Annotated in this window: 48 protein-coding genes and 1 tRNA gene (1 of these 49 cut by a window edge); 12 read left to right on the top strand and 37 right to left on the bottom strand. The window is 66.5% G+C overall.

Going from position 1 to position 57,671, the window contains the following annotated elements:
• Positions 1–68: 68 nt before the first annotated feature.
• From ASD05_RS11870 to urtA, 8 genes are all read right to left on the bottom strand, one after another.
• Positions 69–419: a hypothetical protein gene (locus ASD05_RS11870; protein WP_056592174.1), complete on the bottom strand. Its 351-nt coding sequence runs from the start codon at positions 417–419 to the stop codon at positions 69–71.
• Positions 420–548: 129 nt separating this feature from the next.
• The gene (locus tag ASD05_RS11865) at positions 549–890 is read right to left on the bottom strand and encodes a zinc ribbon domain-containing protein (protein WP_056592171.1); all 342 of its coding nucleotides are present in this window, start codon (positions 888–890) and stop codon (positions 549–551) included.
• 8 nt (positions 891–898) lie between these two features.
• A complete protein-coding gene (fmdA, locus tag ASD05_RS11860; protein WP_056592169.1) occupies positions 899–2,131 on the bottom strand; it encodes a formamidase in 1,233 nt (410 codons plus the stop codon).
• 35 nt (positions 2,132–2,166) lie between these two features.
• On the bottom strand, positions 2,167–2,856 hold the full coding sequence (gene urtE, locus ASD05_RS11855; RefSeq protein ID WP_056594302.1) for an urea ABC transporter ATP-binding subunit UrtE: 690 nt from the start codon (positions 2,854–2,856) through the stop codon (positions 2,167–2,169).
• 329 nt (positions 2,857–3,185) lie between these two features.
• On the bottom strand, positions 3,186–3,929 hold the full coding sequence (urtD, locus tag ASD05_RS11850; RefSeq protein ID WP_056592166.1) for an urea ABC transporter ATP-binding protein UrtD: 744 nt from the start codon (positions 3,927–3,929) through the stop codon (positions 3,186–3,188).
• Between the two features lie 18 nt (positions 3,930–3,947).
• Positions 3,948–5,138, bottom strand: coding sequence for an urea ABC transporter permease subunit UrtC (gene urtC / locus ASD05_RS11845; protein ID WP_056592163.1), 1,191 nt, complete (start codon positions 5,136–5,138; stop codon positions 3,948–3,950).
• A 29-nt stretch (positions 5,139–5,167) separates the two neighbouring features.
• The gene (urtB, locus tag ASD05_RS11840) at positions 5,168–6,082 is read right to left on the bottom strand and encodes an urea ABC transporter permease subunit UrtB (RefSeq protein WP_056592160.1); all 915 of its coding nucleotides are present in this window, start codon (positions 6,080–6,082) and stop codon (positions 5,168–5,170) included.
• Positions 6,083–6,242: 160 nt separating this feature from the next.
• Positions 6,243–7,508 (bottom strand): urea ABC transporter substrate-binding protein, encoded by a 1,266-nt coding sequence (gene urtA / locus ASD05_RS11835; RefSeq protein WP_056592157.1) that lies wholly within the window; start codon positions 7,506–7,508, stop codon positions 6,243–6,245.
• Positions 7,509–7,752: 244 nt separating this feature from the next.
• Between urtA and ASD05_RS11830 the strand changes: the two genes are divergently transcribed.
• The 7 genes from ASD05_RS11830 (at position 7,753) to ASD05_RS11800 (ending at position 15,875) form a co-directional block, all read left to right on the top strand.
• A complete protein-coding gene (locus ASD05_RS11830; RefSeq protein ID WP_235507946.1) occupies positions 7,753–11,151 on the top strand; it encodes an ATP-binding protein in 3,399 nt (1,132 codons plus the stop codon).
• Positions 11,129–12,022 carry a response regulator transcription factor gene (locus tag ASD05_RS11825; RefSeq protein WP_056594299.1) on the top strand — a complete coding sequence of 298 codons (894 nt, stop codon included), beginning with the start codon at positions 11,129–11,131 and terminating at the stop codon, positions 12,020–12,022. Before ASD05_RS11830 ends, ASD05_RS11825 begins: the two co-directional genes overlap by 23 nt.
• A gap of 90 nt (positions 12,023–12,112) precedes the next feature.
• Positions 12,113–12,883, top strand: a complete 771-nt coding sequence (locus ASD05_RS11820) for a TIGR04325 family methyltransferase (protein WP_056592151.1) — start codon at positions 12,113–12,115, stop codon at positions 12,881–12,883.
• A 151-nt stretch (positions 12,884–13,034) separates the two neighbouring features.
• The gene (locus ASD05_RS11815; protein ID WP_056592148.1) at positions 13,035–13,931 is read left to right on the top strand and encodes an SPFH domain-containing protein; all 897 of its coding nucleotides are present in this window, start codon (positions 13,035–13,037) and stop codon (positions 13,929–13,931) included.
• Positions 13,932–13,952: 21 nt separating this feature from the next.
• Complete coding sequence (locus ASD05_RS11810) at positions 13,953–14,150, top strand: hypothetical protein (RefSeq protein ID WP_056592145.1); 198 nt, start codon at positions 13,953–13,955, stop codon at positions 14,148–14,150.
• A gap of 103 nt (positions 14,151–14,253) precedes the next feature.
• The gene (locus tag ASD05_RS11805; protein ID WP_056592142.1) at positions 14,254–15,081 is read left to right on the top strand and encodes a substrate-binding domain-containing protein; all 828 of its coding nucleotides are present in this window, start codon (positions 14,254–14,256) and stop codon (positions 15,079–15,081) included.
• A gap of 59 nt (positions 15,082–15,140) precedes the next feature.
• On the top strand, positions 15,141–15,875 hold the full coding sequence (locus tag ASD05_RS11800) for a transporter substrate-binding domain-containing protein (RefSeq protein WP_056592139.1): 735 nt from the start codon (positions 15,141–15,143) through the stop codon (positions 15,873–15,875).
• Between the two features lie 269 nt (positions 15,876–16,144).
• Here the strand turns inward: ASD05_RS11800 and ASD05_RS11795 are convergent, their stop codons facing one another.
• From ASD05_RS11795 to alaS, 22 genes are all read right to left on the bottom strand, one after another.
• Complete coding sequence (locus ASD05_RS11795) at positions 16,145–16,555, bottom strand: hypothetical protein (protein ID WP_056592136.1); 411 nt, start codon at positions 16,553–16,555, stop codon at positions 16,145–16,147.
• Between the two features lie 76 nt (positions 16,556–16,631).
• Positions 16,632–18,854 carry a M1 family metallopeptidase gene (locus tag ASD05_RS11790; RefSeq protein ID WP_056592133.1) on the bottom strand — a complete coding sequence of 741 codons (2,223 nt, stop codon included), beginning with the start codon at positions 18,852–18,854 and terminating at the stop codon, positions 16,632–16,634.
• Positions 18,855–19,493: 639 nt separating this feature from the next.
• Positions 19,494–20,810: an MFS transporter gene (locus ASD05_RS11785; protein ID WP_056592129.1), complete on the bottom strand. Its 1,317-nt coding sequence runs from the start codon at positions 20,808–20,810 to the stop codon at positions 19,494–19,496.
• Between the two features lie 42 nt (positions 20,811–20,852).
• Entirely contained in the window at positions 20,853–21,959 is a 1,107-nt protein-coding gene (locus ASD05_RS11780; RefSeq protein WP_056592126.1) for a porin, read from the bottom strand.
• A gap of 49 nt (positions 21,960–22,008) precedes the next feature.
• Positions 22,009–22,977 (bottom strand): PDR/VanB family oxidoreductase, encoded by a 969-nt coding sequence (locus tag ASD05_RS11775; RefSeq protein ID WP_056521924.1) that lies wholly within the window; start codon positions 22,975–22,977, stop codon positions 22,009–22,011.
• A 19-nt stretch (positions 22,978–22,996) separates the two neighbouring features.
• Positions 22,997–24,040: an aromatic ring-hydroxylating oxygenase subunit alpha gene (locus tag ASD05_RS11770; RefSeq protein ID WP_056592123.1), complete on the bottom strand. Its 1,044-nt coding sequence runs from the start codon at positions 24,038–24,040 to the stop codon at positions 22,997–22,999.
• 26 nt (positions 24,041–24,066) lie between these two features.
• Complete coding sequence (locus ASD05_RS11765) at positions 24,067–24,288, bottom strand: recombinase-like helix-turn-helix domain-containing protein (protein WP_007834985.1); 222 nt, start codon at positions 24,286–24,288, stop codon at positions 24,067–24,069.
• A 31-nt stretch (positions 24,289–24,319) separates the two neighbouring features.
• Positions 24,320–25,483, bottom strand: a complete 1,164-nt coding sequence (locus ASD05_RS11760; protein ID WP_056592119.1) for an FAD-dependent monooxygenase — start codon at positions 25,481–25,483, stop codon at positions 24,320–24,322.
• 31 nt (positions 25,484–25,514) lie between these two features.
• Positions 25,515–26,507 carry a Bug family tripartite tricarboxylate transporter substrate binding protein gene (locus ASD05_RS11755; RefSeq protein WP_056594297.1) on the bottom strand — a complete coding sequence of 331 codons (993 nt, stop codon included), beginning with the start codon at positions 26,505–26,507 and terminating at the stop codon, positions 25,515–25,517.
• Between the two features lie 14 nt (positions 26,508–26,521).
• Positions 26,522–27,493 (bottom strand): VOC family protein, encoded by a 972-nt coding sequence (locus tag ASD05_RS11750; RefSeq protein ID WP_056592116.1) that lies wholly within the window; start codon positions 27,491–27,493, stop codon positions 26,522–26,524.
• Positions 27,490–28,968: an aldehyde dehydrogenase gene (locus ASD05_RS11745; protein ID WP_056592114.1), complete on the bottom strand. Its 1,479-nt coding sequence runs from the start codon at positions 28,966–28,968 to the stop codon at positions 27,490–27,492. The genes ASD05_RS11750 and ASD05_RS11745 overlap by 4 nt, the downstream gene beginning before the upstream one ends.
• A gap of 8 nt (positions 28,969–28,976) precedes the next feature.
• Entirely contained in the window at positions 28,977–29,774 is a 798-nt protein-coding gene (locus ASD05_RS11740) for an aspartate dehydrogenase (protein ID WP_056592111.1), read from the bottom strand.
• A 14-nt stretch (positions 29,775–29,788) separates the two neighbouring features.
• Positions 29,789–31,486, bottom strand: a complete 1,698-nt coding sequence (locus ASD05_RS11735) for a thiamine pyrophosphate-binding protein (protein ID WP_056592108.1) — start codon at positions 31,484–31,486, stop codon at positions 29,789–29,791.
• A complete protein-coding gene (locus ASD05_RS11730; RefSeq protein ID WP_056594295.1) occupies positions 31,479–32,315 on the bottom strand; it encodes an SDR family oxidoreductase in 837 nt (278 codons plus the stop codon). The genes ASD05_RS11735 and ASD05_RS11730 overlap by 8 nt, the downstream gene beginning before the upstream one ends.
• Before the next feature lie 5 nt (positions 32,316–32,320).
• Positions 32,321–33,157 (bottom strand): IclR family transcriptional regulator, encoded by an 837-nt coding sequence (locus ASD05_RS11725; protein WP_056592105.1) that lies wholly within the window; start codon positions 33,155–33,157, stop codon positions 32,321–32,323.
• Positions 33,158–33,198: 41 nt separating this feature from the next.
• On the bottom strand, positions 33,199–34,059 hold the full coding sequence (locus ASD05_RS11720) for an alpha/beta fold hydrolase (RefSeq protein ID WP_056592102.1): 861 nt from the start codon (positions 34,057–34,059) through the stop codon (positions 33,199–33,201).
• An 11-nt stretch (positions 34,060–34,070) separates the two neighbouring features.
• Entirely contained in the window at positions 34,071–34,616 is a 546-nt protein-coding gene (locus ASD05_RS11715; RefSeq protein ID WP_056592099.1) for a cupin domain-containing protein, read from the bottom strand.
• Between the two features lie 30 nt (positions 34,617–34,646).
• Positions 34,647–35,462 carry an SDR family oxidoreductase gene (locus tag ASD05_RS11710; RefSeq protein WP_056592096.1) on the bottom strand — a complete coding sequence of 272 codons (816 nt, stop codon included), beginning with the start codon at positions 35,460–35,462 and terminating at the stop codon, positions 34,647–34,649.
• 12 nt (positions 35,463–35,474) lie between these two features.
• Positions 35,475–36,458 carry a Bug family tripartite tricarboxylate transporter substrate binding protein gene (locus ASD05_RS11705; protein ID WP_056592094.1) on the bottom strand — a complete coding sequence of 328 codons (984 nt, stop codon included), beginning with the start codon at positions 36,456–36,458 and terminating at the stop codon, positions 35,475–35,477.
• Positions 36,459–36,639: 181 nt separating this feature from the next.
• Complete coding sequence (locus ASD05_RS11700) at positions 36,640–37,899, bottom strand: D-amino acid dehydrogenase (RefSeq protein ID WP_056592091.1); 1,260 nt, start codon at positions 37,897–37,899, stop codon at positions 36,640–36,642.
• Positions 37,900–37,952: 53 nt separating this feature from the next.
• On the bottom strand, positions 37,953–38,969 hold the full coding sequence (locus ASD05_RS11695; protein ID WP_056592089.1) for a 2-dehydropantoate 2-reductase: 1,017 nt from the start codon (positions 38,967–38,969) through the stop codon (positions 37,953–37,955).
• 33 nt (positions 38,970–39,002) lie between these two features.
• Positions 39,003–41,627 carry an alanine--tRNA ligase gene (gene alaS, locus ASD05_RS11690; RefSeq protein WP_056592086.1) on the bottom strand — a complete coding sequence of 875 codons (2,625 nt, stop codon included), beginning with the start codon at positions 41,625–41,627 and terminating at the stop codon, positions 39,003–39,005.
• A 248-nt stretch (positions 41,628–41,875) separates the two neighbouring features.
• Between alaS and ASD05_RS11685 the strand changes: the two genes are divergently transcribed.
• Positions 41,876–42,700, top strand: coding sequence for a ferritin-like domain-containing protein (locus ASD05_RS11685; RefSeq protein ID WP_056592083.1), 825 nt, complete (start codon positions 41,876–41,878; stop codon positions 42,698–42,700).
• Positions 42,701–42,943: 243 nt separating this feature from the next.
• Here the strand turns inward: ASD05_RS11685 and ASD05_RS11680 are convergent, their stop codons facing one another.
• The 5 genes from ASD05_RS11680 to ASD05_RS11660 form a co-directional block, all read right to left on the bottom strand.
• Positions 42,944–43,234, bottom strand: coding sequence for a hypothetical protein (locus ASD05_RS11680; protein ID WP_056592080.1), 291 nt, complete (start codon positions 43,232–43,234; stop codon positions 42,944–42,946).
• Between the two features lie 168 nt (positions 43,235–43,402).
• Positions 43,403–43,840 (bottom strand): hypothetical protein, encoded by a 438-nt coding sequence (locus ASD05_RS11675; RefSeq protein WP_056592076.1) that lies wholly within the window; start codon positions 43,838–43,840, stop codon positions 43,403–43,405.
• A 97-nt stretch (positions 43,841–43,937) separates the two neighbouring features.
• A complete protein-coding gene (locus ASD05_RS11670) occupies positions 43,938–44,921 on the bottom strand; it encodes a JmjC domain-containing protein (protein ID WP_056592074.1) in 984 nt (327 codons plus the stop codon).
• Positions 44,922–45,186: 265 nt separating this feature from the next.
• Positions 45,187–45,260, bottom strand: a tRNA-Gly gene (locus ASD05_RS11665).
• A 250-nt stretch (positions 45,261–45,510) separates the two neighbouring features.
• On the bottom strand, positions 45,511–46,881 hold the full coding sequence (locus ASD05_RS11660; RefSeq protein ID WP_157610084.1) for a hypothetical protein: 1,371 nt from the start codon (positions 46,879–46,881) through the stop codon (positions 45,511–45,513).
• A gap of 489 nt (positions 46,882–47,370) precedes the next feature.
• Between ASD05_RS11660 and ASD05_RS30925 the strand changes: the two genes are divergently transcribed.
• From ASD05_RS30925 to ASD05_RS11645, 3 genes are all read left to right on the top strand, one after another.
• Positions 47,371–51,375, top strand: coding sequence for an autotransporter outer membrane beta-barrel domain-containing protein (locus ASD05_RS30925; protein ID WP_082572042.1), 4,005 nt, complete (start codon positions 47,371–47,373; stop codon positions 51,373–51,375).
• A gap of 305 nt (positions 51,376–51,680) precedes the next feature.
• The gene (locus tag ASD05_RS11650; protein ID WP_056592067.1) at positions 51,681–53,444 is read left to right on the top strand and encodes a tannase/feruloyl esterase family alpha/beta hydrolase; all 1,764 of its coding nucleotides are present in this window, start codon (positions 51,681–51,683) and stop codon (positions 53,442–53,444) included.
• 86 nt (positions 53,445–53,530) lie between these two features.
• Entirely contained in the window at positions 53,531–54,025 is a 495-nt protein-coding gene (locus tag ASD05_RS11645) for a MarR family winged helix-turn-helix transcriptional regulator (RefSeq protein WP_235507945.1), read from the top strand.
• A 30-nt stretch (positions 54,026–54,055) separates the two neighbouring features.
• Here the strand turns inward: ASD05_RS11645 and ASD05_RS11640 are convergent, their stop codons facing one another.
• Positions 54,056–55,519, bottom strand: a complete 1,464-nt coding sequence (locus tag ASD05_RS11640; protein WP_056592060.1) for a PLP-dependent aminotransferase family protein — start codon at positions 55,517–55,519, stop codon at positions 54,056–54,058.
• A 103-nt stretch (positions 55,520–55,622) separates the two neighbouring features.
• Between ASD05_RS11640 and ASD05_RS11635 the strand changes: the two genes are divergently transcribed.
• Positions 55,623–56,747, top strand: coding sequence for a pyridoxal phosphate-dependent aminotransferase (locus tag ASD05_RS11635; RefSeq protein WP_056592057.1), 1,125 nt, complete (start codon positions 55,623–55,625; stop codon positions 56,745–56,747).
• Between the two features lie 437 nt (positions 56,748–57,184).
• On the opposite strand, the gene ASD05_RS11630 is transcribed toward ASD05_RS11635, so the two are convergent.
• Positions 57,185–57,671: the 3' portion of an autotransporter outer membrane beta-barrel domain-containing protein gene (locus ASD05_RS11630; protein WP_056592054.1), read on the bottom strand. It continues 2,957 nt past the right edge of the window; only the last 487 of its 3,444 coding nucleotides appear in the window; the start codon falls outside the window, past its right edge; its stop codon occupies positions 57,185–57,187.

Here is a 57,671-nt window from a genome sequence, read left to right as displayed (position 1 = left end):
TGACGCGGACACGAAGCGAACACGAAGAAAAGGCCCGAAGGCCTGTTCTTCATGCCTGCCGGTTCGGCTTACAGGCCGGCCTGGCGCGTGAACGACACGCTGGGCTTCTTGTAGGCTTGCGGCACTTCGTCGCGGTAGAACGCGCGGCGATCGAGGCTGGCCAGCGGGTCGTGAGCCTTGGCAACGGCTTCGGCTTGCACGGTCGCGCGGTTGGCGGTCGACGTGAAGGTCTGTGCGCCAGCGCTAGAGGCATCGGCGTACTCGTTGCCAGCGCGTGCGGCGGCAGCGGCTTGCGGTGCGACTTCGGCGCGGCTGACAGAAGAGTTCACGACGTGCACGCCGTCGTAGGTTTCTGCATGGGCTCCGGCAGCGGCCAGGAGCGAGAGAGCAGCAGCAGCGAGGATCTTCGAGGCATTCATTTCAATCTCCTTCAGGTGGTTGGTTGGTGAGGAGAAGTTTGATCCTGAAAAGCCTCGGAAAACGCCGGCAAAAGGAACCACGGCGTTCACGGGATTGAAACAATCGAGCCCTTGAAAAACAGCCGGTCTTCAGTGGCTGATCATCCACGGTCGCCGTGACGGCGCGGACTTGGCCCCGCTCGGCGCCGTCACCGTCGCGCCTCGTTTGCCCGAGCCGCAGCAGCCGCACCCCGCCGGATGCTTGAAGCGCGCATAGTCGCGCGAGCTGCCCGGCTCGTGCCGCGCGCGCTCGTTGGTTTCCATGGCGCGGCGCGTGCCCGAGGCCATCAGCGCGAGCCGCGGCGCGGCCGACAGCACGCGCGGCGAAGCGCATCTGCAATCGGGGCACGCAGCCGGCTCGTCGCGCAGGCCTGAGGGCCGCAACGCCTCGAAGCCGCCGCACTGCCCGCAGGCATAGTCGTAGGTCGGCATGGCTGGCTTCAGCGCAGGTCGTGCGACAGCGGCATGTCGATGCTGCCGTCAATGAACTTCGCCGGGCCCGATACGTTCGGGTTGATGTCGAAGTCGAAGATGCCCGTGGGCAGCCACAGCGTGGCGCACGAGTTGGGCACATCGACCACCCCGCTGATGTGGCCCTGTACCGGCGCCGTGCCCAGAATCGAATAGGCCTGCGCGCCCGAGTAGCCGAACTTCTTCAGGTACTCGATGGCGTTCAGGCAGGCCTGGCGGTAGGCCACGTTGACGTCGAGGTAGTGCTGCTTGCCGCTCTCGTCGACCGAGATGCCTTCGAAGATCAGGTAGTCGTTGTACTGCGGCGTGATTGGGCTGGGCTTGAAGATCGGGTTCTTGATGCCGTACTTGGCCATGCCGCCCTTGATGAGCGTGACCTTCATGTGCACCCAGCCGGCCATCTCGATGGCACCGCAGAAGGTGATCTCGCCGTCGCCCTGGCTGAAGTGCAGGTCGCCCACGCTCAGGCCCGCGCCGTCGACGTACACGGGGAAGAACACCTTCGAACCGCGCGACAAATCCTTGATGTCGCAGTTGCCGCCGTGCTCGCGTGGCGGCACGGTGCGCGCGCCTTCGGCGGCGGCCTTGGCGCGGGCTTCACCGGTCATCTTGCCCATGTGGGCAGTGCCTGCAAACGGCGGGTTCGCGAGGCCGGGCACGCGCTCCGGATCGGTGGCGATGAGGGCCTTCTCGCGCTCGTTCCACATGTCGAGCATGGGCTTGTCGGGCAGGCAGCCGATCAGGCCGGGGTGGATCAGCCCCGCGAAGTTCACGCCCGGAACGTGGCGCGAACTGGTGAACATGCCCTTGAAGTCCCAGATCGATTTCTGCGCTTCGGGAAAGTGGTCGGTCAGGAAACCGCCGCCGTTCTTCTTCGAGAAGAAACCGTTGAAGCCCCAGAGGCTGTCCTGCTTGGCGCCGATGTCGAGCAGATCGACCACCAGCAGGTCGCCGGGCTCCGCGCCCTTCACGCCCACGGGGCCCGAGAGGTAGTGCACGGTGCTCAGGTCGATGTCGCGCACATCGTCGGCGCTGTCGTTGTTCTTGATGAAGCCGCCGGTCCAGTCGAAAGTCTCGAGGATGAAGTCGTCGCCCGGGTTGACCCAGCAGGCCATCGGAATGTCCGGATGCCAGCGGTTGTGGATGTTCTCGTTCTCGACGGGCGACTTGGTCAGGTCGACCTTGATCAGCGTGTCAGTCATGTGCAGTGGCTCCTGGTTGGGTTGGTGTGGTCAGGTCAAACGGAGAGATAGGCCTTGATGTGGTCGACATCGGTCTTGTCGCGCGCGGTCTCGTGCACTAGCCGGCCGCCTTCGATGACGAAGAGCCTGTCGGCCACATCCATCGCGAAACTGAGCACCTGCTCGGACACGACGATGGTGATGCCGCGCAGCTTGCGGATCTCGTTGAGCGCCTTGGCGATGTCCTTGATGATCGAAGGCTGGATACCTTCCGTGGGCTCGTCGAGCAGCAGCACCTTGGGGTCGGTGACGAGGGCGCGCGCAATCGCCAGCTGCTGCTGCTGGCCGCCGGAGAGGTTGCCGCCTTTGCGGCTCTTCATGTCCCACAGCACGGGGAACAGCGCGTAGATTTCCTCGGGGATGCGGCGGGTCTTCGAGTTCTCCAGGCCGGTCTGGATGTTCTCCTCCACCGTGAGCGTCGGAAAGATCATCCGGCCCTGCGGTACGTAGGCGATGCCCTTGGCGACGCGGCGAAAGCTCTCGTCGCGCGACACGTCCTTGCCTGCTACCTCGATGCGCCCGCTCTTCAAGGGCAAGATTCCCATCAGGCCCTTGAACAGAGTGGTCTTGCCCATGCCGTTGCGGCCCATGATGGCGATGGTTTCGTTGGCATGGCCCTCGAACGAGATGCCGTGCAGGGCCTCGCTCTGGCCATAGGCTACGTGCAGGTCTTCGACCTTCAGCATGATGTTGCTCATGTTTTTTATTTCCGGGTTTTGACGTTCTTGGCGAGTGCGCAGGCCACCGGGTACTCCCCTCCGCGAATGTCCCCCGGCCTTCGGCCTCCTCCTTTATTTCGCTGCGGGGAGCACCCGGCGCCCTGCGCACGATGGACGCAGCGCTTGTGCTGGCCGATCAACGAGTGCTCTGAACGATCACGTCGATGGTGGGCTTCTTTTCTCGAAATAAAGGAGGAGGCCGAAGGCCGGGGGACATTCGAGAAAAGAAGCACGCCGTCGGCGTGATCGCGCCCTGAACAGCGCCCACCGAAAAGACTCGAAAAGCAAACAGCCATCTAGTGCCCCAGATAAACGTCGATGACCTTCGGATCGGCCTGCACCTTCTCCATCGGCCCTTCGGCAAGGATTTTTCCCTGGTGCATCACCGTGACCTTGTGCGCGATCTGCTTCACGAAGGCCATGTCGTGCTCGATGACGATCACCGCGCGGTTCTGGCAGATGCGCTTGAGGAGGTCGGCCGTGAGTTCGCGTTCGCGCGCGCTCATGCCGGCGATGGGCTCGTCGAGCATCAACAGCTCGGGCTCCTGCATCAGCAGCATGCCGATCTCGAGCCACTGCTTCTGGCCGTGGCTCAGCAGGCCGGCCTCGGTGTCGAGCTTGTCGGCAAGGCCGATGTCTTCGGCAATGGCCTGCACCTTGTTCTTGACCTCGTCGTCGCACCTGAAGGCCAGCGCGCCGAACACCGAGCGGCCCTTCGGGAATGAGACCTCCAGGTTCTGGAACACCGAGAGGTTCTCGTAGATCGACGGCGTCTGGAACTTGCGCCCGATACCCAGCCGCACACGCTTGTGTTCGGCCATCTTCGTGAGCTCGGTGTTGTTGAACTTGATGCTGCCGGCGCTTGCACGCGTCTTGCCGCAGATCAGGTCGAGCAGCGTGGTCTTGCCGGCTCCGTTGGGGCCGATGATCACGCGCAGCTCGTTGCGGTCGATGTACAGCGTGAGGTCGTCGATGGCCTTGAAGCCATCGAAGGACACGGTGAGGTCTTCCACGGCGAGCGCGAAGTCGGTGTTGCTCATGAGGGTGTGGCTCCGGGTTCAGGCGCGCTGGCTGCCGACGCCATCGGGCAGCGTGGGCTCGGATGGTGTTGCTGCGGGCACCACGGGTGCGGCGGCCGCCGGTCGCTTGACTGCCGCATCGCGCAGGGCTTGGCGGCGCGATTTCCACCACGGCCGGATCTTTTCTTCCCACAACCCCGCGAGCCCCATCGGGAACGCCATGGTCACGCCGATGAAGAGGCCCGCCATCAGAAACAGCCACAGGTCCGGAAAGCTCTCCGAGAACAGCGTCTTGCCCGCATTCACCAGCAGCGCGCCATACACCGCGCCCACCAGGCTCATGCGCCCGCCCACCGCACAGAAGATCACCATCTCGATCGAAGGCACGATGCCCACGAAACTCGGCGACATGAAACCCACCTGCAGCGCGAACATCGCACCACCGATGCCCGAAAGCCCGGCTGCCAGGCAGAAGATGAAGACCTTGAAGTTCGACACGTCGTAGCCCGAGAAGCGCACACGGTCTTCCTTGTCGCGCATGGCGAGCAGCAGCGTGCCGAGCTTGCTGGTCTGTATCCAGCGACACAGCACGATGCTCGCCACCAGCAGGCCGACGCAGACGTAATACAGCACGTACTTGGCGCCGTCGGTGCGCGTGTCCCAGCCCAGCATCGTCTTCAGGTCGGTCATGCCGTTCACGCCGCCCGTGTAGCCCTGCTGGCCGATGATGAGCACGGTGCAGATCAGTGCCACCGCCTGCGTGATGATCGCGAAGTACACGCCGCCCACGCGCCGCTTGAACATCGCGAAGCTCACGAGCCAGGCCAGCGCCATCGGTGCCAGCACCACCAGCGCCAGGCTCAGCGGCAGGCTCTTGAAGGGCAGCCACAGCGTGGGCAGTTCGGTGATCTGGTTCCAGTCCATGAAGTCCGGAATGCCGGGCGTGGTCTGGATCTTGGTGGAGACGGGGTCGGAGGCTTCGAGCTTGAGGAACATCGCCATCGCGTAGCCGCCGATGCCGAAGAACACGCCCTGCCCCAGGCTCAGCACGCCGCCGTAGCCCCACACCATCACGAGGCCCACGGCCACGAAAGCGTAGGTGAGGTATTTGCCCACGAGGTTGAGGCGGAAGATGTCGAGCGACAGCGGCAGCACCACCGCCAGCAGCAGCACCAGCAGCAACAGGCTGCCGAGCTGGTAGCGCTGGATCGAGGCCTTGATGAAATTCATCGGAACGTTCTCCAAAACAGGAATCGGGTTCAGCGGCGGACCTTGACTGCGAAGAGGCCCTGCGGCCGCATCATCAAAATCAGCACGATCAGCGACAGCGTCAGCACCTTGGCCATCGAGCCGGTCATGAAGAACTCGGAAATCGACTGCGTCTGCGCAATGCCGAAGGCCGAGACCACCGTGCCCAGCAGGCTGGCCGCACCGCCGAAGGTGACGACCAGGAAGGCGTCGACGATGTAGAGCGAGCCCGAGGTCGGACCGGTGGAGCCGATGGTGGTGAAGGCCGCGCCGGCCATGCCCGCGATGCCGCAGCCGATGGCGAAGGTGAGCCGGTCTGTCTTCTTCGTGTCGATGCCGGTGGCGTTGGCCATGGTGCGGTTGGCGACGGTGGCGCGCACCCTGAGGCCCCAGCGGCTCTTGTGCAGCGCGATCAGCACGCCGCCAGTGACCAGTGCGGTGAGCGCCAGCACGAACAGGCCGTTGATGGGAATGTCGAGGCCTTCATGCGGCGTCCACGAGCCCATGAGCCATTCGGGCAGCGTCGGGCTCACTTCCTTCGGGCCAATGAAGGTGCGGAAAATCTGTTGCAGGCCCAGGCTCACGCCCCAGGTGGCGAGCAGCGTGTCGAGCGGTCGCTTGTAGAGGTGGCGGATGAGCACCCACTCCACGAGCCAGCCGACGATGAAGGCGAAGCCGAAAGCGAGCCCGATGGCGATCGGGAAGTAGTACGGCATGAACTCGGGCGCCAGGCTCTCAGTGACGCGCGCGGCCAGGTAGATCGAGTAGGCGCCGATGGTCATGAACTCGCCATGCGCCATGTTGATCACGCCCATCTGGCCGAAGATGATCGCCAGGCCCAGCCCCATCAGCAGCAGCACCGCGAAGAGGCTCAGCCCCGCGAAGCCCTGCATGAGGCCGATGTTCATCATGTCCGACAGAGTCATGGCGCGGATTCCGGATTTGGATGTTGGTATTGGCTCCTTCCCCCTCTGGGGGAAGGTTGGGATGGGGGCAGGCGGCGCTTGCGAGCGCAAGGCTTCATCCAAGGCCGCGTGCCCCCACCCCTGCCCTCCCCCAGAGGGGGAGGGAGAAAGGCATCAGGGTTTACTGATAACCCTTGGGAAACGGATCCGGCTTGATCAACTCCGCCGACTCCGCCACCACCTTGAACGTCCCATCCAGCTGCCCCTGCCCGATGCGCGCCTTGCTCCACAGGTGGTGGTTCGCATCCAGCTTCACGTAGCCTTCCGGCGCCGTCTTCAGCTCGATGCCCGGCGAGCCGGCCACGACCTTGTCCACATCGAAGCTGCCCGCCTTCTCCACCGCCGCCTTCCACAGCCACGGCCCCAGATACCCCGCCTGCGTCACGTCGCCGATCACCGCGTCCTTGCCGTACTTCGCCTTGAAGGCTTCCACGAACTTCTTGTTGTTCGCGTTGTCCAGCGACTGGAAGTACTTCATCGACGAGTAGAAGCCCGCGAAGTTCTCGCCGCCCACGCCAGTCATTTCGTCTTCGGTCACGGCCAGCGTCAGCAGGAACTGCTTGTCGCCCGTGATGCCCGCGGCCTTCAACTGCTTGTAGAAAGCCACGTTCGAGCCGCCCACCACGGCCGCGAAGATGCAGTCGGGCTTGGCCACCTTGATCTTGTTGATCAGCGAGTTGAAGTTGGTGTGGCCCAGCGGGTAGTACTCCTCGCCCTTGACCGAGCCCTTCTGGAAATTCTCGATGTGCTTGCGCGCGATCTTCATCGAGGTGCGCGGCCAGATGTAGTCGGAGCCCACCAGGAAGAAGGTCTTGGCCTTCTTCTCCTTCGCGCCCCAGTCCAGGCCCCAGATGATCTGCTGCGTGGCTTCCTGGCCGGTGTAGATCACGTTCTTGCTCTGCTCCAGGCCTTCGTAGAAGGTCGGGTAGTACAGCAGGCCGTTCTCTTTCTCGAACACCGGCAGCACGGCCTTGCGCGAGGCGCTGGTCCAGCAGCCGAACACGGCGGCGCAGTGGTCGTTGACGAGCAGCTTCTTCGACTTCTCTGCAAAGGTCGGCCAGTCGGAGGCGCCGTCTTCCTTGATGACCTTGATCTTGCGGCCGAGGATGCCGCCCATCGCGTTGATCTGGTCGATGGCGAGCTGCTCGGCCTGGATGGAGCCGGTCTCCGAAATGGCCATGGTGCCGGAGGACGAGTGCAGCTGGCCCACCGTCACCTCGGTGTCGGTCACGGCGAGCTTGGTGGTGTTCACCTTGGCCGTGGGGAACTGTCCCTGGCCGAAGCTCAGGCCGCTCAGGCCCAACACGGGCAGCGCTGCGGCGCCCTGCAGCAAACGGCGGCGGCGCAATGCCAGGGCATCGAGAGAAAGATCGGAATCACGCGACATCAGGAAACTCCAGGCAGGTTGTTGGAAAGTAGGGCCGCGCACCATCGCAGTGCATCGGACGGTGCCCCGAGCACCATGGCTGGTACTTTAGAAATCACCTGCGTACTCGCGAATACGTCATTCAACGTAGCGGTGCGCAGGCGCCCTGCCTGCAGACTCGAAGGCACGACATTGGCGGCAATGCAACCAGGGAGCGCTTCTTGCTGTGTCCGCCCTCATGCCACCGCCGCCGCGACAACCCGCCATGCAATCCGTCTCCGGACAGAAGATCTTCCGCATCCGCCGCGACTACAACGCCTGGGTCGCGAACGAGACGCTGGAGGACTACGCGCTACGCTACACGCCGCGCAGCTTCCGCAAGTGGTCGGAGTTCCGCGTGGCGAACGCGGCCTTCGGTGCCACCTCGTTCCTGGCGCTGGAGGCCATTGGCGGCGCGATCGCCCTGAGCTACGGCTTCTCGAACGCGCTGTGGGCCATCCTGGTCGTCGGGCTCATCACCTTCCTCACGGGGCTGCCGATCTCGTACTACGCGGCGCGCCACGGCGTGGACATGGACCTGCTCACGCGCGGCGCGGGCTTCGGCTACCTGGGCTCCACGCTCACCTCGCTGATCTACGCGAGCTTCACCTTCATCTTCTTCGCGCTGGAGGCGGCCATCCTCGCGCTGGCGCTGCAGATGTATCTGGACTGGCCGCTGTGGCTGCTGTACATGGTGTCGTCGATCGTCATCATTCCGCTGGTGGCGCGCGGCATCACGCTCATATCGGGGCTGCAGCTGTGGACGCAGCCGATCTGGATCGTGCTGTTCGTTTGCCCCTTCATCGCGGTGCTGGTGAAGAAGCCCGAGCTCTACGCCGACTTCACCGGCCTCGTGGGCCGCACCTCCGACAGCAGCGGCTTCGATCCGCTGATGTTCGGCGCCGCTGCCACGGTGGCCTTCTCGCTGGTGGTGCAGATCGGCGAGCAGGTCGACTACCTGCGCTTCCTGCCCGAGAAGACCGCCGTCAACCGCGTGCGCTGGTGGACGGCGGTGCTCGTCTCCGGGCCGGGCTGGATCGTGCCGGGCATGCTGAAGATGATGGGCGGCGCGTTTCTCGCCTTCCTGGCGCTGCAGCACGAGATACCGGCCAATCATGCGATCGAGCCCACGCAGATGTACCTCACGGGCTTCTCGTACGTGCTGCGCGACCCGGCCTGGGTGCTGGGCATCACGGTGCTGTTCGTGCTGGTGTCGCAGATGAAGATCAACCTGACGAACGCCTACGCGGGCTCGCTCGCGTGGTCGAACTTCTTCGCGCGGCTCACGCACAGCCACCCGGGGCGCGTGGTGTGGCTGGTGTTCAACGTGGTCATCGCGATCCTGCTGATGGCGCTGGGCGTGTTCGCGGCGCTGGAGCACGTGCTGGGCTTCTACAGCAACATCGCCATCGCCTGGGTCGGCGCGCTGGTGGCCGACCTGGTCATCAACAAGCCGCTGGGGTGGAGTCCGAAGACCATCGAGTTCAAGCGCGCGCACCTGTACGACATCAACCCGGTCGGGCTAGTCTCGATGCTGATGGCCGCCGCACTCGCAATGCTGGCCTACTCCGGCGCGCTGGGCCATTGGGCGAAGGCCTTCTCGCCCTTCATCGCACTGGCCACCGCCATGGCGCTGTCGCCGCTGCTGGCCTGGCGCACGCGCGGACGCTACTACCTCGCACGCCATGACATCGACCGCTGGACGCCCGGCCAGAACGTGAAGTGCTCGGTGTGCGACAACAGCTTCGAGTCGGAGGACATGGCGCACTGCCCGGCCTACAGCGCACCGATCTGCTCGCTGTGCTGCACGCTCGAATCGCGCTGCCACGACCGCTGCAAGACCGACTCGCGCGCGGCCGAGCAGATGAGCGGCTGGCTGCAGGCGCTGCTGCCGCCGGCGCTGTCGGCGCGGCTCAACTTCCGCGTGGCGCATTACCTGCTGATTGCCACCTCGCTCATTGCATTGCTGGCCACCGTGGTCGGCGTGGTCTATGCGCAGGAGGCGCTGGCGGGCACGAGCGATTCGGTCATGGCCACGGCCTTCCTGAAAGTGTTCGCGCTGCTCTCGGTGGTGGCCGCGGTCGCCGCATGGTGGGTGGTGCTGGGCAGCGAGAGCCGGCAGATGGCGCAGGAAGAATCGATGCGCCACAACAACCTGCTCGCGCTCGAGATCGAGGCGCACCGCCGCACCGATGCCGCGCTGCAGACCGCCAAGGAAGCCGCCGAGGCCGCCAACCAGGCCAAGACGCGCTACGTGGCCGGCATGACGCACGAGTTGCGCACGCCGCTCAACAGCATCCTGGGCTACTCGCAGATCCTGCTCAAGGGCGACGCGGTCGCGCCCCCGCGCGAGGCGGTGCAGACCATTCACCGCAGCGGCGAGCACATGCTGGGCCTGATCGACGGGCTGCTCGACCTCGCGCGCATCGAGGCCGGCCGGCTGCAGCTCGAACCCGCGCCGCTCGCGCTGCCCGCCTTTCTCGACCAGCTCGTGCACATGGTGCGCCCGCAGGCCGAGAACAAGGGCCTGGCCTTCGTCTTCACGCATGCGGGGCAGTTGCCGCCGTGGGTGCACGCCGATGCGAAATGGCTGCGGCAGATCCTCATCAACCTACTGACCAATGCCGTGCGATTCACCGACAGCGGTACGGTCACGCTGCATGTGGATGCGCGGCGCGAGGTGCTGCGCTTCGACGTGGTCGACACCGGCATCGGTGTCGCGCCGCAGGACCACCAGCGCATCTTCCTGCCCTTCGAGCGCGGCGCAGCGGGCCGCCGGCGAGGCGAGCCGGGCACGGGACTGGGCCTCACCATCACCGGACTGCTCACCTCGCTGATGGGCGGCGAGCTCAAGCTGGCGCAGACCTCGTCGCAGGGCAGCACCTTCAGCGTGCGCGTGTACCTGCGCGAGGTGGCCGACCCCGGCCCGCAGGCCAAGGCCGGCGCCTTGCGGCAGCCCGTGTCGGGCTACATCGGCGCGCGCCGCACGCTGCTGGTGGTCGACGACCAGCCTGTGCAGCGCCAGATGCTGGCCGGCATGCTCGCACCGCTGGGCTTCGAGATACGCGAGGCCGCAAGCGGCACCGAATGCCTCGACAGCCTGCGCGAAGAATTGCCCTCGGCCATCCTGCTCGACCTGACGATGGACGACATGGACGGCTGGCAGACCGCCACCTCGGTACGCGCCTCGGGCTTCGGGGACATCCCGATCATCATCGTCTCGGCCAACATGTTCGAGAACAAGAACGAGCGACTGCAAGCCGCAGGCTGCCAGGCTTTTGTGGGCAAGCCAGTGATCGAGTCGGAGCTGATCGCCACGCTGGAGCGCCACCTCGGGCTCGAATGGCTGTCGACCGCCGACGCGCTCTCGCCTCTCGCGGGTGAAGCAGAAGAAGCGCCGCAGCGCCCCCGGCAACTCGCTCTTTCGGAAGACGACCGCGCCGAACTCATGCGCCTCGTGCAAATGGGCCACGTGCGCGGCCTGCACACGGCGCTCGACCGGCTGGCAGCCGCCTCGCCCGCCGCGGCCGCCACCTGCACCTGGCTGCGCGGCATGGTCGTGCGCTTCGAACTCGACAACCTCCGCAATGCACTGGCCGAAGATGCAGACACCCTCGCCCCCTGAATCGTCATCCGAACGGCCCGTGGTGCTGGTGGTGGACGACGCGCCCAGCAGCCTCGGCATGCTGTGCGACACGCTGGAGGCCAGCGGCTACACCGTGCTGGTGGCAGTCGACGGCGAGGCCGCGCTGCAGCGGCTCGAACTCGTGGTGCCCGATGCGATCCTGCTCGACGGCCTGATGCCCGGTCTCTCTGGCTTCGAGACCTGCAGGCGCATCAAGTCCAACCCGGCGCTCGCGCACATCCCGGTGCTGTTCATGACGGGCCTGTCGGAAACCTCGCACGTGGTCGAGGGCTTCGAGTGCGGCGGCGTCGACTACGTGGTGAAGCCGATCCGCGCACAGGAGGTGCTGGCGCGGCTGCACACGCACGCGCGCAACGCCCGCATCACGCGCATGGCGCGCGACGCGGTCGATGTGGCCGGCATGGGCGTGGTGTTCGTCGACACGCGCGGACGCATCGCGTGGCGCTCGCCACAGGCCGCGCTGTGGCTGCACGCGCTCGAAGACCCGGTGGCGCCGGGCCTGCTGCCCGCGTCGCTCGAACCGGCGCTCGCACCGGGCGCGGCCATTGCCATCGGCACCGCCACGGGCATGCGGCTGTCGGTGCGCAACCTCGGCGCCGCGGCACTGGGAGAGACGATGCTGCTGTTCGCCATCCAGCGTGAAGGCCCGGCGGCCCGGCTGGCAGATGCCGCTCTCACGCCGCGCGAGACCGAGGTGCTCTCCTGGCTCGCCAAGGGCAAGACCAACCGCGACATCGGCGACATCCTCGGCACCAGCCCGCGCACGGTGAACAAGCACCTGGAGCACATCTTCGAGAAGCTGGGGGTGGAGACGCGGGCGGCTGCGGCGGCGCTGGCGAGCGGTATGTAACCCCCATGGGGTAACCGCCCCAACGGCACGGGGCTATAGGTCGCGAATACTTTGGTTGCATTCAAAATGAGAACGCCACCGGAGTCAACAATGCTCTCAAGCCTTCTGCAGTTTCCTCCCCGCGAAAGTGCGTACAGGCGCAAGTTCCTGAACAACACGGACGAGAACCTCTTCATGGGCTCGTTCGAGAGCTTCGCGGCAGCCGAGGCCGGCGCGCCGCCCTCCAAAGCCGTGGGCTACGCCAATGCCGATGCGAGCGAACTCTACAGCCCGCAGATCTATTTCTACGACTATCCCGGCCTCTTCTGGCTGGGCCGCTCCATCGATGCGGGGCTGACGCGCGTGTTCGACCTCGGCGGACACGTCGGCATCAAGTACTACGCATTCCGGCGCGTGCTGACCTACCCCACCACCCTGCAATGGACCGTGTGCGACGTGCCAGGCGTGGTCGAGAGCGGCCGCGCGATGGCCGTGAAGCGGGAAGCCACCGCGCAGCTCGGCTTCACCACCGACTACCGCGATGCGAGCGGCTGCGACGTGCTGTATGTCTCGGGCAGCCTGCAGTACCTGCCGACGCGCATGGACGCGATTCTTTCCGCGCTGGCCGTGAAGCCGAGGCGCATCGTCATGAACACCACGGCCGTGCACCCCGAGCGCACGATCTACACGCTCAACAGCATCGGCGTGGCCGTGTGCGCCTACCGCATCCAGCACCACGACGAACTCCTGGCCGATCTCGCACGCTCGGGCTACAGGAAGCGCGACGTGTGGCGCAACGAGGGCAAGCCGATCGAGGTGCCCTTCGTCGACGGCGGCGACAAGCCGTACTACGCGGGCTGCTGCTTCGACCTCGTCGATTGATGCGCCAACCCGGCCGGGGAACTCCGGTCGGCAGATCCCGGCCGGCGGCTTGGCGCCGCCTCAGGCATCAGCGGCGGCGCAGTGCCGCCAAAAAAATCTTGACCGCCTCCGAAAAGATATTAAAGTGATATCACTTTTAACGGAGGCATCCATGCAAGAGAAGACCCCCAACACCCCCCGGCCGGTGCGAAAGGAGCGCCCCTACCGGTCGATCAACGGATACGGCGTGTGCGCGGTGGTGCTGCTGCTGATCGCCGTCGGCGTGCTGGCGATAGTGCAGCGCCTGATGCCCCTGCCGATCGGCATCCTGCTGATCGTTGTGGGCCTCGTGCTGATCCCCGGCCTCTACATGCTGCAGCCCAACGAGGGCATCATCCTCACGCTGTTCGGCGAGTACCAGGGCACCGACCGCACCGAAGGCCTGCGCTGGACCAACCCGCTGCAGAGCGGCCAGAAGATCTCGCTGCGCGCACGCAACCTCAACACGCCGCCGCTGAAGGTGAACGACAAGCGCGGCAACCCGGTGGAGATCGGCGCGGCGGTGGTGTGGAGGGTCTACGACACGGCGCAGGCCGTGTTCGAGATCGATGACTACAACAGGTTCGTCGCCATCCAGGCCGAAGCCGCGATCCGCCATCTCGCCACCCTCTACGCCTACGACAGCGGCGACGACCTGCAAAGCGAAGAGACCACGCTGCGCGCCGGGCTCGACACGGTGGCCGACGCGCTCAAGGAGGAGCTGAACCAACGCTTCGCCAGCGCAGGCGTCGAAGTGCTCGACGCCAAGCTCACCCACCTCGCGTACGCACCGGAGATCGCGCAGGTGATGCTGCGCCGCCAGCAGGCGGTGGCCATCGTCAGCGCGCGGCACCAGATCGTGGCGGGTGCGGTCGGCATGGTCGAAGCGGCGCTCAAGGGCCTGTCGGAGCGCAACCTCGTGGTACTCGACGACGAACGCAAGGCCTCGATGGTGTCGAACCTGCTGGTGGTGCTGTGCTCGGACCGCGAGACGCAGCCCGTGGTGAACACCGGTACGCTGTACACCTGAAGCCCGCTCCCGATCCCCTCGATGGCAAGTCCCGGAAAAAAATCCTACCCCCTGCGCATCGACCCGGCCCTGTGGGCCGAGATCGAACGCCTGGCGGCGCAGGAGCTGCGAAGCGCGAACGCGCAGGTCGAGTTCTTGCTGCGCGAGGGGCTGGCCAGACGCGGGCGGCTGCCGACCAAGGACGCCGACGCGCCCGACAAGCCCGCATCGCCTCGGTGATAACCCCGAATCCGCTGAGGGCGGAATGACAGCTCCGGCCTCTACGATAGGCAACGACAGGCGGCCTCCAGGCCACTGGCCTTTTCTTCCTCCCGGAGACATCGTGACAAAGCCCCTTCCTTCCCCCTTCCTCGCCCTCACCCGCCGCGCCGCCTTGCCGCTGGTCGCGGCCCTCGCGCTCGCCGGCTGCGGCGTCCTCGGCGGCGGCAACAAGCCTGCGGGCGAAGACATCCACGTCATGACCTCGGGCGGCTTCACCGCCGCCTACAACGACCTGCGCCCGGAGTTCGAGCGCAGCAGCGGCCGCACCGTCAAGACCGCCTATGGCGCCTCGATGGGCAACGCCACCGACTCGATCCCCAGCCGCTTGGCGCGCAACGAGCCGGCCGACGTCGTGATCCTCGCGCGCCCGGCGCTCGATGCGCTGGTGGCGCAGGGCAAGGTGGTGGCGGGCAGCCAGGTCGACCTGGTGCGCTCGCCCATCGGCTTCGCGGTGCGCAAGGGCGCGCCCAAGCCGGACATCGGCACGGTCGACGCGCTCAAGCGCACGCTGCTCGCGGCACCGTCGATCGCCTATTCGGCGAGCGCGAGCGGCACCTACTACGAGACCGAGCTGCTCAAGAAGCTGGGCATCGAAGACCAGGTGAAGCCCAAGAGCAAGCGCATCCTGAGCGAGCGCGTGGGCTCGGTGGTGGCGCGTGGCGACGCGGCGCTCGGCCTGCAGCAGGTGAGCGAGCTGCTGCCCATCGAGGGCATCGACTACATCGGTCCGCTGCCCGCCGAGGTGCAGCTCGTGACGGTGTTCTCGGCCGGTGTCGCCACCGCATCGAAGCAGCCCGATGCGGCGCGGCAGCTGATCCGCTATCTCAACTCCCCGGCCGCGGCGCCCACCATCGCGAAGACGGGGCTGGAGCCGCTGTCGGCGCGCTGAACCGCGAAACCACGGCCCGTAAACTGGCGGCCTTCATTCCTTCCCGACGAACGGACGCCATGACCACTCGGCCCTCTTCCGCCCTCGTGACCGCCTTTGCGCCCAGCGGCACGCTGCGCGCCTCGATCAACCTCGGCAACCCGATCCTCGCCAACAAGGACGTCGCCACGGGCGAACCCATTGGCGTGTCGATCGACCTTGCCCGCGAGTTCGCGCGACAGCTTGGCGTGGGCGTCGAGCTGGTGGTGTTCGAGAAGGCCGCGGCCTCGGTGGACGCGGTGAAGAACGAGAAAGCCGACATCGGCTTCTTCGCGGTCGACCCCGCGCGCAGCGAAGGGCTGCGCTTCACCGCGCCTTATGTGCTGATCGAAGGCAGCTACCTTGTGCCCGAATCGTCGGCGCTGACCGACAACGCGCAGGTCGATGCCGAAGGCCATCGCATCTCGGTCGGCTCGGGCAGCGCCTACGACCTGTTCCTCACGCGCGAGATCAAGGCCGCCGAGATCGTGCGCCTCCAGGGCGCGGGGCCCGCGCTCGCTGCATTGCGGGCGGGCCAGGTCGAGGTGGCGGCGGGCATCCGGCAGCTGCTCGAAGGCGAAGCTGCCCGCGCGCCGGGCGTGCGTGTGCTGCCTGGGCGCTTCATGGTGATCCAGCAGGCGATGGGTACGCCGGCCAGCCGAGGCGCCGAAGCGCAGACGCTGCTCGCCGCCTTTGTCGAGGAGATGAAGGCTTCGGGCTTTGTCGCCGATGCATTGAAACGCCATCGCATCGAGGGTGCGATCGTTGCGCCGTAGTTGAGCGCTCCTGTTCGGGGCGCGTGCACAGGCCACCGGGTACTTCCCTCCGCGAATCCCCCGCCTTCGGCTCCTCCTTTATTTCGCTGCGGGAAGCACCCGGTGTCCTGCGCACGATGGGCGCAGTCGTGGTGCTGTCCGATCACTCACCGCTCTGAACCGCTCGCGCCGATGAGGTGCCTTGCGCAGCGAAATAAAGGAGGAGGCCGCAGGCCGGGGGACATTCGCGGAGCAAGGTACCTCGTCGGCGTGAGCGGCGCCCTGAACAATCAAAGCTTGTACGCCTCCACAGGCCCCTGTGAGTAAAACAGGAAGTACCCCGTCTGCGTCTTGAAGCCGTTCTTCTGCCACCCAGGAGGCACCTTGAAGATGCCGAGCTGTTCGCTCGAGATGCCGACGAAGGACGTGTTCTCCGTGTCGGTCGTGATGCGGCTCCAGCGCTCGCGCGTCACAGGCTGCATCTGCATCTTCGGCTCGCTCCATTCGGGCGTGCGCACCTTGTCGCGCATCACGTAGCGGTCGCCCTGCCGCTCGATCTTGACCAGTTCCTTGAGCGCGCCGTTCTGCTTCACGGCGTAGACGCCGACCAGTTCGGCCTCCGGCCCGCCATTGCTTGCGCCGCAAGCGCCCAGCAACATGGCGCAAGCGCCCATGGCCAGCCATTTCAATGCTGTGTTCATGATGATCCCGGTGTGATGAGGCGCGCACCGCCCTGCAGGCATGCCGGTCGGTGCGCGCCGGGGTTTCAAACAACGTTCAGCGCTTGAGGTTCTCGCGCAGCTTCAGGCCGCCCTGGAAGCGCAGCGCATGCGGGTACTCCTCCTTCTCCGCACCGGTGGCCACCGCCGCCATCTTCTGCTCGCTGACCTGCGTCTTGGCCAGCAGCGTCGCCGGCAGGTTCAGCACTCCCTTGATCTGGTCGTACTGCGCCTGCGTGATGCGCCCCACGCTCAGCAGCCGGAACGCGTCGCGCTCGATGTTCAGCAGCAGCGGCTTGTTGCCGGCAAAGCTCTGCGCCTTGGCCAGCAGCGCACTCCACGACTGCCCGCTGTAGTTGCTCACGTAGTAGTCCTGCCCGGTCGGCCCGGCCAGCACCGCCGTGCAGCCAGGCAGTTCCACCTGCGTGCTGTTGTTCGACATCACGAAGGTCTTGCGCTGGTCCATCGCGTCGCCGTACGCCAGCGTGACGGGGATGGTCCACGTCGAGGCCGGGTACACGTTCTGGTTGGGGAACGACTCCTGCGTGATGTTCACGTAGGTGCTGTTGCCCGCGCACTGCGCGTCCACCGTGAGCAGCGGTATGCCGGTCTGCCGGATCAGGCTGTCGCCGATCTCGCTGACCTTCTTGTCGGTCGCCTTTTCCAGAGAGCTCCACAGGCGCGAAGGCGTGACGTTGCCGAACGCGTAGTCCTTCAGGTAGATCTGCAGGCCCTTCTGCATCGCTTCTTCGCCGATGTAGTTCTGGATGGTCTCCAGCACGTGGCTGCCCTTGTTGTAGACGAAGATCGACGGGCTGATGAAGCCGAACGAACCCGCATCGTTGAGGTTGCGCTGCACGGGCACCGCGGTGCTCTTCAGGTCGGCCACGATCACGTTGTGCTTGTCCAGCACGTAGTCGGAGAAGCTGTAGTACTCGGGGTGGAACTTGATCGTGGTGCGGCGTTCGAACCAGCGCGCAAACGATTCGTTGAGCCACACGTTGTCCCACCAGTCGAGCGTGACGAGGTCGCCGAACCACTGGTGCGCGACCTCATGGGTCACCACCGTCACCGAGTACAGCGTCGGCGTGTCGCCCGGCTTGGTCAGCACGCGGTCGGCAAACTCGAAGATCGAGCCCCAGTTCTCCATGCCGCCGAAGCCGGTGTTGGGCTTGTTGTCGTAGCTGTCGTTGGCCGCGACGGTATCGAACTTCTTGAAGGGCAGCGGGATGCCGGTGTACTTGTAGTAATAGTCCATCGACACCTTGGTCCACTCCATCGCGAACTTCGCCCAGTCGGAGCGGCCCGGCGGCGTGAACCAGCGCAGCGGCATGTCGCTGCCGTCGAGCGGGTTCTTGAAGGTGTCGGCCAGGATGTCGAACTTGCCGCCGCCGAAGAAGGCCAGGTACATCGGCATCGAGAGCGTCTTCTCGAAGGCCACGCGCTGGTAGCCGTCGGGCAGCTTCGTCGCCTCGGTCTGCGCGCCGTTCGACACGGTCTTCCAGTCACCCGGCACCTCGGCCGAGATCTCGAAGGTGTGGCGGAAGGCCGGTTCGTCCCAGCCCGGGAACCACTGGCGCGCATAGTTGGTTTCGCCCTGCGTCACGATGGCGTCGCTGCTCACGCCTTCAGGTGTGGAAAGGCCCACCTTGAAGACGCCGGTGGCGGCCGAGCAGAACGGGTTGCGCGCCACTTCGGCGGGCGGGCAGTACTCGGCATCGGAGAACTGGATCTTGCCGTCCCACTCCATGTGCAGCAGGTACTTGCCCTTGGCGATCTGGCCGTCGTTCAGGCGCAGCTGCACGAAGTCGCCGAGCGTCTGCGGCGTGGGGATCAGCGGGATCGCCTCGCCGGGTTTCGACACCTTGCGCAGCGTGGTGCGGCCCTTGGCGAAGTTCAGGTTGTGCGCTGCGACGACGATGGCATCGACCGGCTTGAGCACCTCGATCTCCACGTCGCCGCGGCCCACGAAGGTCTTGAGCGCCGCATCGGGGCGGAACCACAGCTTGTAGTTGCTCGGCCAGACGGTGTCGGGCAGCTCCATGGGCTTGGTCGTGCGGTCGATCGCCGCCGCGGTGGGCGCGCCATCGTCGGGTGCCTTCGCCGTGGGATCGGACGCCGGAGCGGAAGCGACCGGCTCCGACGGCGCACCGAGACCGACGCCTGCGCCACCGAGCGAACCGCCACCACTGTCTCCACCGCCGCCGCATGCCGTCAGCACGGCAAGGGTCACTGCCGTGATGGCAAGATGATTGAAGACGGGTGTATTGAATTTTTTCATGATCGCCTCTGGGTACTCTTGGTAAGAAGAAACATGCGCCGTCCTGCATGCACCGGCGGATAGCCGGCGATGCGCGTGACGCGCGCGGTGATGAGATGAACAACGGGGTTATCTGAAAGAAAAGGGCAACACGATGCCCTCCCGGCGAACGCTTGCGTTCGTCAGGACCACACAGTCATGCAAAGGCACACCGCGCAAAAAGCGGTGGTCCCAGGATGCGGGGCGTAAGAGGTTCCATTCCCGTCGAGACGCGGGGTGGTGGGATGCGAACGCGGGCGTGTAGCGCGAAGGCTTGCGTTCAGTGCTCGGATATCGGAGCGGTGCGTTTGCGCGAAGTGCAAACGGCACGGGCCATCTCGGCGATGGCAAGACTGTCTGCGGCTCTTGTCGTTGATTTCACGCGCATTCCCTCGTCCATTGGTGTGCGCTCAGTTTTATCTGATCGCACACGTCCGCTCAACGGATCGCGGAACTTTTCCCTCTCAAAATGTTCGCGCGCGATAGACCGAATGGAGTCACCGCACATCGCGTGTGCCATGCGGTACGAAGATGGTTCATCGCATACGTCGCCTGCCGCGAATGCAGCGCGCATTCGCTGTGACCTTGCAGCCACAGCATCGGATTTCTGTGGCGGAACAGTTATGAAGCCTGCGACTGAGACACGCCCACCGCCGGTGGCGTACGGTCTCGCAGCCACAGCATGAAGCCGCAGCCGAACACCACCACCTGCGTGCCGATCAGCAGCGCAAAGCCCGCGAAGAAGCCCGAGGCGGAGGCGGCCGAAGCCGCGGCCGCGCCCGATGCGCCCGAACCATGCGACACCGCGCTGATCACGCCGCCCATCAACGCCGGCATGAAGCCCGCCACCAGGCTGCCGGCACCGTTGGTCACGCCGAACGCACTGGCCGTGTGCTCGGGCCGCGAGCAGTACTGCACCGTGCTCGGAATGGCCGGGCTCTGCAGGCCCCAGAAGAAGTTGGCCGCCACGAGGCAGCACGCCGCCGCATACGGGTCGCTCGCGTTGATGGCCATCAGCACCGACAGCGCCACGCCCACGCTCGCGCCCATGAAGATGAAGGGCACGCGCTCGCGCCCGACCTTGTCGATCAGCACGCCGCCCACGAACACCGCGAGCACGGTGGCGTACTGCGGCAGCGAGGCCAGCCAGCCCATCTCGCGCATCGAGAAGCCGCGCGCCTCGCGCAGGTAGGTCGGCAGCCAGTTGCTGCTGCCCCACAGGTAGGCGAGCGCGGCCGAGGTCAGCAGCGTGATGAGGAACAGGTGCCGTGTGTGCAGCGCACCCTTCACGATGCCGCCCACGCGCGCCATCGCCTCGCCGAACGACGAAGGCTTGACACCATCGGCATGCGCGGACGGCATGCGCACGAAGGCCAGCACCAGCGGAATGCCGAGCACGATGTTCAGCACGCCGAGCACGTGGAACGAGGTGTCCCACGCGAACCGGGTGAGCAGCCAGCCCACCAGCGGATAGCCGATGGCCAGCCCCAGCCCCGTGCCCATGTTGACGAAGGCATTGGGCTTGCCGTTCTCGTCGCTGCGGAAATGCGCCTTGATGTACGACGAGGCCAGTGAGAACAGCGGCCCTTCCGAAACGCCCAGCAGCACCCGCGAGGCCAGCAGCAGGCCGTAGCTGTGGAGCATCGGCGAGGCCCACGTCACCACGCCCCAGAGGACCAGCCCGTAGACCAGGCTGCGCCGCACGCCGAATAAGGCCGAACAAAACGGCGTGAGCACGAAGGCCGACACGCCATAGCCCAGCATGAAGGCCGTCGCCAGGAAGCCCTGGCTCACGCGGTCGGTGGCGGCAATGCCCACGTGGTTCAGGAACGCGGCATCGGTGATCAGTACCGCGATGTTGATGCGGTCCACGTAGGAGATCGCAACGATCACGAACAGCGTGAGGACGCCGTACCAACGAAAGTTCTTGCTCTGCATGATCTGTCCTGCCGATGTGAGGGTGATGACGCGGCTGCGCGCCTAGAACATGTGGCGCATGCCGAACTCGGTGCCGCTGGAGGCGCGGTTCGGCATGGTGATCGCGCCCGCCAGGGCCTGCGACGCACCGTTCTTGTTGCTGATGCGCGCGATGGTGGCGTACAGCGCCGTGCGCTTCGACAGGTTGTGCACGTAGCCGATGGCCAGCTTCGACGACGTGGGCTTGAGCGCCGCGTTGGCGGGCTCTAGCTTGTAGCGTGCATACGAGGCCTTGATCTCGCCCGGTCCGATGGGCAGATGGAAGCCGATGAGTGCGCCCTTGGCGTCGGTGCTGCCCTTCGATTCCTTGTACAGCTCGCTCGTGAGCTTGAGGTTCATGAGCGAGGCATCGAAGGTATAGGCCGCGCCGAGGTTGGTCACGCGCAGGTCGCCGCTCGCGTAGCGCGTGCGGCCGGTGGCCAGGGCCACGTTGAGTCCGCCGTTCTGGTAGCCGAAGCGCGCGCCGGTATGCTCGCCGTCGTGCTTGTTCGACACCAGCGTGTTCGGCAGCACCGAGTTGGAAGCGTTCTCGCCCATGGCATACATCACCTGCCCGTAGAAGCCGCCAAGATTGGCCGGCAGGAAGTAGCCGACGCTGTTCGAGGCGCGCGTGCCGGTGGGTGCCACCAGGCCACCGAGGCCCGAGAAATAGATCTGGTTGGCGCCGATGCCGCCGCCTGTGCCGAAGGGATCGAAGATGGCCGTGTTCCAGAACGCCGGCACGTAGTCGCGCCCCAGCCGCACTTCGCCGAAGGGGCCCGCAAGGCTCACCGTCGAGCGGCGGTTGAAGCTCAGGATGCCCGCGGTGCCGTTGCCGCTGGCCTGGTTGTTCGTGTTCGACGGAAAGCCCTGCCCGCTGTCGTTCTGCAGGCCCATCTCCATCCAGAAGTTGGCCGAGTAGCCGCCGCCCAGGTCTTCGGTGCCGCGAAAGCCGAGGCGGCTGAACATGTTGCCGCTGTTGGTCAGCTGCGTCTTGTGGGCCGAACCGTCGCCGCTGCCCGTGGTGTAGGTGACGGCGGCATCGACCACGCCGAAGAGCGTGACGGAAGATTGGGCCAGCGCTGCGCCAGCCGCGGTGGCCGCAGCCATCGCGATCAAGTACTTTTTCATTGAATGTCTCGGTTGTTTTTTCTCGGCCGTCTTTGGGTTGTGGCCTTGTTCAGATGTCCAGCACCAGTCGCTCGCCCTTGCAGCGAGAGACGCAGATCATCATGGTCTTGTTGGACGCACGTTCGATCTTCGTGAGGATGCCGTCGTGGTGATCGATTTCGCCCTCGATCACAGCGGTCTCGCAGGCGCCGCAGACGCCTTCCTTGCAGCTGTGGTCGGGGTTGAGGCCGGCGTCGATCAGGCTGTCGAGAATCGATTTGCCCGGAGGCACCTCGACACTCTTGCCGCTCTTTGCACACATCACCACGCAGCTCTGCGTGGCGCTGGGCGCCTCCACGTGCACGGCGGCAAAACGTTCGATGTGCGCGTTGGCGTAGCCGAGTTGCTCGCAGCTCTTTTCAAAAGCGTCGAGCATCGGCGTCGGGCCGCAGCAGTAGTAGTGGCTGGTGGCGCCCTTGCCGGCCAGCAGCGATGCGAGGTCGGGCGGCACGCCCTTCTCGTCGTCGAAATGCCAGGTGAGCTGTACCGACTTTTCCTTCGCCAGCGCCTCGATGGCATCGCAGAAGGCCGCCTCCTTGCGGGTGCGTGCGCAGTACAGGATCTCGACAGGCTTGCCGATGGCCACCAGCCGCTGCAGCATGCACCAGATGGGCGTCACGCCGATGCCGCCGGCCACCAGCACCGAGCGCTCGGCGCCCTCTTCCAGCTTGAAGTTGTTGCGCGGCGCCGAGATGGGCAGCGTCATGCCCACGCGCAGCTGCTGGTGCACGTAGCGGGAGCCGCCTCGGCTCTTGCGGTCGTTGAGCACGCCGACCACGTAGCGCTGGCGGTCGCTCGAAGGGTTGCACAGCGAATAGCTGCGCACCAGCCCGTTGGGCAGGTGTAGGTCGATGTGGGAGCCGGCCTCGAAGGCGGGAAAGTCCACCGCCGGCGTGGCCGGCCGGAACTCGACGCTGACGATGCCGTCGGCCTCGTAGCGCATGGTGTGCACGAGGGCGTTCAGCGTGGGAGAAGACATGGCGATGCTCGCTTGCGGTTCAGGCCGTGGTGGTGGCGGCCTCGGCCAGCTGTGCCTGCGCGAGGTTGCGCATGTGGCGGCGCAGGCGGACGATGCCCAGGTCGTGCTGGTACAGGTTCTCGTGCTGGTTGGCGTCGGGCTCCATTTCTTCGAGCATCACGCGGTCCTGCTCCAGCACGTGCCAGTGGCGCGCCTCCAGGCGGTTCTTGTAGAGGAAGCGCCAGGTGTCGCGCTCCCAGCCTGCTGGCAGCTTGCGCACGCGCCAGAAGAAGGTGGCCGTCATGCCCTTCGCGATCGGCGAGAAGGCACCGATGATGATGAAGTTGCCGCCGGGGCCGCCGGTCTTCGGGTACGGGATTTCGAGGCGCATCCAGTGGATGCCGGTGTCGGCCCATTCGGTCCAGTCGAAGTTGACGTTGCGCTGGCCTTCCTTCTCGAACACGAAGCCGATGTCGGTCGCGCGAATGCCGAACTTGGCGCTCGAGTCGCCCTCGGCCATCGAGTGCGACTGCTTGTGCAGGTATGTGCCGTGCATCGGGTCCATCACGTTGTCGAGCACGTAGCGGTAGTCGCCCTTCCATTCGGTGTAGCAGAGGAAGCTCGCGTATTCGGCGTCATCGGTCAGCTGCTCGGGCAGCACCAGCGGCGGCGGCACGTCGACCGATTCCTTCGAGTTGTAGAGGAACACGGCGCCCGCACGCTCCTGCACATGAAAGTGCCGCGTGGCCTGCGAGCCTTCCAGCTTGCAGCCCGGGCTGCCGGGCACGCGCGTGACGACGCCGTCGTGGCGCACCTCGACACCGTGGTACGGGCACGAAAGCCGGTCGCCGAGCACCACGCCCTGCGACAGCGGCGCGCCGCGGTGCGGGCAACGGTCTTCCAGCGCATGCAGCACGCCTTCGTTGTCGCGCCACAGCGCGAGCTTGCGGCCGAGGCGGCGCAGCGAGATGGGGTTCTCCTTGATGAAGTGCGAGGGGCAGATCGGGTACCAGAGATCCTTGAGGCCGATCTCGAGCAGGTGGTCCACCGGGTCGGCGGGGACGGGGGTGATGGCGATGGTCATGGTGATGTCTCTCTCTGTCTCTCTGCTCAAGCGCCGAGCGCGGCCATTTCCTTGCGGTACAGCGCTTCGGTCCACGGCTGGCCGCCGGGGGTGGCGAGGCCGCTGTCGTTCAGGCGCTGCACCAGCCCGCCAAGGTCGTGGATGCCGTCGGCAAAGGCGCGTTCGATCACGTCGCCCAGCAGGTCTTCGTAGGTGGTCGCGGGGCGCTGGCGCGCCTGGTGCGGTTGGAGATAGCGGTCTTGTTGCATCGTGTGCCTCCGTGGAGTGAGGTGGAATGAATCAGGCGGTGGCGGCCATCGCGGGCGTGCCGAGCGGCGCAGTCCAGGCGTCGTAGCCGTAGACCCAGTCGGCGTTGCCGCCTTCGCGCAGCCAGTTGTTGCCGCGCGAACCGAGCTGCACCTGGCTGGCTCGCTCGATGCGGGCGGTCTCGAAGCTCTTCAGCGCCGCCGGAACGTCGGCCATAGCCACGCCTTCGAGATGACGCGACAGCACGACCGCGTCTTCGATCGCCATGCCCGCGCCCTGCGCCATGAAGGGCAGCATCGGGTGCGCGGCATCGCCCAGCAGCGCCATGCGGCCCTGCGCCCAGGCGGGCATCGGGTCGCGTTCGTACAGCGCGGTCTTCAGCACCGTGTCGCAGGCGTCGAGCAAGGCGCGCGCCTCGGGGTGGTAGGCCACGTATTGCTCCCGCAGCTCGTCCACGCTGCCGGGCGCGGTCCACGATTCGAGGTGCCAGGTGTCTTGCGGCGTGGTCGCGAAGATGAAGATGTCCCTGCCCCGGTTCAGCGGGAACGTGACGATCTGGCTCTGCGGGGTCGGGCCCCACCACTTGGTGAAGGCGCCGAGGTTCGGCACGCCCGCCACGCGCTCGGCCGGCACCACGGCGCGGTAGGCGACGATGCCGGTGAAGCGCGGGCTCTCGGCGCCGAACATGGCGGTGCGCACGCACGAGTGGATGCCGTCGGCGCCGAGCAGCACGCCGACACGGGCGCTGGTGCCGTCGGCGAACGAGAGGCTCACGCCCTTGTCATCCGCGGCGATCTTCTCCGCGCGCTTGCCGAGGGCCACGCACTCGGCCGGAAACATGTCGGCCAATGCGGCCAGCAGGTCGGCGCGGTGGATGGTGAGCTGCGGCGCGCCGTAGCGTTGCTCCGCCGAATCGGCCATTTCCAGTCGCGAAGTTTCCTCGCCGGTGTCGTAGGTGCGGCTGATGCGGTGCGACGGGCGCGCCGCCGTCACGCGGGCCGCCTCGCCCACGCCCAGGCCGTCGAGCGCGCGCACGGCATTGGGTGTGAGGTTGATGTCGGCGCCGACGCGGGCGAACTGCTTCGCCTGCTCGAACACCACCACGTCATGCCCGGCGCGCCGCAGCGCAATGGCAGCCACCAGGCCACCGATGCCGGCACCGACGATGCCGATGGTGGATTCGCTTGTTGTCTTCATGGGTGTTTCCGCTTCGGTTCTTGCGTGCGGCTCACTCGGCCACGATGTTGCGGGCCTTGATGATCTTGGCCCACACGGCTGTCTCGTCGCGGATGAGCGCAGAGAACTCGGAAGGCTTCATCGCCGCGTCGGTCATGCCCTGCGCCTTCAGGCGCTCGCGCACATCGGGCTGGGCCAGCATCTGCGCCGCGTCCTTCGCGAGCTGCTCGACCACGGCCGGCGGCGTGCCCTTGGGCGCCAGCAGGCCATACCACGAGGTCACGGTCACGCCCTGGATACCCTGTTCGGCGAGCGTCGGGATGTCCGGTGCGGCGGGGCTGCGCTTGGCCTCGGTCACGCCCAATGCGACGAGCTTGCCGTTCTTGATGAAGGGCATGGTCGCGGGCAGGTTGCTGAACATCAGCGGCACCGAGCCGCCGAGCACGTCGTTCAGCGCGGGCGCCGTGCCCTTGTAAGGCACGTGCAGCAGATCGATGCCGGCCTGCTGCTTGAACAGCTCGCCCGCCAGGTGCAGACCGCTGCCCACGCCCGGCGAGGCGTACGACAGCGTGTTCGGCTTGGCCTTGGCCAGCGCCACCAGTTCCTTCGCGCTCTTGATGCCCGACGAGGGCGAGGCCACCAGCACGTTGGGCGCCTTGGCGAGCATGGTGATGGGCACGAAGTCCTTCTCGATGTCGAACGGAAAGTTCGGCATCAGCGTCGGGTTGATCGTGAGATTGCCTGCGGGCACCACGAGCAGCGTGTGGCCGTCGCCCTTCGCACGCTTGACCTTGTCGATGCCGATATTGCCGGCCGCGCCGACCATGTTCTCGACCACTGCCGCCTGGCCGTAGCGCTTGGCGAGGCCGTCGGAGAGCACGCGCGCCAGCGTGTCGACCGGGCCGCCGGGCGGGAACGGCGAGACGATGGTGAAGCGCTCGCTGGCCAGTTGCTTCTGCGCGTCGCTCTGCGCGTGCACGGGCGAGGCGATGGCGAAGGCCGCCAGCGCTGAGAACAAAAGGGAGAAGGAAAAACGTCGTTGCATGGTGGTCAAGGGATTCATTTCTTCTCGGTGAGAAAGGCACCTTTGGGGCCTTCCGCGTTCTTCTGGCGCCGCGTGTTGCCGTCGAGGCCGCCATCGACCGCCCATTCGGCGAACACCGTGGGGCCGGGCTCGAACTCGCGCGGCTGCCAGTCGGCGGTGAGCTGGTCTTCGTCGGCGTAGTACTCGATCAATCCGCCGGCCGGGTTCTTGAAGTACCAGAAGTACGCCGAGGACACCGGGTGACGGCCCGGACCGAGTTGGGTTTCCCAGCCGCGGCGCGAGAAATGCAGCCCGCCGCCGAACACTTCATGGATGTCACGCACGGTGAAGGCCACGTGGTTGAGCCCGCGCTTGCCCGAGGGAATCTGCAGCAGGAACAGGTCGTGGTGGCCACCCTCCGCCGCGCAGCGCATGAAGGCGCCGCGGTTCGGATAGCTGTCGGACGAGACGAAGCCGAAGCGCTGCGCGTAGAACGCGCTGGTGGCCTTCACGTCGCTCACGAAGAACACGACGTGGCCGACCTCGATGGGCGTGGCACGTTCGTAGATCGGCGCGGGCTGGTTCACGCGCGGCTTGGCGTTCCAGGTGTTCATGGCGCCGCATTCGACGTCGACGGCATGCTTGCGGCTGACCTGCAGGCGCACGGCGAGGCCGTTGGGGTCGATGCAGCCGATGCGGCGTGCGCCGTCGACGGTGCTGTCGAAGAAGTCCGGATCTTTCGAGATGGCGGCGGCGTAGCGGTCCAGGTCCGCATCGCTCTGCACGCCCCACACCACTTCGCGCAGCGTCGGGCCCTCTTCCATCGCGGGCGGCAGGCCGGGCTTGTCCCACGCCGCAACGACAACCTTGCAACCGTTGAGGCATTCGAAGACGAGTTCGTCGACGGCCTCCGACTTCAATGCAAGGCCCCAGTCCTGGAAGAACTGGCGGCAGGCGGGCAGGTCGTCCGCCCCGTAGGTGATCTGGTCGATGCCAAGTACGCTCATGTCAGTGCCCACGGCAAGGGTTGTTCGTTCGTGCCCCAGTACATGCTCTTCTGCTCCATGTACTGGAAGATGCCTTCGCGGCCTTTCTCGCGGCCCAGGCCGCTGTCGCGCCAGCCGCCGAACGGCGTGGACACGGAGAACTGCTTGTAGGTGTTGACCCAGACCGTGCCGGCCTGCACCGCGCGGCCGAGCTTCCAGGCGCGCTTGAAGTCGCGGCTCCAGATGCCGGCGGCCAGCGCGTAGACGCTGTCGTTGGCCTGCGCGATCAGCGACTCTTCATCGTCGAACGGCATCGCGACGAGCACCGGGCCGAAGATCTCTTCCTGGCTGATGCGCGCGCTGTTGTCGAGGCCTTCGATGATGGTCGGCTTGTAGAAGTAGCCGTTGTCGTAGACGTCGCCATGGGGCCGGACACCGCCGGTGCGGATGCGCCCGCCTTCGGACACGCCCAGGTCCACATAGCGCTCGATGCCCTCGCGGTGCTTGGCCGTGATGAGCGGCCCCATCTGCGTGCGCTCCGAGGCCGGATCGCCCACGCGCAATGCATTGGCGCCTTCGGCCAGCCGCGTGAGGAACTCGTCGTAGATGCCGCGCGCCACGAACAGGCGCGAACCCGCGATGCACGACTCGCCCGACGAACTGAAGATGCCGTACAGCACGCCGCTCACCGCATGGTCGAGGTCTGCGTCGTCGAGCACCATGGTGGGCGACTTGCCGCCCAGCTCCAGCGACACCGGCATCATCTTGTCGGCCGCGATGTGCGCGATGTGCTTGCCGGTGGTGGTGCCACCGGTGAACGACACGCGCTTGACCAGCGGATGCTTGGTGATCGCATCGCCGATGACCGAACCCTTGCCCGGCAGCACGCTGACGATGCCCTTCGGCACGCCGGCCTGCTCGCAGATGCGCGCCAGCTCCAGCGCCATCAGCGGCGTGACTTCGGCGGGCTTCACGACCACCGCGTTGCCGGCGGCGAGCGCGGGCGCGAGCTTCTGGGCTTCGCTCGCAATGGGCGAGTTCCACGGCGTGATGGCCGCGACCACACCCATCGGCTCGTGCACGCTCATCGTGACGAAGGCGCCGCGCGAAGGGGTGATGGTTTCTTCCAGCGTTTCGAGCGCTGCCGCGAAGAACTGGAAGGTGCCCGCGGCGCTGGCCACGAGGTTGCGCGTTTCGCTGATCGGCTTGCCGTTGTCCAGGCGCTGCTTCTGCGCGAGCGACTCGCCCTCTTCGCGGATCAGCTGCGCCACGCGGTGCAGCACGGCGGCGCGCTCGTGCGGCAGGCGCTGGGCCCAGCCGCTGGTGCGGAACGCGTGGTCGGCACGGGTGATGGCCTCCTCGACATCGGCGAGGCTCGCGGCCTTCAGGCGCGCGATGGGTTCGCCGGTGGCCGGATAAAGGCTCTCGTACACGTCGCCGCCGCCCAGGCGCCATTCGCCGGCGATGCAGATCGGGAGAAGTTCGGAAGAAATCATGGGGTGACTCAGATGGCGAGCGCGGCGACGCGGTTGCGCAGCGCGCGCACGGCGCTGTACACGGTCAGCGCCGAGGTCTTGGGATTGGCCGCGAGCGGCTTGTTGCGCATGGTCAGCTCGAAGCTGCCGAAGGCGCCTTCGGCTTCGACGGTGTGCACGTTCTCGGTGGTGGCAGGGTCGGCAATGAGGCGCACCAGCGTCTTGTCCAGGCCGAGCCCCGCGAGCGAAACGGTGGCCGCGACGTTGGCGTTCTTCGGATACAGCAAGGCCGCTTCGCGCGCGCTGCCTTCGAAGATCACGGTTTCCTGCGCCAGCCTGTCGAGGTGGCGACCCTGCTCGGCCGGCGTGCCCTTCCAGGCCTGCGGCGGCTTGCGGCCGGTGTAGCGCACGCTATCGAGGCCGCCGATGCGGGCCGCGGCGAGCGCGTCGATGGCGCCGATGGCACCGGGAATCAGCTGTACCTGCGTCTTGCCGGCAATGGCGGCGGCCTCGAGCTTCTCGGCGAAGCCTGTGGCCGACAGCGCGCCGACAGACGCCACCACGCAGGGCGTGCCGCGTGCCAGCGCGGGCAGCACGTGCTCTTCGATGGCGGCATGGCCGGCCGTCTCGACCACGAGGTCGATGCCGGCGGCGGGCACGGCGCTGCCCACCTGTGCGTCGGGCGCGGCCTTCTGCGCGGCGGCGACGCCCTCAGCGGGCACGACGATGGCCACGACCTCGAGGGCCGGATCGCCCCGGAGCAGTTCGAGCACCGAGGTGCCGATGGCTCCGCAGCCGATGAGTGCAATGCGCGTGATGGCGGGCATGGGAAAGGCTCCGCTCACTTGGCCGCGCCGAGCGCAGGAATCTGCGTGACCGTGTTGGTCGGCGGGCCGGCGAAGGTGGTCTTGAAGCCGCCGATCGACAGCATGTCGATCTCCAGCAGGAACGGGCCGTTGGCGGCCAGCGCCTCGTCCAGGCGGGCCGGCAGGTCGGCCAGGTCCTGCACGCGGGCGTGCGGCAGCGCGATCGACTTGCACAGCAGGTCATAGTCGGGCGTGTGCAGCTCGGCATAGCACTGGCGGCCGCCGTACTGCGCGTCCTGGATGTTCTTGATGACGCCGTAGCTCTTGTCGTTCATGAGCACGATCACCATGGGCGCCTTCTCCTGCACCATGCAGGCCAGCTCGCCCAGGTTCAGGATGAAGCCGCCGTCGCCGGCCAGGCAGAAGGTCTTGCGGCCCGAGCCCGTCACCGCCGCGCCGATGGCCGCGCCGATGGCCATGGGCATGCCCTGGCCGATGCCGCCGCCCGTGGCGTGCACGCCGGCGCTGGGTTCGAAGACGCGCAGTTCGCGATTGCCCCAGGTGCTGTTGGAAACGGTGACGTCGCGCACCCAGTTGAACTTGCGGCCGGCCACCGACTGGATCTGTCGCACGAGTTCGGCGTACGGGCCGAGGCCGTCGCGCAGCGTGGCGACCGCCTGGTCGTGCGCGGTGCGCAGGTCGACCAGCAGCTGCGGGTCGGCCTTGTACTTGGCGGCTTCGAGGCGGTCGGCCAGGCCGTCGAGAGCCAGCGCGGAATCGCCGCAGACGAAAGCCTCGGACGCGTAGCAACGGCCTTCGGCTGCGGCATCGGCATCGATGCGGTACAGCGGGTGTGGCAGCTTCAGTTCGTACTTCAGCGTCTCGTTGCCGCGCAGGCGCGAACCGACCACGAGCATCGCATCGCAGGTCTGGTAGAGGGCCTCGACCGGCTTCTGGATGTTGTAGGCGCCGAGCGATCCGGCGTCGTCCTCGGGCACCGTGCCGCGGCCCTGCGTCGTGGTGACAACGCCGAAGCCCAGCTTCTGCAGGCGCTGGATGGCGGCGCGTGCGTGGCGGGCACCGCCGCCGACCCACAGCATCGGGCGCTTGGCAGTGGCGAGGCGCGCGGCCAGCGCGTCGAGCGCGGCGGCCGAGGGCACGGGCCGCTCGATGGGCAGCGGCGACAGGTCGGCCGGCATGGTCGTCAGCGCCGACTGGATGTCGATCGGAATCTCCACGCTGACCGGGCCGGTGGGTGCGGTCAGCGCGAGCTGCACCGCGCGCTTGAGCGTGCCGAGCACCGTCTCGACGCTGCGCACGCGCAGCGCGGCCTTAGACACGGCCTTGAGCATGGTGAGCTGGTCGGGCGCCTCGTGGATGTACGACATGCCCTTGTCCAGGTACGGCGTCTCGATCTGCCCGGTGATGTGCAAGAGCGGTGCGCCGGCCGTCAGCGCCTCGACCATGCTGCCCGCGATGTTGCCCGCGGCCGGGCCCGTGCTGGTGATGCACACGCCCAGGCTGGCGGTGGAGCGCGCATAGGCATCGGCCATGTTGCCCGCGCCCGCCTCGCCCCGCGCCGAGATGAAGCGGATCGTGCCGCGCTGCGCGAAGGCATCTAGGATCGGCATGTTGTGGATCGAGATCACGCCAAAGGCTGCCTTGACGCCGCACTGCTCGAGGAAGGCGGCAACGACTGCGCCGACCGTGACGGTTTTGTTGGGGTTATGCATGGCGCGAAAGGCCTCCGGAAATGTCGATGTGGCTGCCCGTCGTGTACGACGCGAGCGGGGAAGCAAGAAAAAGGATCGCGCGCGCGGCTTCTGTAGGAAGCCCCAGCCGACCCAGCGGGATGTGCTTGTTCTTCGCGAGTTGGCTGCTCCAGGCAGCCCAGTCCTGCGACTTGTCTTCGCGCGCCTCGAAGCGGCGGCGCCACTGGCCGGACTCGACCAGGCCAATCAGGATGCCGTTGACGCGCACGCCCTGCGGCGCGAACTCGGTGGCCATCGAGCGCACGAGGTTCAGCAGGCCGGCGCGCGCGGCCGAGGTCGCGACCATGTGCGGCTCGGGCTGGCGCGCGAGCAGCGAGTTGGCGCAGACGATGGCCGCATCGCCCAGCACCGCGTGCTGCGCCGCGAGCTGCGGCAGGAAGGCACGCGTGGGATTGATGACGGAGAAGAACTTCAGGTTGAGCTCTTCGGTCCAGGCCGCGTCGTCGGTGTCGGCGAAGGTGGAGACGCGGCCCTGCCCTGCGTTGTTGACGAGCATCGAGGCCGGCCCGAGCGCGGCCTCGCTGGCGGCGGCGAATGCCTTGACCGATTTGGCGTCGAGCACGTCGCAGGCCTGCGCGAAGAGCTTCGCACCCGGATGCTGCTTGCGCAGTCCGGCCACGGCCGCGTCGAGCCGTTCGGCATTGCGGCCACACAGCGCAACGGCCGCACCGCAGCCGAGCAGCAGCTCGACGGTCGCGAGGCCGATGCCCGACGAGCCGCCCGTGACCACGGCCACACGCCCGGCCAATGCGTCGGCGGCAAGGAGGGAAGAAGAAGAATGCGTCGTCATGATCGTCATGCGCTGCGAAGCGGCACCACTTTTGCGGCGCGCGCGGGCGAATAGTTCAGCAGGCCCGAGATCTCGTCGGCCGTGCCGCGCACGCGCAGCACCATCTCGTCCATGCGGCTCTCGTCGATGTGGTCCGAGGTGACGGTGGCTCCCAGCGCCGCCACGATCTGGCCGCTGTGGTCGCGCACCGGCGCAGCGATGCTGGAGATGTTCGATTCGAAAAAGCCCTCGCCCAGCACATAGCCGCGCTGGCGGTCGGCCTGCACCATGTCGAAGAGTTCGTTCACGGTCTTGGGCGTGCTCGGCGAGAAGGTCTCGAGCTTGTCCTCGGGGTAGAGCGCGCGCAGCTGCGGCAGCGTGAGGTCTTCGAGCAGGATGCGGCCGAGCACCGTGGCATGGGCCGGCAGCCGCGTGCCCACGGTGACCGAGCTCGCGAAAGGCGTGGGCGGCGCGACCTTGGCCACGTAGACGATGGAGCGGCCGTCGCGCACCACCAGATTGCACGGCGTGCGCAGCTCATCGCACAGGCGGTTGAGCAGCGGCGTGCCGAGTTGCGTGAGTTCCAGCGAGGCGAGGTATTCGAAGCCCAGGCGCAGCACGGCCAGGCCCAGGCGGTAGTCGCGGCCGCCCTCGGCGCGTTCCAGAAAGCCCATGTTCTCCAGCGTGGTGAGCAGGCGGAACACGGTCGAGCGCGGCAGGTCGAAGCGGCGGGCCAGTTCGGGGGCGGAGAGCGTGCGGCTCTCGCGGCTGAACTCGCACAGCACGCGCAGGCCGCGCTCCAGCGCCGGCACGTTGTAGCGGTCGGCGCCCTCTTCCATCGCTTCGTTGTCGTTGGTGGCCATGCCTGTTCTTTCCTTGAATTTCTTGTCTGTGTGTATTGCGGTCAACCGGCGAGCGATTCGCGCAGCAGCGTGGCGACGGCCTGCGGTTGCTCCACATAGCCGGCGTGCCCCGCATCGTCCAACAATTCGAGCGTCACGCCGCACTGGCGCGCGACCTCGGCGCACGACGCCGGCGGCGTGACCACGTCGAGCGCGCCGCAGGCCACACGCACCGGCATCGGCGGCGGCAGGTCGGCCAGCAGGTCGGCGTTGCACAGCAGCTCGACGGCCTGGCGGTAGCCATGGTCGTTGAGGCGGGCCATGTTCCAGCGCACCCACCGGCGGGCGTGGTCGCTCGCCTTGTCGGACACGAGCCGGCCCGCACGCTTCGCGGCCATGCCGGCGATGCCGAGTTCGTCGAGCGTGGCGAGGCGTTCGGTGCGGACCTTGGCGCGGGCTTCCGCGCGGGACGGCGCGCCGTAGCCGATGGCGGGGCTGACGAGCACGAGGCGGCGGATGCGCGAATCGGTGCGTGCGGCCGACGCGGCGGTGATCGCGCCGAGCGAGTGGCCGACGAGCACACACGAATCGATGGCGAGTGCGTCCAGCAAGGCGCTCAGCCGCGCCGCGTAGTCAGCGGCAGTCGGTGCGGCGGCTTCGAGTGGCGTCGATTCGCCATAACCCGGTGCGTCCCACGCGATCAGACGGGCTTGCGACGCGAGTAGCGCGGCGGTGTCGAGCCACGACGCCGCACCCGAGCCGATGCCGTGCAGGCACACGACCACCGGGCCCCGACCGCATTCGCGCACCGACACGACGGCGCCGCCACCGACCGCGACATTGCGGGCCGGAAAGCGTGCATCGAGCCGCGCCAGCTCAGAGGCCGGCAAGGTCGTCAGGTCGGAAGCGATGGCGTCGTTCATGGCCGGCTCGCTCAGCGCTTGATCTTGGTCAGCGGGTGATCGGCAGGGTACGTCGGCGTCACGGGCTTCTTCGCGCCGAGCATCACGCACATCAGCGCGTCTTCGTCGCCGATGTTGATCTCTTCGCGGTACACGCCGGGCGGCACCGAGATCAGGTCGCGGTCGGTCATGATGGTCTCGAAGCGCTCGCCGTCTTTCTCGATCACCACCTTGAGCTTGCCGCGGATCAGGAAGAACACTTCTTCCACGTCGGTGTGCAGGTGCGGCGGGCCTTCGTGGCCGGCGGGGATCACCATGGTCGAGAAGGTGAAGTGCTCGGCGGGCACGGTGTTGACGTCCTTCGCAACGCCGGTGCCGCCCGTGCCCACGTAGCGCATCTGCGCGCGGCGGAACTTGGGGTCGAAGTCGGCCTGGAACTTCAGCGCATCCCAGTCGCACTTGCGGGTTTCGTAGCGTGCGATGCGGGTGTTCATCCACTCCGCGAGGCTCGCGCCTTCGGGCTGCGCCAGGCTGTTGTTGCCATCGGTGATCTTTTGCTGTTCGGACAGATCGCTCATCAGGTGTACTCCTTGGTCGGAAAAATTCGTTCAGTGCATCGCGAAGCCGCCGTTGACGGCAAGCAGTTGGCCGGTCACGAAGCGCGAGAGGCCGGAAAGCAGGAACAGGGTCGCGCCGCACACGTCGGCGGCCTGCTGCTCGCGCGGGATGGCGCGGCCTTCGAGGTATTTCTGGTGGCGCGCCATCGGCACGTACTCGGTGGCCTCGACCAGCGTGAGGCCGGGTGCCACGGCGTTGACGGTGATGTTGTCGCCGCCCCATTCGCGTGCCAGCGAGCGCGTCATGGCAATGACGGCGCCCTTGCTCGACGCATAGGCCAGCAGGTTGGGCGCGCCCCACAGTGCGGTGTCGGAAGCGAGGTTGACGATGGCGCCGCGGCCGCTTTCGGCCAGCGCGGCCCGGCAGGCGCGGCCCATGAGCCAGCTGCCGCGCACGTTGACGTCCATCACGCGGTCCCACATGTCGATCTCGAGCTGGTGCGCGTCGCGCCCGCCCGAGTTGGTGATGGCGGCGTTGTTCACGAGTCCGTCGAGGCCACCGAGCAGTCGGATGGCCTCGTCGGCGCAGGCCACGATGGAGCCCGGGTCCGACAGGTCGACCGGCAGCGCGTAGGCGATGCGGCCTGCTTTGCGCAGCGCCTGCGCTTCGGTGTCGGCCAGTTCGCCCAGGATGTCGGCCAGCACCACGCTCGCGCCCGCCGCGGCGATGCACTGCGCGAAGGCAAGCCCCAGGCCGCGCGCGCCGCCGGTCACGAGGATGCGGCGGCCCGCCAGCAGGTTGGCGGGCAGTTCGGCCAGCAGTGCCTGCAGGCTCGAAGGATCGGGAATGGTTTTGAGTTCGGACATGGGATGCGTGGTTCAGTCGGCCTGGATGCCGAGCTCCTTGATGACCTTGCCGAAGCGCGTGTAGTCGGCGGCGTTGGTCTTGCCGAGCACGCCGGCCTCGCCGCCCACGGGCGTGGTGCCGAGCACCGCCATGCGCGGGGCGATCTCGGGCATCTTGAGGATTTCGTTGAAGTGGCCGTTGAGCATCTTCACGATCTCGGGCGGCAGGTTGCGCGGGCCCCACAGGCCGTTCCAGGCCGTGACCTCGACGTCCTTGTAGCCCATCTCCGCCAGCGTCGGCACGTTGGGCGCGAGCGGCGAGCGCTGGGCCGAGGCCACCGCCAGCGGGCGCAGCTTGCCGTTGGCGATGTACGGCGCCACCGGGCCCAGCGTGATGAAGGTGACGGGCACGTGGCCGCCGAGCACGTCGTTGATGGCGGGTGCCACGCCCTTGTACGGCACGTGCGAGAGGCTCGCGCCCGAGGTGCGGGCGAACATCTCGCCGAGGATGTGCATCGGCGAGCCGCTGCCCGGGCTCGCATAGCTCAGCGACTTGCCGTCCTTTGCGGCGGCCACCGCATCCTTCACGCTCGCGAAGCCGCTGCTGCCGGCGGCCACGAGAAACAGCGGCTGGCTGCCCGTCTGCACGATCGGCGTGAAGCCGTTCAGCACGTCGTAGCCCGCGGCGCCGTTTGTCTTCAGCACCAGTTGCGCGATCGAGAAGGTGCTGGGCGCGAGCAGCAGCGTGTAGCCGTCGGGCGCTGCCTTCGACACGTAGGCGCTGCCGATGATGCCGCTGGCACCGGGGCGGTTGTCGACCACCACGGGCTGGCCGACGCGCGTCGACAGCTTTTCGGCGAAAAGCCGCGCCAATGCGTCGGTGTCGCCACCGGCCGGATAGGCAACGACCAGGGTGATCGGCTTGCTCGGGTAGCTGTCTGCCCAGGCGAGTCCGGTGGCGCAAGCGGCCGCCAGGGAAATGGCAGCGGCAAAGGCATGGCGGCGTGTGTGCTTCATCGGGTTCTTTGGATCGCGGTTTTGTTTCACTAAAGAAACAACGATTTATTAATGGAACGCCACGAAGAATACCGAGGAAGACAACTTCATGACTAAGTACAAACCCTGATCCTTGTGACACAACGAAAACAGGGCGGCCTTTGCGGGCCGCCCTGCGGGATTGGAAAGTGCGGTTGCCGCTTCAGCCGCCGTAGCGCGCCACGGTGAGGCCTTCCATGTCGATCTCGGGCGCCTTGCCCGCGATCAGGTCGGCCATCACGCGGCCGGTGCCGGCCGCCATGGTCCAGCCAAGGGTGCCGTGGCCGGTGCCCAACATCAGGTTGGGAATGCGGGTGGCGCCGATCACGGGCGTGCCATCGGGCGTCATGGGGCGCAGGCCGGTCCAGAAAGAGGCGTCGCGCACGTTGCCGCCGCGGGGGAACAGGTCGGTCACGACGTGTTCGAGCGTGTCGCGCCGGCGCTCGTTGAGCCGCAGGTCGAAGCCCGAGAGCTGCGCGGTGCCGCCCACGCGGATGCGATCGCCCAGCCGCGTGACCGCGACCTTGAAGGTCTCGTCCATCACCGTCGATTCGGGCGCGCCGCCCGCGTCGGTGATGGGCACGGTGATCGAGAAGCCCTTGACCGGATACACCGGCAGGCGAATGCCCAGTGGCCTGACCAGCGCGGGCGAGTAGCTGCCGAGCGCGACCACATAGCGCTCGGCGGTGAAGCTGCCGGCATCGGTGCGCACAGCCGTCACGCCCTTGACTGCATCGTGCTCGAGGGCCTGGATGTTCACGCCGAACCTGAACTTCACGCCCTCGGCCTCCGCCAGCTTGGCGAGGGCCTGCGTGAACTTGAAGCAGTCGCCGGTCTCGTCGCCCGGCAGGCGCAGGCCGCCCACGAACTTGTTCTTCACCGATGCAAGCGCGGGCTCGTACTGCACGCAGCCTTCGCGGTCGAGCACCTGGTAGGGCACGCCGGAGGCCTTGAGCACTTCGACGTCTTTGGAGGTGCCGTCGAGCTGCTGCTGCGTGCGGAACAACTGCAGCGTGCCCTGCATGCGCTCGTCGTAGGCGATGCCGGTGTCGGCGCGCAGGGCCTTCAGGCAATCGCGGCTGTACTCGGCGAGCCGCACCATGCGGCCCTTGTTGATCTCGTAGCGCGCCTGCGTGCAGTTGCGCAGCATCGAAAGGCCCCAGCGCCACATGGCCGGATCGAGCATCGGCTTGATGACCAGCGGGCTGTGCTGCATCAGCATCCACTTGATGGCCTTGACCGGCACGCCCGGCCCGGCCCACGGCGCCGAGTAGCCGGGCGAGACTTCGCCCGCGTTGCCGAAGCTGGTTTCGAGCGCGGGCGCCGGCTGGCGCTCCAGCACCGTCACCTCGTGCCCGGCACGCGCCAGGTAGTAAGCCATCGAGGTGCCGATGACACCGCTGCCGAGAATCAAGACCTGCATGAGAACAACCCTTTGAAAGCTGCTGCAACGCAGCCGAGGGTACAGGCTAAGCGCTACAGGCCGAGCGCATCCTGCAATTGCCGTGCCGTCCAGCGCTTCGGCTGTTGCGGCCAGGCCTCGAGCAGCGAGACCATGCGCGCATTGCGCGGCGCGCTCAGGCCGTGCTCCTGCGCGAGGCGCACGACCTCGCCGCTGAGCGAGTCGATCTCGGTGCGGCGGCCCAGAGCAAGGTCGTCGGCCATGCTGGAGCGGGCCTTGGCATCGATGCGCAGCATGCGCGCCGCAACGATGCGAAACAGCCAGTCGGGCAGGCGCAGCAGGCTGACCAGCCGGTGCGCCGGAACGGCAGCGACCTGCGCCGGTGCAATGCCCGCGACCTTGAGGATGTCCAACGCCTCCTCGATCAGCGACGCGAAGCAGCGGCGGTAGCCGCGCAGCATCAGCTCTTCGCGCAGCGGCAGGCCCGAGAGCGCATTGACCGAGTTGTTGAGGTTGAGCATCAGCTTGCCCCACTGCACGGGCAGCAGGTCGGCATGCAGGTCGAGCGGCACGCCGGCGCGCTCGAACACGGGCAGCCAGGGGCGCAGCGCCGCATCGTCTTCCGCGGCCAGCCGGCCAGCGGTGCCGCGATGGAAGGCGCCGGGGCCGATCTCGGCCACGTTGTACGGCACCATGCCGGCTCGCACATTCAGCGAGGGGCCGGTCTGCGATGCGGCCGCCGAATTGGAGATGCCGTTCTGCAGCGAGACCACCGTGGTGCCCGCGGGCAATGCAAAAGCCAGCTCGCCGGCCGCCGCGGCAGTGGCGCCGCTCTTCACGCACAGCAGCACCAGCGAAGGCCGCGCACCCACCGGGACCTGGTCGCACAGCCGCAATTTTTCGGCAGGCAGCCTGCGCGTTGCCCCGTCGATGTCGGTGAGCGTCAGGCCATGCGCCGCGAGCTTGTCCAGCATGCGCGGACGGCCGACGAAAGTGACGGGCACGCCGGCCGCCGCAAGGCTGCCGCCGATGAAGCACCCGATGGTGCCCGCCCCCATCACGAGCACTTCACCGGGGGTTTCGTCTGGCATGAAGTGCTTGTGCGGGTCGAGGCGGGTGGATGGTCAGGCGCGTTCCGCAACCCAGGCCTGCACCGACTGCAGCGCGGCCGCAAGGCCCGCCGCGTTGGTGCCGCCGGCCATGGCCATGTCGGCCTTGCCGCCGCCCTTGCCGCCGACCTGCTGGGCCACGAAGTTGACCAGCTCGCCGGCCTTGACCTTGCCCACGCTGTCGGCCGTGACGCCGGCCGCGATCTGCACCTTGTCGCCGTCGACGGCGGCCAGCACGATGGCGGCCGTCTTGAGCTTGTCCTTGAGCTTGTCCATGGTGTCGCGCAGCGTCTTGGCGTCGGCGCCGTCGAGCTTGGCCGCGAGCACCTTGATGCCGTTGACGTCCACCGCCTGCGACACGAGCTCGTCGCCCTTCGACGACGCGAGCTTGCCCTTGAGCGCGCCCACTTCGCGTTCGAGCGCCCTCACCTGCTCCAGCACCTGCGTGAGCCGGCCCTGCAGTTCGGCGGCCGGCGACTTGAGCGTGGCGGCCACGCTGTGCACGGTCGATTCGAGGTCCTGCAGGTAGGTGAGCGCGTTGGCACCCGTGACCGCCTCGATGCGTCGCACGCCGGCGGCCACGCCGCCTTCGCTGACGATCTTGAAGAGGCCGATGTCGCCCGTGCGGCCCACGTGGGTGCCGCCGCACAATTCGCGGCTGGTGCCGATGTCGAGCACGCGCACGGTCTCGCCGTACTTCTCGCCGAACAGCATCATCGCGCCGGTCTTCTGGGCCGACTCCATGTCCATCACACGGGCCTGGGTCGGCGCGTTGGCGAGGATCTCGGCGTTGACGCGCTTCTCGATCTCGACGATCTGGTCGTGCGAGACGGGCGCGTTGTGCGCGAAGTCGAAGCGCGTCTTGTCGGCATCGACCAGCGAGCCCTTCTGCTGCACGTGATCGCCCAGCACTTCGCGCAGGGCCTTGTGCATCAGGTGGGTGACCGAGTGGTTGCGCATGGTGGCGGCGCGGCGGGCAGTGTCGACCGCGGCCTTGACCGTGTCGCCGACCTTGAGCGTGCCCTGGGTCTGCGTGCCGTGATGGCCGAACACGTCGGCCTTGATCTTCTGCGTGTCCTCGACGCCGAACTGCACGCCTTCGGCAACGAGCACGCCCTGGTCGCCGACCTGGCCGCCGCTCTCGGAATAGAAAGGCGTGGTGTCGAGCACCACGATGCCGGGCTGGCCTTCCTTCAGTTCCTGAACGGCAGCGCCTTCGAAGTAAAGCGCCACGACCTTGGCGTTTTCCTCGAGGTGGTCGTAGCCGGTGAAGGTGTTGCCCGCGCCGGCGTATTCGACGTTGCGGTCCATCTTGAACTTGCCGGCCGCGCGGCCCGCGGCCTTCTGCTTTTCCATGGCGGCGTTGAAGCCGGCCTCGTCGACGCTCACGCCGCGCTCGCGGCACACGTCGGCCGACAGGTCGAGCGGGAAGCCGTAGGTGTCGTGCAGCTTGAAGGCGACCTCGCCCGGCAGCACCTTGGCATCGCCGGCCAGCGCGGCGTCGAGGATTTCCATGCCGTTGGCCAGCGTCTCGAAGAAGCGCTCTTCCTCGGCCTTCAGCGTATCGGTGATGCGCTTTTCATCGGCCACGAGCTTGGGGTACGCATCGCCCATGAGCTTCACGAGGTCGGGCACCAGCTTGTGGAAGAAGGGCTTCTTCTGCCCCAGCTTGTAGCCGTGGCGAATGGCGCGGCGGATGATGCGGCGCTGCACGTAGCCGCGGCCTTCGTTCGACGGGATCACGCCGTCGGCCACCAGGAACGAGGTGGCGCGGATGTGGTCGGCGATCACCTTGAGCGAGTTGTTCGCGAGGTCCTGCGTGCCGGTCTCGCGGCCGGCCGCCTTGATGAGCGCGTCGAAGATGTCGATCTCGTAGTTGCTGTGCACATGCTGCAGGATCGCGGCCAGGCGCTCCAGGCCCATGCCGGTGTCGACGCAGGGTGCGGGCAGTTTCTTGACCGAGCCGTCGGGCTGCATGTCGAACTGCATGAACACGTTGTTCCAGATCTCGATGTAGCGGTCGCCGTCTTCGTCCGGGCTGCCGGGCGGGCCGCCGGGGATCTCGGGGCCGTGGTCGAAGAAGATCTCGGAGCACGGGCCGCAGGGGCCGGTGTCGGCCATCATCCAGAAGTTGTCGGACATGTAGCGGCCGCCCTTGTTGTCGCCGATGCGCACGACGCGCTCGGGCGGCAGGCCGATTTCCTTGGTCCAGATGTCGTAGGCCTCGTCGTCCTCGATGTAGACGGTGGCCCAGAGCTTCTCGGCCGGCAGCTTGTAGACCTCGGTCAGCAGCTCGAAGGCCCACTTCAGCGATTCGCGCTTGAAGTAGTCGCCGAAGCTCCAGTTGCCCAGCATCTCGAAGAAGGTGTGGTGGCGCGCGGTGTAGCCCACGTTCTCGAGGTCGTTGTGCTTGCCGCCGGCGCGCAGGCAGGCCTGGACCGAGGCGGCGCGCACGTAGTTGCGCTTGTCTTCGCCCAGGAACACGTCCTTGAACTGGACCATGCCCGAGTTGGTGAACATGAGCGTCGGGTCGTTGCCCGGCACCAGCGAGCTCGAGGCCACCACCGTGTGGCCCTTGGAGGCGAAGAAATCGAGAAAGGTCTTGCGGATGTCCGCGACCGTGAATGTGGGCTGGCTCATCTTTGGATTCGTCTTCTGTCGAGGGCGGCGCGGCGATGGCGACCCTCATGTCGAACCCACTGCGGCGAACCGGCCTAACTGCTTGATTTGCTTGAACAAACGATTATAGGTTTGGCCATGCGCCCGCGCCGCCTCGCAAGCTGCACGATCCGGAGGCCACGGCTAATATGTGACTTGGCGCAAAAGAAGAGAACCAAATGCGGCCGGCGCCATCCGTACTTGTACGGACACAAGATCAAGGAGCTCGAATGGCAAGCCAAGCGGCGGATCAGCACTGGAAGATCGAAGACCTGGATTTCTCGCGCATCGCGCTCGACAAGGTACGCCCGGACGAAAATCTCTTCTACCTGGTGACCTCCGCCTCCTTTGTCGAGAGCGGCTCGGACCTCTACACACAAAACCTGGTCGATTTTTTCCGGGGCGACGACGAGGTCACCGACTGGTTGTCGAACCACTGGGAACTAGAGGAACTGCAGCACGGCAGGGCCCTGCGCGCATATGTCCGCCACGTATGGCCGGAGTTCGAATGGGATGTCGCCTACCAGGGCTTCCTCGAGGAATACGCGACCTACTGCAAGGTCGAGTTGCTGGCCCCGACCCGCGCCCTCGAAATGACCGCCCGCTGCGTGGTCGAGACCGGCACCGCCACCTACTACCGCGCCATGGCGCGCTGCACCGACGAGCCCGTGCTGCAGGACCTGGCGACCCGTATCGCGACCGACGAGGTCAACCACTACAAGCACTTCTATCGCTTCTTCCGCCGCTATCGCGAGCAGGAAAAGCTGGGCCGAATGCGCGTGATGGGCACCATCGGCCGCCGCACGCTCGAACTCAAGAGCGAAGACGCCGACTGCGCGATCCGCCACGTGGTGAAGACGCGCTCGCCCGGCCGCGCCACCGACACGGCCTACGTGCAGCAATTGAGCGCGGACATGAACAGCACCATCCGCACCAACCTGAGCCCCGGCCACACGCTCAAGATGCTGATGCGGCCGCTGGAACTACCGGCAAAGGTGCAGACGGTCATCCAGTACCCGATCATGCAGTTCATGCGGCACGTGTTCCTGCGCTGATGGCGGAAAAAATACTGCCAAATAGTTCACGTTTTTATGAGTGTCCTACGGCAACTGCCTATTTCTGACTGACATCCGGGCCCCAGGGAAGCATCGACCATACCGATGCTGTCACGCAACAGGGCCCCATAAAAGAAGAGCTCTCGGTCAGCGCCTGGAGCGCCCCTCCATGGGCTATTCGTACCCGCTTCGGCGGGTATTTTTTTGGACTCGCCCCACGCGTGGCCCAGAGGCCGCCCTGACTCAGGTCGCCGAGGTCAGCCCGGGCTTGCGGGTTCCGTCCAGCGAATACAACTGCGGCCGCTCGTCGGCGGCGGCACCTTCGGCGGGCACTCCGGGCGCCACATTCTGCGGCTGGCGATAGAGCTCGTTCTCGAGACGCCTGACGCGTTCGGCGTACATCCTGGCGAGGGCGCTGTGATGCTCTGCCGCAGCCTGATGCTCGATGCGCGCCATTTGCGCCTCTTCCAGAAGAGCCGCCGCGCGCCGGAGATACGCGGTGTGACTCGGGCGAAACAAGAAGTCGAACGTCATTTCACGCTCCTTTCCGCGAGGGTGCGGTGGGAAGCCATGTTCCTCCGCGCCAGCCTTCAAGTCTGTCGGAACACGCCTACCTTTGGGTTACCTGCTTTTGTTGCGGCACTTCCGCCTTGCCCCATGCCCGTGGCACGTAGTCCGTTCTTTGATCCGGTCGCGGTGGAGCTACCCCAAGTCCGACCGCTTGCAATCCAGGACCGTGCTCGTCTCGATCGTTCGCAGGGCCGGTACCTTGCCGACGAACGTCACTCCGGCGCGTATCAGGCGCCACTCCCCCGCCTTGAACAGCTTGAAGAGGTGCGTGACTTCGTCACCCACGGCGGGAATGGCGTTGAACACGTAGACAGGCTCGCCTCCCTGAGTCTCGTCCATGCTCAGCAACTCGGCCCTCATCTTGCCCATGGTGTCCGCGTCTTTCGTCCTCTGGCGAACGACGTCCATGTTGACGGTGCGAGAGTGCTCGTCGATCGAGATCCTGCGGATCCAGGGAGCAGGCCCTGCGCTGCTCGAAGCCGGCGCGCACACGATCGTTCCAGCGGCGCACGACCCGGCTGCCGCGGCGAGGAGCAGATGGACAGCCAGCCTGGCGGGTTTGAATTTCATGCTCGATATGGTGCCAGCCCCCGCGGTGGGGTGAACATCGAAGGACATGCCACCACAGTTCGAGCGGGAGGGAGCGGCCCCGCGCAGGCCGGTTTCTTCAGTAGGAGCCGGGCGGCGGCGTGTGCTTGAAACGTCGCGCCGTCGTCATGCTGATGAACTGGGCGCGCGCGACGCCGAGCCTGGCGCGCCCTGCGCCGACCATGCCGCCGAGGGCCGATTTGACTGCGTCCGCGGTGGGCGATTCCCCCGGATACGAGGGAGACAGGCGGCACTTGCGCATCAGCCGGTTCACCTGATGGATGCGGGCAACCTCGCGCGTGGCAGCGGTGTAGAAGGTCACGCCGATCGAGATCGACAGGCGATCGCCTGGGCCAGTCCCGTCGACCTTGGATCTCGTCATGTGGGGCGAGGTGCTCGGGAAATAGATGGCATCCCCCGGCTGCGCATTGAACTCCAGCCCGCGCGGCAGGAACGCCTCGTCGAAACGCACTTTCTTGAGCGACTGCGTGACGATGAAGTCCTCCACGGCATCGGCCGGCACGAGGGTGCGATCGCGGTGATCCCAGACGTTGAGGGTCTTGCGCCCATGCAACTGCAGCCAGAAGTTGTTCTCGCGGTCGATGTGAAAGGGCGTGACGGACGGCGGCGCGGAGAAGAAGACGAATCCGTTCACCCTGAAGATGTCCGGCTGCTCGCGCTCGACGAGAGCGCGCATCGAATTCACCACCGACATCAGCAGGGCCTGATAGCGGGGAATGACTTCGATGTTGTAGAAGGAAACCGACGAACCCGGCTCCTCCATGCGCTGGAAGAATTCCTCGATGCTGCGCCCGTCAGGATGCCGGCTGTCGTGCGCGAGCGCGGACGCGACCGTCCTGTCGGGGCTCATGAACCTGCATTGGTCCAGCTTCGAGAGTTCCATCCCGAGCTTCACGAGTTCGGGCACCTGAAACAGGGGATGCTCGTGAAAGTTGTGGTGCATCGGCGTGATCCTCTGGGTGGAAAAGCCGGCAGGGTCGTCCGGCCACACGCGAAACGTCGGTTCCGAAGTCCCGGCCCAATTCAAATTGGTCACGCGCATCGCACCCTCCAGATCGCTTTTTGGGCCCCTGCCCCCTGAAACGAGGTCCGGTGGAGTCCGCGAGCAAAAGTAGTACTTTCGAATTCAATGCTGAATCGTATTCCTGACCTCCACCTGACAATGGAACGCTTATTGGTGAAAGCCCCTATGGCAGCGAAGAGGTGGTTGGGGGAGCGAGCCTTGAGCAGGCGGGGAAAGACATACCGCCTGTACCCGGCGAGTATGTGCGTGCGCTACGGTGATGGCACGGCCTGCGTAGCAGGCATGGAGCGGGTGAAGGGAATCGAACCCTCGTATGAAGCTTGGGAAGCTGCCGTTCTGCCATTGAACTACACCCGCATCGTAAGTTGTTGATTTTAAACAACTTATTCTGCCCCGAAACTACTTGGTGGGTCAGTTCGGTGGGGCGATTCTACTCACACTGCAAGCCAACTTATCGCAACCGATAGCAGTTCATGGCTAAGCCTGCGGTCAACCCTGGGCACCCTGCCGCGTGCAGGGTGCTGGGTTGTCCATAGGCATGCGAAGCCGAGTGGTGAACTGCGGAGAAGCCGGCATCACGCCGGACTTCTTGCGGCTGATTGCCCAGTCAGCGAACCAGACCAATCTGCATGTAGCCGGCAACCGGGCCGCTGCGCGCACCCACCACGACCGAAAGCGTGCCGTCTTGGGTTCCGAAGTAGAACTCAGAACTCGGGCCAGTGAAGAGCCTCAGATTCGAAATCGTGGCACTTGGTGAACTCAGATTGGCGGTGAAGCCCGAAGCTGTTGCATCGCTGCGGACGAGCACGGTCGAATAGGTCGTGGCATCAAAGTCCAGCGTTCCCCAAGCGCCAGTCGTATCGCCACCGCTGGTCTTGCTCACCGGCCAAGTCGCAGATTCGGCCAATCCAATACGAAACACCGAGTCATTTGGCGGCTTCGGATTGGTGCCGGCGGAGAGATAGACGTTCTTTCCAGCTACGCGGGCGATATAGAAGATGCCCGCATCGAGCGGATCGTTCACATTGGCGATGTTCCATGCATCCGATGCCGAACCTGCCGTCACGTTGTACGTCAACAAGGAAGCAGGTGGACAGGCGGCAATGGAGGTGATTGCTGCCTCGTTGCACATGTAGACGACCGTGCCACCGCTTGCGACTTGCACCTGCCGAATGTTCGAGTCGCGTGTGGCGGCTTGGAGGTTGATGCCCAGGCGGGTGTAGATGCCATCAAGGGCCGGCTGCGTCGTCACGAGCGCACGCGAGGCCACAAAGGGTTGCACGGCATAGGTGCCCGGGACCTTGGCAACTTGGAACGGAAAGCTGCCCACTACGGTATCAGTCGCGAGCCGGAACCGAGTGTTGATGGCCGTGGCCGTATTGCGCGAACTCTTGAACAGATAGGTGCCGGCCTCGGAGAGATCAGAGCCGAAGGTGTCCGAAACCGCAGTGCCGGTTTCGTCCGTCATTTCGTACGACATCGTGTCGAAGTTGAGCGCCAGCGTCTGCCGGGTACCGTTGGTCGCGAACACCTTGTATCGGCCATTGCGGGTATCACCAGCCGACACGTTGAAGACGATGTCCTTGACCTGCGCGCTGTTCGCGGAGGCCTTCGCCGTCACAGTGAACATGCTGGCAGCGGTGGTCTCATTGGCGAGCTGTGCGGACCACTTGAGGCTGGAGATGTCCGTCTTACGCAGGCTCACGGAACCAGCCGGGGACGAGTTGCTGCTCCAGTCGGATCCGAGGTTCGGAACGATGGTGACCGTATCACCGGGCTTTGCGGCGTACTGGCCGCTGCCATTGGCATCGACAGCGTTGCCATTGACCGTCACGGTGACGCTGAGCGAGACGGGCGCGACGGGCGTGGTCGGGAAGATAGGGAAGCCCGCTCCACCACCACCTCCGCCACCGCCCCCGCATCCTCCCAACCCTCCCGCCAAGACAGCCGCCCCGGCCACGATATAAAACAATTTCATTACAAAATTCCCTCAATTATTTGAATATCCTGATCGCTGAAACTACGACCAAGGACATACAAATCGTAACGGGGAAATGCAATGAAGCTCTGACGCGAGAGAGGGAGATAACCCAAATAGTCGTGCCAGAAATTTTGCCCATCCACCCTAAAGTGGCTGGGTCAAGACCGAAATGCCTGCGACCTGTAGTTTCGGTTTCAAAAAAAGAAAAGCGTTGTAAATCAACGGCTTCGCTCGATAAGAAGAAGCGAGCTTGTTCGCTATGTCGCTCAAAGGACCGATCCAGTCCGACTGGCGTCGTTTCTATCCCTGGAGCATGAGTACGAATGAATACTGCAATTGGCAACTTTGCTGCCTTGCGTCAGTGATTTGGCTATCACCCGTTCCGGTGATGTTTGAGCGCCGACGAAAACAGTACCCTCCCCCATCCTGCACGTTTAGTTACATTCAGCCTGTTTTGGTTGCATATCCATCATTGAGGGTTGGGGCATGAACACTGTGTACCGCAGCATCTGGAACGCTGCGCTCGGCGCCTGGGTCGCCGTTTCGGAGGTCTCGCACCGGTGCGGGCGGCGCGCGTCTTCGGTCACCGCCGCCGTGTGCCTGCTGGCCCTGGCCGGCCTGCCGGCGGGCGCCTGGGCGCAGGCCAGCGGCGGGACCGCATTCGTCGCGGGCGGAGGTACTGGCGGCCGGGGCGGCGCTGGAAATGGCAGTGGCGGCGGCGGCGGCAACATCGGCATGTACCCCACCAGCAACGGATCGTCTCCATCGGGAGGCAATGGCGGAGCCGGCGGTAACGGAGCGGCTGGCGCCGGCGGAGTCGGGGGGGCGGTGGGCGCGGCCGACGTTACCGCCTCCGTCGGAGGATTGCCGGGAAGCGGCGGCATTCCCGACCCCGATCCGACCTATGGCGCGGGCGGCGGCGGCGGCGGCGGTGCCGCCGTGTACACCTCCAACACCTCCATTACCGTGATGGGCGCGACCACGCTGCTGGGAGGCAATGGCGGCGAAGGTGGCAGCGGGCGGCTGGCCGGCGGCGGCGGTGGCGGTGGTGCGGGCCTTCAGGGTGTCGCCGCCAATGCGGTAATCAGCAACGCGAGCCTGGCCGTCATCGGCGGTAATGGCGGCAACGGCGGTATAGGCCAATGGGCCGGCGGTGGCGGTGGCGGCGGAGACGGCATCGTGCTGCAAGGCGGGAGCGCCACCGTCACCAACATCGGCACGGCCACTGGCGGGAACGGCGGGAATGGCGGCGTGGCGACCATCGGCGGCATGGTGGGCGGCGGCGGCGAAGGCGGTGCCGGCCTGGCGCTGGAATCCAGCGGCAACTCGCTGCTCAATACCGGGGCACTGGTGGGCGGCGCGGGCGGTGCCGGCGGAAACAGTGCCGCCAACGGCATCGGGGGCGCAGGCCTGCGCATCCGCGGCAATGCGAACAGCATCGTCAACAGCGGCACCCTGACAGGCGGCATGGGCGGTGACGGCGTCACGCGCGGCGACGCGGTGCGCGTCACCGGCAACGACAACTCGGTCGAGCTGCAGAACGGTTCGGTGATCAACGGGACCCTGTCGGCAATCGGCACCGGCAACGTGCTGCGCCTCGCGGGCGCGGCGACCGACGGCACCACCTCGCTCGGCGCAGCGACCTACCGCGGCTTCGAGCGCTACGAGAAGACCGGCGCCAACACCTGGACGCTGACCGGCACCACCACCGAGCTGACGCCCTGGACGGTGCTCGGAGGCACGCTCGCCATTGCCGACGACGGCGCGCTCGGTGACTCGTCGGGCAGGCTCACGCTCGACGCCGGTACGTTGCGCTCCACCGGCACGACCACCGGCACGCGCAGCATCACCCTGGGAGCGGGCGGTGCGACCTTCGAAGTCGATCTGGTGCGCACGCTGACCCTCAACGGCACGCTCTCCGGTCCGGGCAGCCTGCGCAAGACCGGCGCCGGCACGCTGGTGCTCGGTACGGCCAACAACTACGTCGGCGGGACGGCCGTGGAGGCAGGCAGCCTCAATGCAGCCGCAACCGGCGCGCTGGGCAGCGGCCCTGTCTCGGTGGCGGCCAATGCCTCGCTGCTCTTCAGCGGCAATGCAGACGCGAGCGGACTGACCATCACCGCCGCCGAGCGCGGCGCCATCGGCAATGCCGGCTTCGTCCGCTTCGGCGACACCACCTCGGCAGGCAATGCCCGTCTCGTCATGAACAACGGCGCGGCGGCCGAGTTTCGCGACAACGCCTCCGCGGGCAACGCCGTCATCGAGAACCGCGGCGGGCTGACCAACATCTGGTTCAACGCGACGGCCGGCAACGCGCGCATCACAAACTTCTCAGGCGGCCAGATCAACCTGCTGGACAACGCCAGCGCGGGCCAGGCGACCTTCGTCAACGAAAGCGGCGGCCTGATCGACATCTTCGACCGCGCAAGTGCCAACCAGGCCACGGTGATCAACAACGCCGGCGGGCGCCTGCGCATCCGCTCGCTGACCACGGCGGGAATCTCGATCGGCGCGCTGTCCGGCGCGGGCGATGTGATCCTCGGCGCCAAGGCGCTGACCACCGGCGGGCTGAACGCCAACACCGAAGTCTCGGGCGTGATCTCGGGCACCGGCGGCTCGCTGGTCAAGATCGGCACAGGCACGCTGACGCTTTCGGGGGCCAATACCTACACAGGCGGCACCGCGCTGCGTCAAGGGCGCCTGAACCTCGGCCACAACCAGGCGCTGGGTACCGGCGCGCTGGCGATGGACGACGACACCACACTGGGTTTCAGCGCCGATGGGTTGACGATTGCCAACACGATCCAACTGACAGGCAACAACGATCCGGTCATCGACACCGGCAGCTTCAACGAAACGCTGAGCGGCGCGATCAGTGGCGGCGGCTTCATCACGAAGCAAGGCACGGGCACGCTGACGCTCTCAGGCGCCAACACCTATACCGGTGCTACCAATGTGGCGCAGGGCACGCTGAAGGCCGGCGCCGCCAACACCTTCAGTGCAAGCTCCGCGCACAGCGTGGCTTCGGGAGCGACGCTGGATCTTGCAGGCTTCTACCAGACCGTGGCGTCGCTGAGCAACAGCGGCACCGTCTCGCTGGTGGGGGCGGCCGCGGGCACGACGCTGACCGTCAACGGCGCCTACGTAGGCAACAACGGCGTGCTGAGGCTAGGGACTGCCCTTGGCAACTCAGGCTCGTCGGACCGCCTGATCTTCGACGGCGCCGCAGCGGTGGCCAGTGGAAAGACCAGTGTGCAGATCACCAATCTCGGTGGGCTGGGCGCACTGACCAGCGGCAATGGCATCGAAGTGATTTCAGCGCTGAACGGCGGCACCACGACGGCCCAGACCTCCAAGGACGCGTTCTCGCTGGCCGGCGGCCATGTCGATGCAGGTGCGTACGAGTACCGCCTGTACGCAGCCGATGCCAATGGCGCGGGGGAGAACTGGTTCCTGCGATCAAGCATCAATGCGGTCCCACCTGCGGCGCCCCCTGCGGCGGCGCCCGCTGCGCCGGTGATCACTTACCGTCAGGAAGCCTCGCTCTACGCGGCGCTGCCGAGCCAACTGCGCCAGGGCAATCTCGCGATGCTGGGCGACCTGCGCAAACGCGCGGGGGACGACGACGTCAAGGGCAGCGCGGCGATGCCGAGCGGCTCGGATCGCCGCGCCTGGGCTCGCGTGCTCTCCACCGACATCGACGTCCAGCAAGGTGGCGCCGTCTCGCCCACCGGCAAGGGCCGGCTCACGGGCTTCCAGGCCGGCACCGACCTGCTGGCCGCGCCGAACTGGCGCGCAGGCATCTACGTCGGCCAACTCGATGGCGACGCCCGCGTGCGGGGCTTCGCCAGCGGTATCCAGAACCTGGCCGTGGGCCGCAACGACCTTCGCAGCCAGTATGTGGGCGTGTACGGCACCTACACCGGTGATGGCGGGTTCTATGCCGATGCGGTGCTGCAGTCGGGCCGCCACCGCTACACGGTCGAGCCGCTGCTGGGCCACGGCGTCGGCGGCAAGGGCAACAGCCTGCTGGGCTCGATCGAGGTCGGGCAAGCCTTTGCGCTCGGTGGCAGCGGCTGGAGCGTCGAGCCCCAGTTGCAGCTGATCCATCAGCACATGGATCTGAACAACTCCGCCATTGTCGGCGCCGTCGTTCAACCGCAGGCCGACAGCGGCTGGATCGCCCGTGCGGGTGTGCGGGTGAAGGGCCAGGTCGACACCGGCATCGGCATGCTGCAGCCGTACGGCCGCTTCAACGTCTACAAGACCTCCAGCGGCGCGGACATCGCGCGCTTCGTGAACGGAGCGACCACGACCGACATCTCGGCGCCTACCGGCGGCACGAGCACCGAGCTCGCGGGCGGCTTCACGCTGACCCTGGGCGAGTCGACGAGCCTCTACGGAGAAATCGGCAAGCTCTGGGCGAGCGGCGGCAACGCCAGGGTCAAGAGCTCGATCAATGGCTCGGTTGGCGTGCGCGTGAAGTGGTGACCGCCGCATGGGGCCTCGGGTAAGTCCCGAGCATTTGATTAAGCAAGTTAACTATTCTCCCGTTCGAACGACTCGTTTCCTCCAATTTCACGAGGGGAATCGGGTAATGCGGGCTCGGAAATTAGTTAACAACCGGAGACAATCGAATGAGTTCCCCAACCTGGAGGCCGCTGCTGGCCTGTGTCGTCGCGGCAGCCGCCGCAAGCGGATGCGGAGGGAGCGACGGGCCGTCTTCCGCGTTCACCTTGTTGCCGACACCGGCCCCCGCGCCCACTTCACCCCCGCCCCCTCCCGCGCCGGCACCCGTGTCACAGCCCGCGCTGCTCAACACGCCCGACGAGGCCGGCGGCTGTGCTGCGGTCGCGGCACTGGCGGCCGAGCTCTCGGCCGCGGGACGCACCGTGAGCATCACTTCGACCAAGATCGCGAAGACCACCGCGACCGACGCGAGCGGCAATCCGCAAAGCTACTGCGCGGTGGCCGGCACTATCAACGGCGGCCGCAAGGGCCTTCAGGCCGCGGGCCAAACCGACGCGATGTCGACCTATGCGATCACGTTCCAGATCAACCTGCCGACGCGGTGGAACGGCCGCATGTTCATGAGTGGCGGCGGCGGCTCCGATGGCTCGGTGCCAGACACCACGGGCGCCATCAGCAACGGTGAAGCCATCCAGCCACTGCTGTCGGGCTATGCCACCGTCTCGAACGACAGCGGCCACAGCAACGCGACCAACAACGATCCGAACAACGCGGGCACGGCCTCCTTCGGACTCGACCCCGTGGCGCGCGTGGATTTCGGCTACAACGCGATTGGCCAGACCAAGCAGCTCGCCAATCAGCTGGTCGCGCGCTACTACGCCAAGAAGCAGGACTACGCCTATTTCATGGGCTGCTCCGAAGGCGGACGCGAAGCGATGATGGTTTCGCAGCGCTTCGGCGACGAGTTCGACGGCGTGGTCGCCGGAGACCCCGGGTCGGATCTTCCGAAGGCCTGGCTCGCAGAGGCCTGGGACACGCAGCAGTTCGCGGCTGCGGCGCAAGCGCAGGGTTTCCTGGAAACCACGGGCCCCGGCGCCTCGAACTCGACCCCGCTGATGAATGCCGCCTTCCAGCCCGCGCAATGGGCGGCCCTGCAGCAAGCGGTACTGGCCAAGTGCGATGCCGACGACGGACTGGTCGACGGCATGATCAACAAGCGCTCCTGCACCTTCGATGTCAGCACGCTGGCCTGCGGCGCGCCTGGCGCACCAGGCGCGCCGGGCTGCCTCGTGCCGGCCCAGGTCACGGCCATGCAGAAGGTGATGGGCGGCGTGAAAAACAGCGCCGGCGACGCGCTCTACTCGGACTGGCCCTGGGACGCAGGCATCGGCGCCTTCGGCTGGCAGATCTGGAAGACCGGATTCGGCTACCGCACGAGCGGCGCGAACGATGCGATCAACGCCACCCTCGGCGGCGGCGCGGGTCCGCTGATCTTCACCACCCCGCCGACACAAGGCCTGGCGACCGGCAACTCACTGGTGCAGTTCCAGTTGCGCTTCGACTGGGATGCCGACGCGCCGAAGATCAAGGCCACCGACGGAACCTACACCGAGTCGGCCTACAGCTTCATGGGCACGCACTCGACCGACTTGTCCAAGCTCAAGGGCAAGGGTGGCAAGCTGATTCTTTATCACGGCACCAGCGACCCGGTCTTCTCTTTCAACTACACGGCCAAGTGGGTCGATTCGCTGGCCGGGAACACTGCGAACGGCACCGTGAAGGACTTCGTGCGACTGTTCGCGGTGCCCGGCATGAACCACTGCTCGGGCGGCCCCGCCACCGATACCTTCCCGGTATTCAGCGCGGTGGTCGACTGGGTCGAGAAAGGCAACGCGCCCGATCGCCTGATCGCGAGCTCGAAGCCTGGCAATCCCGACACCGCCGGCTGGACGCTGCCCGCGGGAGTGACCTCGCGCGTGCGGCCCCTGTGCCCTTACCCGCAATACGCGCAGTACATCGGGACCACCGGCTCGGCGCCGGCGGCACTGCTGGAACAGAACGATCCCGGCAAGTTCGTCTGCGCGAACTGACGGCGGGCGCTGCCGGCCGCGATGCGGTCGCCCGCCTGCCAGGCGGATGCGATCGGTCCGGCCGGACCGCTACACTGGCCGCCTCCATGACGGCCCGCCCCCCTCCTTCCTCCCATGAACCCGCTCGCCATCCCGACCGCAGCGGACTGGAAGACGAGCGCATGCGCCGGCTGCTGGGCTACAGCCTCGCGCAGGCCACGATCCCCACCTCGACCCTCTACGAGAAGCACGTGGGCGAACCCTTCAACCTGCGGCGGGTCGAGTTCTCGCTGCTCGTGCTGGTCGACTCGAACAGCGATGTAACGCCCAAGCAGCTTGCGCGTGCGCTGTACGTGTCGATGCCTTACCTCACGATCACACTCGATCGGCTCGAAGAACGCGGCCTGCTGAATCGCAGCCGCAGTGAAACCGATCGCCGCTCGGCGCACGTACGGCTCACGCGCAAAGGCAGCGATCTGGTCAAGAAGGCGGAGACCGTCGCGGCGAAGATGGAGGCCGATCTGCTGGCGCACCTGACGCCCGGCGAGCGAGGGATGCTGTTCGAATTGCTCGAACGGGTGGCTGCGCACCGGCGGGTGTGAGCCCCGGGTCTCCCGCTGCAGCCTCTTCGCTCAGCGCAGCGCCTTCGTCGCGAGCGCGCCCAGCGTGCGCAGGCCCTTCTCGATGCGCGCATCCCAGCCGTAGCCGCCGCTCAGACGCATGCAGTGGGCATAGCGCCCGCTCGCCGAGAACACCACGCCGGGCGCGAAGCACACGCCCTTCTTCAACGCCTGAGCGAACAGCGTCCGCGTGTCGAGCGCCTTGGGCAGTTCGAGCCACAGCACGAAATTGCCCGCTGGCCGAGTGATCCTGGTCCCCGGCGGAAAGGCTTCCTCGATCACGCGCGACATGCGCTCCAGCGTGTCGGCGAACTCGCGCCGCAAGCGGCGCAGGTGGCGGTCGTAGTCGCCGTTCGAGAGAAAGTCCGCAAGCGCGGCCTGCGTCAGCACCGGCGTGGCCAGCGTCGAGGCGAACTTGCTCTCGAGCACGCGTGCCATGTGGCGGCCCGGCACGATCCAGCCGATGCGATAGCCCGGCGCCAGCGTCTTCGAGAACGAACCGCAGTAGATGGTGTTGTCGTGACGGTCGAGCGCGCTGAAGGGAATCGGGCGTTCCTCGCCGAAATGGATGTCGCCGTAGACGTCATCCTCGATCAGCGGCACGCGGTGCTTCGCGAGCAGGCGCAGCACCTCGCGGCGATTCTCGATCGGCATCGTGAAACCCAGCGGATTCTGGAAGCTCGAAGCCAGCACGCAGGCGCGCACCTGGCCCGCGGCGAGCACGTCGCGCAGCGAATCGATCACCACGCCGGTACCGGCGTCGGTGGGCAACTCCACCACCCGCAGGCCGCGCATGCGCAGCACCTGCAGCAGGCCGAAGTAAGTCGGCGATTCGATGGCGACCGCATCGCCAGGCTCGGTGACCGCGTCGAGCGCGAGCGCCAACGCTTCGGTGCAGCCGCAGGTGATGGCGATGGCGTCAGGTGACAACGCCTGTCCGAAGCGCATGGCACGGCGCGCGATTTCCATGCGCAGCGACAGCTCGCCGCGCGGCGGTGAGTAGGTGTTGAGCTGCGCGCCCTTCACGCGCGCGGTGCGCGCGAGGATGCGATCGAGCTTGGAGGAGGCAAGGATCCGTGCGCTAGGAATGGCGCAGCCCAGCGGCACGTAGGCCTCGTTCGATGCGTTCTCGAGCAGTTGCAGCATGAGGTTCGACACCGCCACCTTGGTCGGGCGCAGCGGCGGCCGCGTGGGCGCCGGCAGCGGCAGCGCCGTAGGTGCCCGGGCCACGTAGTAGCCCGACTGCGGCCGCACCTCGAGCACGCCGCGGTCCTCGAGCAGCCGATAGGCCTGCACCGCGGTGCTCAGGCTGGTGCGGTGCTGCGCGCTGATCTCGCGCAGCGATGGCGCGCGGCTGCCGGCGGGCAGCGTGCCGCTCTCGACGAGGCCGGCGATGAAATCGGCCAGCTCTTCGTAGCGAAAGCGCGTGGCGGGCTGCGGATCGGCACCGCTGGCGGAATGTGTTTCGAGCGTCATGGATTCAACTGTGCTGGTCGCAATTTCAGAAAACTGTGGCTGTTATCTTGAACCCGGAGCTTGCACCATCGAAGGCAGCCACACAAGACGGGTACGAGAAGCCATGGATCGATTTCCGGACAACGACATCATCTCGCTGGTCTCGAGCGCGCCGCGCCACGACCTGGCCGAGAGCGTGGGACCGAATCTCTGGCTCGGCGAACTGCTCGGTTCCAACCAGGCAGAGATCGGCGTGCTTCAGTTGGGCTACGGCACCGCGGCGGGCGGTGCGCAGCTGCGCGCGCAGATCGCCGCACGTCATGGCGTGGATGCCGACGATGTGGTCGTCACGGTCGGCGGCATGCATGCGCTGTTTCTCCTTGCCTTCACGCTCTGCGGGCCAGGCGACGAAGCGGTGATCGCCGAACCGGCCTTTCCGCTCGCGCGCAATACGCTCGGTGCGGTCGGCGCGACCGTGCGCTCGCTGCCGCTGAACTTCGACGCCGGCTACCGACTCGACCCCGAGGCGCTGCGCGCGCTGCTCTCGCCGAAGACCCGCATCGTGAGCCTCGCTTCGCCGCAGAACCCCTCGGGTGTCGCCATCCCGGCGTCGACACTGCGCGAGGTGGTCGAGCTGATGCGCACGCATGCGCCCGATGCCTGGCTGATCGTCGACGAGACCTATCGCGAGGCTGCCTATGGCGAAGATTCGACATTGCCCAGCGCCAGTGCGTTGGGACCTCGGGTGGTCACGGTGGCGTCGCTCTCCAAGTGCCATGGCGCCGCGGGGCTGCGCATCGGCTGGGCGATCGTGCGCGACGCGGCGCTGCGGCAAGCGCTGGTCACGGCAAAGTTCAACACCGTGATCTCGTGCTCGCCACTGGACGAGGCACTGGCGGCCACGGTTCTGAAGCAAGGGGAGCACATCGTCGGCGCGCGGCGGCGTCATCTCGCGCACAACCTGGGGACGCTCGAAGCCTGGGTCGGCCGACACGCCGCGCGGATCGAATGGGTGCGTCCGGACGCCGGCGCGCTGTGCTGCGTGCGGCTGAAGCCGCAGGTGTATGACGATGCGGCGCTGCAGCGCTTTCAGGCAGCACTGCACGAACGCAGTGTTCGGCTGGCGCCGGGCCCCTGGTTCGGCGACGAGCCCCGTGTGTTCCGCCTCGGCTTCGGCCTGGCGACCAACGCCGAGCTCGCCGCCGCGCTGCACTGCGTGGGCCAGGCGCTGGAGTGGGCCGCGGCCTGAGGTCTTGCCCGGCAAGGGCCCACCATGCTATGGCCGCCTGGATCTATGCACTTTCCTTCTGAAATGCCAACCAGAAAGCAAACCCATCGCGATACCAAACCCCGTCCCGGGGATGAGTGCGATTGCAAGCGTCGTCATCAACGGAACGGAAACAAGCAACCCGACGGGAATCATCACTGCCGAGAAAAAGAAGATGGTTGATGCGCTGTAGGAAAGAACGAATAACGCTCCCCTGAAGGGAACGTGCTTCGTCTCATCCCACAGATTCGGACACAACCAGGTTGCCACACCATCGAAGGGAGTCCAAGGAAGATCGATGTCCGGCTTCATACAGGGGCTGGCAAGTACCTTTGAATTCTTGTCCTGGCCGGGCTTCCTCCCGGCTGCCGGCACAAGACGGCACCGCGCCAAGAACTGATTCATGACGCGGCGCGCTCTCACCACTTCATGCGCAGCCCGAGCGAGCCTTGCAGGGAAGTCTTCACATCCGTCGCGCCACCCGAGGCCCACAGCTTGCCGACTTCGCCGTAGATGCTGGTCGTCGGGTTCAGCGCCAGGGTGAGGCCACCGGCCAGCTCGCTGACGGTGGAACCGGTGCGGCCCGTGACGTCGGTCGTGGCGGCGGGTCCGATGAAGCGGGCCACGTCGGCGCCGCTGCTCGCCTTGTAGAGGTTGAAGCGGCCGTACGGTTGCAGCGTGCCGAGCGCCGTGGCCATCTCGCCCTTCAGGCGCACGCCGACGCGCGCAATCCAGCCGTCGTCACTGTCCTGCCGCACGTTCGCACCGGAGATCGCGATGTTGTCCAGGCCAATGTGCTGGTGGATCAGCTGGAGCTGCGGCTCGATCTTCCAGCCGCTCTCGCCTAGCGCGAAGGCCTGGCCCACTTCGATGGACGCCATCAGGCTGTCGCCCTTGCCCGCGCTG

This window comes from Variovorax sp. Root434, from assembly GCF_001426595.1.
In the GTDB taxonomy this organism is placed as follows: domain Bacteria; phylum Pseudomonadota; class Gammaproteobacteria; order Burkholderiales; family Burkholderiaceae_C; genus Variovorax.
Note: the sequence above shows the minus strand (reverse complement) of the source record. Positions and strands in the feature narration are given on the sequence as shown.

Coding starts and splice junctions, on each gene's coding strand:
- ASD05_RS11870 (WP_056592174.1), bottom strand. CDS start 419: ATGAATGCCTCGAAGATCCTCGCTGCTGCTGCTCTCTCGCTCCTGGCC.
- ASD05_RS11865 (WP_056592171.1), bottom strand. CDS start 890: ATGCCGACCTACGACTATGCCTGCGGGCAGTGCGGCGGCTTCGAGGCG.
- fmdA (WP_056592169.1), bottom strand. CDS start 2,131: ATGACTGACACGCTGATCAAGGTCGACCTGACCAAGTCGCCCGTCGAG.
- urtE (WP_056594302.1), bottom strand. CDS start 2,856: ATGCTGAAGGTCGAAGACCTGCACGTAGCCTATGGCCAGAGCGAGGCC.
- urtD (WP_056592166.1), bottom strand. CDS start 3,929: ATGAGCAACACCGACTTCGCGCTCGCCGTGGAAGACCTCACCGTGTCC.
- urtC (WP_056592163.1), bottom strand. CDS start 5,138: ATGAATTTCATCAAGGCCTCGATCCAGCGCTACCAGCTCGGCAGCCTG.
- urtB (WP_056592160.1), bottom strand. CDS start 6,082: ATGACTCTGTCGGACATGATGAACATCGGCCTCATGCAGGGCTTCGCG.
- urtA (WP_056592157.1), bottom strand. CDS start 7,508: ATGTCGCGTGATTCCGATCTTTCTCTCGATGCCCTGGCATTGCGCCGC.
- ASD05_RS11830 (WP_235507946.1), top strand. CDS start 7,753: ATGCAATCCGTCTCCGGACAGAAGATCTTCCGCATCCGCCGCGACTAC.
- ASD05_RS11825 (WP_056594299.1), top strand. CDS start 11,129: ATGCAGACACCCTCGCCCCCTGAATCGTCATCCGAACGGCCCGTGGTG.
- ASD05_RS11820 (WP_056592151.1), top strand. CDS start 12,113: ATGCTCTCAAGCCTTCTGCAGTTTCCTCCCCGCGAAAGTGCGTACAGG.
- ASD05_RS11815 (WP_056592148.1), top strand. CDS start 13,035: ATGCAAGAGAAGACCCCCAACACCCCCCGGCCGGTGCGAAAGGAGCGC.
- ASD05_RS11810 (WP_056592145.1), top strand. CDS start 13,953: ATGGCAAGTCCCGGAAAAAAATCCTACCCCCTGCGCATCGACCCGGCC.
- ASD05_RS11800 (WP_056592139.1), top strand. CDS start 15,141: ATGACCACTCGGCCCTCTTCCGCCCTCGTGACCGCCTTTGCGCCCAGC.
- ASD05_RS11795 (WP_056592136.1), bottom strand. CDS start 16,555: ATGAACACAGCATTGAAATGGCTGGCCATGGGCGCTTGCGCCATGTTG.
- ASD05_RS11790 (WP_056592133.1), bottom strand. CDS start 18,854: ATGAAAAAATTCAATACACCCGTCTTCAATCATCTTGCCATCACGGCA.
- ASD05_RS11785 (WP_056592129.1), bottom strand. CDS start 20,810: ATGCAGAGCAAGAACTTTCGTTGGTACGGCGTCCTCACGCTGTTCGTG.
- ASD05_RS11780 (WP_056592126.1), bottom strand. CDS start 21,959: ATGAAAAAGTACTTGATCGCGATGGCTGCGGCCACCGCGGCTGGCGCA.
- ASD05_RS11775 (WP_056521924.1), bottom strand. CDS start 22,977: ATGTCTTCTCCCACGCTGAACGCCCTCGTGCACACCATGCGCTACGAG.
- ASD05_RS11770 (WP_056592123.1), bottom strand. CDS start 24,040: ATGACCATCGCCATCACCCCCGTCCCCGCCGACCCGGTGGACCACCTG.
- ASD05_RS11765 (WP_007834985.1), bottom strand. CDS start 24,288: ATGCAACAAGACCGCTATCTCCAACCGCACCAGGCGCGCCAGCGCCCC.
- ASD05_RS11760 (WP_056592119.1), bottom strand. CDS start 25,483: ATGAAGACAACAAGCGAATCCACCATCGGCATCGTCGGTGCCGGCATC.
- ASD05_RS11755 (WP_056594297.1), bottom strand. CDS start 26,507: ATGCAACGACGTTTTTCCTTCTCCCTTTTGTTCTCAGCGCTGGCGGCC.
- ASD05_RS11750 (WP_056592116.1), bottom strand. CDS start 27,493: ATGAGCGTACTTGGCATCGACCAGATCACCTACGGGGCGGACGACCTG.
- ASD05_RS11745 (WP_056592114.1), bottom strand. CDS start 28,968: ATGATTTCTTCCGAACTTCTCCCGATCTGCATCGCCGGCGAATGGCGC.
- ASD05_RS11740 (WP_056592111.1), bottom strand. CDS start 29,774: ATGCCCGCCATCACGCGCATTGCACTCATCGGCTGCGGAGCCATCGGC.
- ASD05_RS11735 (WP_056592108.1), bottom strand. CDS start 31,486: ATGCATAACCCCAACAAAACCGTCACGGTCGGCGCAGTCGTTGCCGCC.
- ASD05_RS11730 (WP_056594295.1), bottom strand. CDS start 32,315: ATGACGACGCATTCTTCTTCTTCCCTCCTTGCCGCCGACGCATTGGCC.
- ASD05_RS11725 (WP_056592105.1), bottom strand. CDS start 33,157: ATGGCCACCAACGACAACGAAGCGATGGAAGAGGGCGCCGACCGCTAC.
- ASD05_RS11720 (WP_056592102.1), bottom strand. CDS start 34,059: ATGAACGACGCCATCGCTTCCGACCTGACGACCTTGCCGGCCTCTGAG.
- ASD05_RS11715 (WP_056592099.1), bottom strand. CDS start 34,616: ATGAGCGATCTGTCCGAACAGCAAAAGATCACCGATGGCAACAACAGC.
- ASD05_RS11710 (WP_056592096.1), bottom strand. CDS start 35,462: ATGTCCGAACTCAAAACCATTCCCGATCCTTCGAGCCTGCAGGCACTG.
- ASD05_RS11705 (WP_056592094.1), bottom strand. CDS start 36,458: ATGAAGCACACACGCCGCCATGCCTTTGCCGCTGCCATTTCCCTGGCG.
- ASD05_RS11700 (WP_056592091.1), bottom strand. CDS start 37,899: ATGCAGGTCTTGATTCTCGGCAGCGGTGTCATCGGCACCTCGATGGCT.
- ASD05_RS11695 (WP_056592089.1), bottom strand. CDS start 38,969: ATGCCAGACGAAACCCCCGGTGAAGTGCTCGTGATGGGGGCGGGCACC.
- alaS (WP_056592086.1), bottom strand. CDS start 41,627: ATGAGCCAGCCCACATTCACGGTCGCGGACATCCGCAAGACCTTTCTC.
- ASD05_RS11685 (WP_056592083.1), top strand. CDS start 41,876: ATGGCAAGCCAAGCGGCGGATCAGCACTGGAAGATCGAAGACCTGGAT.
- ASD05_RS11680 (WP_056592080.1), bottom strand. CDS start 43,234: ATGACGTTCGACTTCTTGTTTCGCCCGAGTCACACCGCGTATCTCCGG.
- ASD05_RS11675 (WP_056592076.1), bottom strand. CDS start 43,840: ATGAAATTCAAACCCGCCAGGCTGGCTGTCCATCTGCTCCTCGCCGCG.
- ASD05_RS11670 (WP_056592074.1), bottom strand. CDS start 44,921: ATGCGCGTGACCAATTTGAATTGGGCCGGGACTTCGGAACCGACGTTT.
- ASD05_RS11660 (WP_157610084.1), bottom strand. CDS start 46,881: ATGAAATTGTTTTATATCGTGGCCGGGGCGGCTGTCTTGGCGGGAGGG.
- ASD05_RS30925 (WP_082572042.1), top strand. CDS start 47,371: ATGAACACTGTGTACCGCAGCATCTGGAACGCTGCGCTCGGCGCCTGG.
- ASD05_RS11645 (WP_235507945.1), top strand. CDS start 53,531: ATGACGGCCCGCCCCCCTCCTTCCTCCCATGAACCCGCTCGCCATCCC.
- ASD05_RS11640 (WP_056592060.1), bottom strand. CDS start 55,519: ATGACGCTCGAAACACATTCCGCCAGCGGTGCCGATCCGCAGCCCGCC.
- ASD05_RS11635 (WP_056592057.1), top strand. CDS start 55,623: ATGGATCGATTTCCGGACAACGACATCATCTCGCTGGTCTCGAGCGCG.